This is a genomic window from Fundidesulfovibrio soli (genome assembly GCF_022808695.1).
In the GTDB taxonomy this organism is placed as follows: domain Bacteria; phylum Desulfobacterota; class Desulfovibrionia; order Desulfovibrionales; family Desulfovibrionaceae; genus Fundidesulfovibrio; species Fundidesulfovibrio soli.
Genome location: NZ_JAKZKW010000024.1, coordinates 16,565 through 63,120, shown reverse-complemented (window position 1 = coordinate 63,120; position 46,556 = coordinate 16,565). Strand labels below are relative to the sequence as shown.

The window sequence follows — 46,556 nt, the reverse complement described above, 5'->3', positions numbered from 1 at the left end:
CATACCGCCTTTGACGGACAGCGGCCCATGGACGTCTACCGGGAAGGAACGGCCTCCCAGAAGGCGGCATGACAATCAACCGGACTTTAGCTTAGAAACGCCGCCAACCTGTCCAACCTACCGGGACCACCTCATTCTTCGTCGTAATAATATGAATTAAGCTCATCAAGCCCTTCTTTGGAGGCAAGGTAGTCAAACTCACCAATTTCGTCGAAGTATTCGAAATAATGTGTAATAACGTCGCAGTACCTCCTGTGCAGGGTGTTTCTGCGAAGGTATTCCCAATACCAAAAAGCGACGTTTTTCAGACGTTTGGCATCGCCTCGGGCGGACTTGAGAGGGCTCTTTGAGTTGTCCTTTGCCATTGGGCATGAATATCAGAACCACCCAGGCCCTTCAATCCAAGGCAACATTTTGCTTGTGCTTCAAACGCAGCAATTGGAAATTATTGACACTTTCTAGGCGACACATGCTCCTATTGTGCTCTGCTCTCGCCAAAGGGAGAAGTGCGAAGATGATGATACCGGACGCGCAGGATACTGCGCAAACGGTCATGACATCTCTCGGATCGTGGACCAGACGAGGAAGGCTGAAAACGGACATTGGCAGGAGGATGCGATTTCCTGCGATTTTCCCCAAGGGGGGATACCCAAACCCCAGGACCAGCCCCTAATCCCAGGAAGGGGATGCCCCGCGCGAATCCGGGGGCCAGGGGGGAGACGGGGACGGGGAGGCAGGGCAGGAAGCCCAAGGTGACGAAGGGGGCAGTGTTGATTCCCGCCCCCCTGGTTCTCTTTCAGGCAGGGGCTACGCCTTTCCTTGGGCTGGCGTCAGGCAAGATGCCCACGGAGTATAGGCGGCGAATCGGTCAATCATCCGACCAGAGCGTTCACAGGTCCTCCGGTAAGCAAAGGGTCAGAACAGGTTCGCCATGATCGCCAGGGCCAACATGGAGAACGCACCGGACCTTTTCGTGCTTCCCTGGCTTCATCAGAAATAGCACTTCGAATTCGACTTGATCCTGCTGGAGCCCCTTTCGTGCTGAAAGAGCCGCAAGGGTCATCAAATCGTGCAGGCGTCCTTCAAGAGACTGCCCCTCCCCTTCCAGTCCAGGTGGAGGGGTGACGTAGCGATTGAACAGGTTGTCACCGATGACAAATGGTAGGTTGAACCCGTATCCTTTCGCCTCGGCGGTGACGTCGATCAGAACCCCGTCCTCAATTGCCTGGGCGCGGGAATAACTGAAGATGATGGGCCAGGATTCGTCAGGCATGGTGGCTCCTTTAATTCGTTGCTTGCCGGGGCTACAGGTACGCCTTCAAGCAAAAGCACTTGATGGACATCATAACCCTGTTGATCGTCCTCACAGAGAAGTCCTCGGCAAGAATACACCGCAAGTCTGGCAAAGCAATGGAGCTGATGCATGGACGGTTTGTCTTTATCGCCATGACGTTTCTGTTGACTGTCGTTGCTGAGAAGTCGTCAGAGAGCATAGCTCTAACGTCGGAAATCTGAATATTGTCAGGGCTCACAGAGTTCATAGGCATCCTTTCCTCCTTTTGTTGAAGATGCTGGGGGGAGAAAGGGAGGGTAGCCTAGGGCAGGCGGGTCGGTCACGGGAGTAGAACGAAAACTGGAAGCGCAGGATCCTGCGCATGAGGTGCAGGAGAAGACGAGCAGGAGGAGGGCCAGGTCTGACCAGGGGAATGAGTCGGATAAATGGCCCAAAGACACCCGCCAGCCCTTGTAAACCTGAAGGTGGCAAGGTATTAGCAACAATAGGGTTCCACGGATTGGCTATCAGCCAAATGTTCGAACACAACGCCTTGGCGAGATTTCTTGCACCACGGGCATAGTTCGTCGTCATGTTTTTGAAGAGGGGGCGTGATGAGTCTGACTGACCACGAGAAAGAGCAGCTGAAAGCCATGATTGATAGGGGCGAAAAGCTCCCCGCGAAATTCAAGTCCCAACTGTTCGAGAACGTTCCCGAGGTGGAGCTTGTCTGGGCTGGCAAGACCAGTGAAGTGACTAATGTAGTCCTCCCCTTTCAGTCCATTGAGCAGATAGACGAGCCACGGAAGGACGCCAACATGGTTGTCGGAAAAGACTCGTTCAGTCTTTTTTCCTGCGACACAAGCAGCGGCAGACAGCAAAGTGGTTGGTCGAACAAGCTCATCTGGGGCGACAACAAACTGGTCCTTTCCTCGCTTAAGAACGGTCCCATGCGCGAAGAGATTGAAAAGGCTGGCGGGTTGAAGCTGGTCTACATCGACCCACCCTTTGATGTTGGTGCTGACTTTTCGTTTAACATTGGTGTTGGGCCAGAAACATTAACAAAGGAGCCCAGCATCATTGAAGAGCTTGCATACCGAGACACCTGGGGGAGGGGTGCTGACTCCTACCTTTCGATGGTATATGAAAGATTATTGCTAATAAAATCTTTGCTTGCCAGCGATGGAAGTATTTTTGTTCATATTGGCCCCAAGGTGTCTCACGTTGTGCGAAGCGTTCTCGATGATGTGTTTGGTTGTTCCAATTTCATAAACCAAATCATTTGGAGAAGGGCATTCGCACACAATGATCCTTCTCGCTGCGGCATGATCCATGACGTGGTCCTGTATTATTCAAATTCAGACAAAAGGACATGGAATAAAGTCCTGCAAAAGCCAAGTGCTGAATATCTTGAACAGTTTTTTGACCAATATGATGATGCCAGAAAAGAGAGATACAATAGAATACCCATGGATGCCCCGAGACATGGAGACGGAGGAAATCTAGTTTATGAATGGAAAGGTGCATGGCCATCGAAAAATAGGACTTGGGCCTACACCATAGACAAAATGGAAGAGTTCGAAAGAAAAGGAAGAATTCATTACCCAAAAAAAGACGGTGGGATGCCAAGGCTAAAATGTTATGAGAGCGAATACGAGGGGACGGTTCTTCAAGACATTTGGACAGACATCAATAAGATTCATAATTAATCTAATGAGCTTGTTGACTACGCAACCCAAAAACCAGAAGCTCTGCTTGATAGAATAATACGTGCAACATCGAACAAGGATGACCTTGTCGCAGACTTTTTCTGTGGCTCAGGTACAACGCTAGCAGTCGCTGAAAAGCTTGGCAGGAAGTGGATTGGCTGTGATCTTGGCAGGTTTGCCATTCATACAACCAGAAAGCGGATGATCGGGGTTCAGCGAGAACTCAAGCAAGCAGGCAAACCTTACCGCAGTTTTGAAATCCTCAACCTCGGCAAATACGAACGTCAATATTTCGTGGGCATCGACCCCACCTTGCCCGAGGAACAACGCAAGGCTCAAACTCTTCAGAGAGAAGAGCACTACCTGACCCTCATCCTTTCCGCCTACAAGGCTGAACGGATATTTCAACTCTCCCCATTCCACGGGAAGAAGGGAAGCACGGTGGTTCTGGTCGGCCCCATTGATGCGCCGGTGACGCTGGCCCAGGTCAATGAAGCCATAGATGCATGTCGCAAGAACAAGATCAGTAAGGCGGACATCCTTGGCTTCGAGTTCGAGATGGGGTTGGTTCCCGCCATTCAGGACGAGGCCAGACAAAAGGGTGTCACCCTCAGTCTGAAGTACATCCCGAAAGACGTTTTTGACCGGCGTGCCATCGAACGCAATCAGGTCAAGTTCTATGATGTGGCGTACGTTGACATTATGCCAAAGGTCCAGGGGAAGACGGTCCAGCTCCACCTCAAGGACTTCGGGGTGTTTTACCGCCAGGATGACCTTGATAGCCTGGGGGAATCCCTCAAGGATGGTGGAAGTAAAGTCACCATTGACGGCGGGCAGGTGGTGAAGATCAGCAAGGACAAGAGCGGCGTCGTATCCCGAGAGATTCTGACCAAGAAATGGACGGATTGGATCGATTATTGGGCGGTGGACTTCGACTACGAGAGCCGCAAGGAAATCATCACGATCCTCGAAGATGGGGAAGAGCGCCAAGTTTGGACGGGCAACTACATCTTCGAGAACGAATGGCAGTCATTCCGAACCAAGAGTGAACGCCGACTCGAACTCATGAGCGGCAAGTACGACTACCCAGAGAAGGGCAAGTACAAGGTGGCGGTGAAAGTGATCGACATCTTCGGAAACGACACGACCAAGGTGGTGGAGGTAAAAATCTAATGGCTCTGCCTTCGACGTTTCCGAGTGATCCTCACGTCATCCTTACCCCCGATATTCGCTGGTATCCAGGTGACGCCATGCTGGACGAGATGGGGTATGAAAAGCTCCTCCCTCCGCTGGTCCATAAAATCCGCAAGGGTGTGATCAAGTGGCGTGAAAGAGGTTACGCCGGAGCTAGCGAAACCACCAAGGCTCTGCTCAAGTACTGGTTCGATGAAGAGCACATGATCCCCAAGTGTGATGGGACTATGTTCAAGTTCCAGTACTACTTCTGCCAGCGTGAGGCGGTTGAGTCCGTCATCTGGCTGTACGAGATCGAACAGGCCCGTGACCCTTACTCTCTGATGAAGTACGACTCGTCCGGGCATATATCCCAGGGGATGTTCGACGAGGACTGGACCCGGTACGTGGTGAAGATGGCCACCGGCGCAGGCAAGACCAAAATCATGAGCCTGCTTGTTGCGTGGTCGTATTTCCACAAACGATATGAGGAAGGTTCGGACCTGAGCACGAACTTCCTGCTCATCGCGCCAAACATCATCGTCCTGGACAGGCTTTATGATGATTTTCAGGGGCTGAAAATTTTCCATCAAGACCCAATCCTGCCCGAGAATGGATATGAAGGGCAGAACTGGAAGGATGACTTCCAAGTAACCTTGCACATCCAGGACGACATCGGCGTCGTGTCGGACACCGGGAACATCTTCCTGACCAATATCCATCGTGTGTTCGAGAACGGAAGCACCCCCTCGTTCGACGACGACAACACCATGGACTATTTCCTCGGCAAACGCCCCACCGGAAAGACCACCGATTCGAAGACGGACCTTGGGAAAATCATCAGAGAGGTGCCGAACCTCGTCGTCATTAATGACGAAGCCCACCATATTCACGACAAGAACCTGGCTTGGTTCAAAAGCATCGAAGACATTTCAAGCCAGTTGCGCCTCAAGGATAGCAAGCTCTCAGCCCAGTTCGATCTTTCAGCCACACCGAAACACACCAACGGCGCAATGTTCGTGCAGACGATCAGCGACTACCCCTTGGTTGAAGCCATCAGGCAGGGGGTCGTGAAGACTCCGGTGCTGCCTGATTCGGCGTCCAGGGCGAAGCTTCAAGAAAGAAAAAGCGATCAGTACTCAGAACAGTACAGGGACTATCTCCACCTTGGCTACCTCGAATGGAAGAACGTCAAGAAGGAGCTTTCCTCGACAGGGAAGAAGCCCATCCTGTTCGTCATGACTGACGACACTCAGACTTGCGACGAGGTGGGACAATACTACGAGAAGAACTATCCCGAGTTGGGCGGGAAGGTCCTGGTCATCCATACGAAAGCCAACGGTGAAATCTCCGAGGCTGCTGGAAAGAAGGCCCAGGACGAACTGGACAAGTTGCGCGAAGCCAGCCGGGTTATCGATGATCCAGCAAGCCCCTACGAAGTGATTGTCTCGGTCATGATGCTCCGGGAAGGCTGGGACGTTCAAAACGTAGTATCCATCGTCGGTTTGCGTCCATACAAGGCGAAGAGCAAAATCCTTCCCGAACAGACCCTTGGCAGAGGGTTGCGGAGGATGTTCAGGGGCGAACCCGTTCAAGAAAAAGTGAGCGTGGTTGGAACCGAAGCGTTCATTCAGTTTGTCGAGTCCATCAAGAGCGAAGGCGTTGAGCTTGAATACGCCGAGATGGGCGAGAAGACCAAGCCTAAGTCGCCGATGGTCATTGAGGTCGACAAAGAGAACCCACAAAAAGACCTTGATGAGATGGATATCAAATTGCCCGTTCTCACTCCCAGGATTTACCGAGAATACAAGAACCTCCATGAGCTGGACGTTTCAAAGGTTAAAACTCCCAAACTCAAGATTCACGAATATACCGAGGAGGAGCAGCGGGAGATTGTTTTCAAGGATATTGATAGCGATAAGATAAGCCATTCAACGGTTCTCGACATGAGCCTGGAACCGAGTCCTCAGGCGGTTATCGGGTACTTCTGCCAGCTCATCATGAGGGACCTCCGCTTGGTTGGCGGGTTCGACATCCTTTTTGGCAAGCTCAAGGAGTACATCACGGGGTATCTCTTCGAAAAGGAAGTCGACCTGTCGGATTTGAATATTCTTCGGAACCTCTCAGACCAAGCGACAACCAAGGCGATCGTGGAGAACTTCAAATCTGCGGTGAATGCCCTCACGGTCCATGACAAGGGGACTACCGAAGTCAGGGATCATATTCAGTTCCGCAAGACACGCCCCTTCCTAGTGAATGACCAAGCCTATGTCGTTCCCAAGAAGTCCATCTTCAACAAGGTGGTGGGTGACAGCCATTTCGAGCTTGAGTTTGCCGCCTTCCTTGACGGGTGCGATGACATCATTTCGTTCATCAAGAACTCCCAGAGCACCTATTTCAAGGTCGAGTACAGAAACGCGGACGGTGGCATCGCCAACTACTACCCAGACTTCATCGTAAAGGAATCGGAATCAGACCTTTGGATCATTGAAACCAAGGGGCAAGCCGATCTTGATGTTCCTTTAAAGTGGAAACGCTTGGTTTATTGGTGTAAGGATGCGTCCAAACAATCAGGTAAAAACATCAGGCCCTTGTACGTGCTGCAAACGGAATGGGATAAGTATCGTCCGAAGAGTTTTAGCCAGCTTTGTTCTACGTTTACTGACAGTAGTCCCGAAGTGAATTGATCATTGAGCGGAGTCTTGGGGGTTGAGATGGCCTGAGCTTAAGGCGGCTAAGCAGAAGAGGTTAGTATGGGATTGTCGGATGAAACTAAAAAGTACTTGAATGTCGCTGCGGATGAAACCCTTGATGCTTTTGATGGTGTTGCCAAGGCAGCCTCAAAAAAAGTTGAAGACAATCGGGGTGTCTCTTGCGGTGTAGTATCTCCCAATACTTGGAACTCAACATCTGCCAATGAAAACTTGTCTAGAATATGTTCATCGCTGCATTCAGACTATCTCAAGCTCAAGTCAGAACCTGCAATTGCTCGTATTGTGGCATTAGATGAGAATGGAAAACACAGGACATATTACATATGCAGGGCAACGCCGGTAACTGGACTGGACGTAATTCTAGCTAGTTACAATTCGCCAGCTGGCAGAATGGCTTCATTAGATGTTGGCGAGGAGTACGAACTTCCAAACGGCACCCTCCTTGAAATTGTCGAAAAAACAAGACTTCGCCCCCGAAAAAGAAATGGGTTTTGGGATTCCGAAGATACTGTACTTGAGACCGATGAATTCGGGCCTCTCACGATCAAATCCCTGAGAGCTTTAGCGTCTAAAGCCAAAGAGCTTGGTGTCGATGTTGCTGAAGAAGGGTTTGATGCTGATCTGCTTGGTCGCTTGTTAGCTGAAGAAAGGGATGAGTCGAATGTTCTTGAAGGACTTCGGAGGAGTGTCATCGAAAAGATGGGGCTGCGCGATCAGCCAATTCTTGACAAGTATCAGGATGAAATCTTTCGGCTTCCCTTAAACAAAAATTTACTTCTTCTGGGACCTCCCGGCACAGGGAAAACAACAACTCTCATCCGTCGCTTAGGTCAAAAAAGTGATGTTGAGTTTCTTGAAGAAGATGAGAAAAGGCTTGTTCGGGGAAGTGGCCATCCTAGTCGTGATCCCCATGAACAAAGCTGGATCATGTTTACACCAACAGACTTGTTGAAGATATATTTAAAGGAAGCGTTCGCCAGAGAAGGTGTTCCTGCATCTGATAGGCATATTCGTACATGGGCTGAATTCCGTCGAGAAATCGGTAGAAACGTATTCCATATACTTCGTACCACCAATGGTGGCGCATTTGTTCTCAAAGAGAATGACGAGGTTTTAAGAAAAGAAACTATCGAAGATCTCATTGGCTGGTGTGATGATTTTGAATCATGGCAAAAAGCGAACTTTAGAGAAGAGTTGCTATCTGCCGCTGAAAATTTGAGCAAGGAGTCTGAGCAATCGATCTCCAGTATCGGCGCAAGGCTCCTAGAAATAATAAACAAGGTCGAGAAACACGATATTTCGGATATGTTTGTTGCCTTTGTCCAAGTCCTTGATGAGATAAAATCGATAGAATCTGAGTTGAAGGACGAGACAAATAAAAAATTGGATGAAACGATCAATCTTCAGCTTAATAGAGATCATGGTTTACTAGACAGGCTTGCTGAAAAATTAGAAGAAATTCAGCAGGCTGAAGGTTTGTCTGAAGAAAGTGAAGAGGATGATGTCGAGGATGAGGAGTTTGTAACTTCAGGAAGTAAAAGGGCAAATGCCGTTAACGCTTTCAAGCAAGCCCTTCGTGCTCAGGCTAGAGCTTTTGCGACAAAGAGAAGCATAAGTCTGAAAACTCGAAATAGTCAGCTACTTGACTGGATTGGCGAAAGGTCTCTCAGTGAATCCGACCAAGCTACAGTAGGCTCTAAGCTGGTGATCTTGAATCATGTTCGAAAGTTTAAGAACCCTCTGAATAGATATTTAAGAGGGGTACAGAGTAGATACAAGATCTTTAGAAGGCTCCGTCGTAAAGAGGATGTTTGGTATAATCCGGTGGAATTCCATCCTAACGACTTACATCCGCTAGAACTCGATGTTGTCATTTTTTCGATATTAACCGGCGCATCATCAATGCTCAAAAAAGCATTGATATTGCGGGAGATTGATGAACCGCAATGGTCTTCTTTGAGTCGTGTCTATGCCCTTTGCAAAAATCAAATATATGTAGACGAGGCGACTGACTTCTCTCCTGTACAGCTTTCATGCATGTCAAAGCTGACCCATCCGACTTTGCAGTCATTTTTTGCATGTGGTGATTTCAACCAGCGGTTAACCACTTGGGGGAGCAGGAGTATTGATAACTTCAAATGGATTCGCTCAGATATTGAAGTCAAAGAGGTTAATATTGCCTATAGGCAGAGTAGGCAGTTGAATGAACTCGCGGCTTTGATCATTACAACCGTGAACGGTGACAATAATTATGTCTTGCCGAAGCTTCCTGAGCATGTTGATGCTGAAGGTGTAAGGCCAGTTTTACTGGAGAACGCTACAACGTATCGTAAGGTTAGTTCCTGGCTGGCAGGCAGAGTCGGTGAGGTTGAAAGGTTAGTTCAAAAGCTGCCTTCAATCGCTGTATTTGTCGAAAGCGAAGAGAAAGTTGCCAGCCTTGCTGAAGAGTTAAACATAGTTCTCGAAGAGTCGAACATCCAAGCTGTTGCCTGTCCGAATGGCCAGGTAATGGGTAATGATAATGATGTGAGAGTCTTTGATATTCAACACATTAAAGGGCTTGAGTTTGAAGCTGTCTTTTTTGTTGGTGTTGATCTTCTCGCAGAGCTTCATCCTGATCTGTTTGACAAATATCTTTACGTAGGAACGACAAGGGCTGCTACATATCTTGGCATTACATGTGAAAGAGAGCTGCCAGAGTCGATTAGGTCTTTAAGGTCCCAATTCGTTGATAGGTGGGAATTGTAGCCTCGGCAATCGTTATAGTAGTTTTCGGCTTTTACGCTGGACGGCGGGTGGTCATCCTCATGGCCCCCTCTTTGTCGGCGAGTGCCACCTTTTCAAGTTTCACCTGGTCCGAAAAGAGCCGAGCAGGTCAGGAAAATCGAAACACCAGGGCTGAATCGGAGCGATTTAAGTGCTTCTCCTATGAGGAACTTGCCAGCCGCGACAAAGTGAACCTGGATATCTTCTGGATCAAGGACGAGGGGCTTGAGGACTTGGACAATCTACCAGTTCCGTCCGTCATCGCTGCCGAGATTGTGGAGAGCTTGGAAGCTGCGTTGGAACAGTTCAGGTTGGTGGCGGAAGAGCTTGGACGGAACGAAGATTGTCAACAAGCTATGGACTAATTAGGGCATGCCAATCAGCGAATTTGAACATGCTCGCCTGGAGAAACTCCTCCAGACGTTCTGCGATGAGCAAGGACCGCCAGCCCATCTCCGTGATCAGCTCCGCTGGGACTTCCGAGTGGACAAGGAGAAGCAGACTGTCGAACTTTTCGAAATCCGCCCTCATTTCATGCATAAGGGAAAATTGATCGAAGGAATGGTCGCCAAAGCTACATACGTGAAGAATACAAAAACCTGGAAAGTTTACTGGATGCGGGGAAATCTAAAATGGACCCGCTACGAGCCTTGTCCTGAGGTTCAGACTGTTGAGGAGTTCTTGAGGGTGGTCAAAGAGGATGCCTGGAACTGTTTCTTTGGCTAGTTAACCACGTAAGCCACGCGCAGGATCCTGCGCTTGCGGTTCAGCTCAATCAGCGGCTCGTACTCAGGCTGTTCGAGCTTGTCAGGTGGTTGAAGCTTGTTCTGCAGCTGCAACATTACGCGACAACCAAGGATACCTCGGCAACCTGACTCAACTGCAATTAATACTGGAATTGCTATGCATTGTATTCAGCTTCCACAAGTAGTCGACTTTAAAGAAGCCCTTGACTTTTCATTGGTGTTTTGTTCCACGCCATCAGCTCAAGACTATGTTTTTGACTTAAGCTTAGTCAAGCAAATGCGTCCGTTTGGAATGCTACTGACAGCGGCCCTTATAAGATCATTTATAGCCTCAAAACAGCAAGAAACCGAGTCGCCAGTTCGGTTTCACGTTGCGAATTTCGATCAGTCCAAGCCCGCACATGGCTATGCGGCGCATGTTGGTTTTTTTCGTTCTTGGGGAGCTCCATATGGCTCGACTCCAAAAACAGAAGGTGGAAACTCTAGCTACAAACCCATACGAGAGCTTTCTGTAACTAATATTATTTCAATATCTCGTGAATTAAAGGCTCATCCAGGAGAAATTGTTGAGGCAGCATCGAAGGAATTTGCATGTTTTCTAGGCGTAGGAAGCAATCCTGACATAGTTGACACACTCACATATGCGATTCGAGAAATCATTCGAAATGTTTTTGAACATAGTAAAGCAGAAAGCGTATGGCTTGCAGGTCAGTACTGGCCAACTTATCAAAGGATTGAGATCGCAATCCTTGACCAAGGAGTTGGCATCACAAAAACATTGAAAAACAATCCAAAAATAGTAATAATTGATGATGAAAACGCTCTCAATCTTGCAATTCGCCCCGGAGTATCAGGCAAGCTCATCGGCGACAAACAAAGAAGACACGACAAAGACGATCCCTGGGCAAATTCAGGGTATGGACTATATGTGACAAGCCGACTGTGTCAAAACGGTGGAAAGTATATTATTGCAAGCGGCGGAAAAGCTTTAATACTCGAAGGGCAAAATGCTTCATTTGCAAAGTGTCAATACAATGGCACTGCCATAATGATGCAGCTTAATCTGGCCAATGTAAACAATCTACAGCAATGCTTGAAAGATATTGTAAAAGAAGGAAGACAAATTGCACGCGGCAATGATTTCAAGGGCAACCTCACTGCCTCAATGATAACAACGAACCTTTCTGAGTGGATAAAGCCCAGGCCTTAATCCATTCGCGCAGGATCCTGCGCATGCAGTTCAGCTGGACTGCTTGGCCAAAACCAATTGGTTTGGCTACATCGAGAAATCATAACTATTTGGGATGGATCGTCGGGGGAGATAGGTGTTTATTGTCCATGATTTCAGTAGTTTAGCATTTTCTGAGAATTTTCGTGTTCCGTACTCCCTCACTCCTCCCCTGTGCGAAGTCCACACGCTGTCCACATCCTGGGGCGACCACAGCACCTCTCTTGATCGTAGCGCTCATCCAAAAATCAAAGTATTTGAAGGTGTTTGATAAAGTGTTTAAGTCGGCTCGGCCACTCTCACGCCGCTAACAGGGGTTCAAATCCCCTTGGGGACGCCACAGAAAAACAAGGACTTCGGAATATTCCGAAGTCCTTTTTTCTTTTGGGTGGACTGCCCTGAGGTGTCCTTGAACGACACAATGCGGTTGGTTTTGTTCGGTCTGCCAACTATGAATTGCTTGTCGGCAGTGTCTCGATATGAAAGTTTGTTCCAAACCCCTTGAACGGGGGCACTGCAGTTTTGTCTACTCTTTTCCTTCTTCCCTGGGGGTGGATTGCTTGAAGCCCACCATCATACGCTTCTCTTCGTCGTAAAGCTTCAGACTAAGACAATCCAGGCTGGCCTTCAGAGTTATGGGCTTGGTCTGCTGTAACTGCGGAGTATCTTCGTAGCAACGTTGCAGGTTGTAATTGGGTATTGCCGGGCGCATGTGGTGGACATGGTGGTAGCCGATGTTTCCGGTGATCCATTGCAGCATTCTGGGAAGCTGGTAGTGGGAGGCTCCTTCCATGGCCATCCGCCAAGGATCCCACTCCGCGTTGCGCGCCCAGTAGACCCCCTGGAACTGGTGTTGGACGTAGAACAGCCATATGCCTACCGGGCCAGAGAAGAGCGCTATGGGCATTTGGACCAGGAGATAGGTCTTAAGGCCGATGGTCAGTCCCGCTGCCCCCATGATGCCCAGAATCGCCAGGTTGGTGTAGAGCACGCTCAGTTTGTCCATGCGCTTGCTTCCTTTTCTGGGCCAGCGGTTGCGCAAGAGGAAGTAATAGATGGGTCCGATGCCAAACATGAGCAGGGGATTGCGGTACAATCTGTAGCCGATCCGCTTGAGCGGTGAAGCGGAGGCGTACTCGGCGACGGTCATGAGGGCGATGTCGCCGACCCCACGCCTGTCAAGATCCCCGGCCGAGAGGTGATGCCCTGCGTGGCTGCGTCGCCAGTCATGGAAGGGCGTGAAGGTCAGGATGCCGCACAGGTAGCCCAGGTTTCTGTTCCAACGAGGCGTTGGCAGAAACGATCCATGTGTGCAGTCGTGGAAGAAAATGAAGATGCGTATGTAAAGCGCCGAGGCCGCCACCGCCAATAGCAGGGTCAACCAATAAGGCTGGTTCTGCCTGACCGAGACGATCATCAGGGCAAAGATCAGAACATACGGTACGAGCGTGTTCGCGAGTTGCCAAATGGATTTGCGCAGGTCAGCACGGGCATGCACTGCCGTGGATGCGTACCACTCCGGCTTCTCCCCCTTCGCAACGATGACCACAGGGTTAAACGGCATACCGAAAACCCCCTTCAGTGAAATGCCACGCCATGGTGTCTCGGACTTTCGCGTATTGAATCCGAGCAGGACGGGCCAGCAATCATTGCAAAACACTTATAATATAAACCTCGTCCATGTAAAAAATCAATTCTTGTCGAGCTCCATGGGGAGTAACAGGCAATTCCAGTTGAATTGAATAAAAATTTTAGGTCCTTGTGGTGCAAGTTTGTTTCTGGGATTGTTTTTGCTGAACGTGAGACAATCGTCTTGTTCGTGCAAAATCGCTTCCGATATAAAGCATCTTTTGGAGGGTGTCCTATGGCAAGTGATACAAAGTTCCAATGTTTTCAACACAATTACTCCCATTGTGACGTCAGTCTCGCGGAAATGGCAACGGCGTGCGGGGTGGCTTCCCTGTGTGCCTTGATCGCCATGTTATGGACGGTGTCATTCAGCAGTCCTGCCGCTGCAGCCGGTAAGGAGGCGGGGTTGCTCGCTCTTCTGGCCAGAGTGGAGCAGAGCAATGCCAAGGTCGAGGATTATGCGACTGTATTCAGCAAGCATGAGCGGGTGGACGGAAAATTGTTGCCTGGTTAAACAGAGGGGAGCGTGACGATAGAGCACCGCGTGCAGAGGCCCGGCGCGCTCGGAAGCGGGGTCGATGCACCCCATCGCCCCCCCCCGCGCATCGGCCGGGCTTGCACTTGGCGCAATGAGCGTTCCTGGGCCGCCTTCAGGGTCGCGTTACTTCATCGCACGATTCCCCTCATGTGGGCGTTGCCGGGCCTGGCCAGCAACCGCTCGCAGCGTGAAGCGTTCAGGGCTCACTGGCCCCATTCTTCTCGCGGGACGCGGGTTCGGCTTTGGGCGGGCTGCCCGGCACCCACCAGCGGGCCGCTTCTTTCAGTTGCTCCTCGGTAGGCTCTGCGCGCGTCTTGAACATCGAGAAGAGCATGGATGCGGTGATGATCCCGGACGTGATCAGGAGCGCCGTCTCGGTGGGCACGATCTTCTCGCCGAACCATGCGTTGACGATCATCTTCCCGCCTACGACCACGAGCACAAGCGACAGGCCGTACTTGAGGTAGTGAAAGCGGTGGATGATGCCCACCAGGGCGAAGTATAGCGCCCGGAGGCCGAGGATGGCGAACACGTTCGACGTGTAGACGATGAACGGGTCGGTGGTGATGGCGAAGATTGCCGGTATGGAATCCAGGGCGAAGACCACGTCGGTGAATTCGATGAGCACCAGTACGATGAGGAGGGGCGTGATGTAGGACACGCCGTCGCGCCGGACAATAAAACTGCTGCCTTCGAAACCTTTCGTCACCCTGAAGTGCCGGCGCATGAACCGGTTGATGCGGTTTTCTTCCAGGTTGGGCTCTTGTCCCACCGTGGCCAGCATCTTGATCCCCGTGAACACGAGGAATGCTCCGAAGACGTAAATGACCCAGTGAAAACTCTCGATGATCGCCGCACCCGCCAGGATAAGCAGGGCGCGCATGGCGAGCGCCCCCAGGATGCCCCAGAAGAGTACCTTGTGCTGGCAGTCTCGCGGTACGGAGAAGTGCAGGAAAACAAGGACGAACACGAAGATGTTGTCGACGGAAAGGCTCTTCTCGATGAGGTAGCCGGTTATGTACTCGGTTCCGGCTTGCGGGCCCAGAAAGTGATAGACGCCAGCACCGAAGGCCAGCGCCAGTACGACGTAGCCCAGGCTGAGCATCAGGGCCTCGCGCACGCCGATCTCGCGCCCCTTGCGGTGCAGAACCCCAAGGTCCAGGGCTAGAAGGACCAGGACCAACAGGTTGAAGCCAATCCACATCCATGCGGTTTCCAATTTTTGGTCTCCAGTTATTTTCGGGCAGCTTGTTTGTGCCGTTTCGGCGTTTGCGCCGCCGCCTTGGAATGGCGGGCCGGGATCCAGTCCGGCGGGCATGCCGCACGCCGGGGCGCGCCTGCCTATCGGACGGCGGGCACTTCCTGCCGCATACGGAGTTGCGGAGTGAGCCTGACTAGTACGACAAGGGAAGAAGCGTGTCCAACGACAGCATCAAACATAGCGGCTGTTTGCTGGACGGACCAGCATGCGGACTGGTTGCATGGCCTCCCCCCGGCCGCCCCCGGAGTTCGCGGACGCCGCGCGCTGACTCCCTGGCGGCCGGACAATGGCGATTGTTCACAGCGTTTTGTTTTGCACGACCGTCTCCCCAAGCAACTTCCCGAGCAGTTCGCGTACGAATGACAATACATAATCCATGAGCGCATGGAACAGTACTCGTGCTTCATGCATGTATACGCTGTTTCTGTTTGGAAAGCCCTTCAGATCGTCTCCTTCGCGAAGGTCGACCCCGGCTGACCACACATTGTAGATCATCAGCTTGTCCCCAGACAAGTACAGTATTGTGTGCTTGTCTATGGCGCCCGCATATTTACGGTCGATACAGATGGCTATCTTTTGGGAGCCATCGTTTCCTTGCCCTGCCGGCTGGGTTGTTCCGATACGTTTTTCGCCCGCATAAACTCCAGATGGCACAGCAGTGACCTTGTCTTCAAATACGACGGTGAATCTTTTGCACTCCTCGTTTGGAACTGTCTGGGCGAAAGACGTCGTATTGAACAACGCCATCAGGACCAATGGCGCAACGTACCATAAGATTTTCATCATGTACCCCCATGTGGCGAGAGAGACGTCACATGCGCAACAATGTTAGGCGCTGTTGTACGCAACCCATGGCGCCTCTGGCACGGACCGTAGTGTCCGTTCCACGTTCTTCAACTGGAGACTCTGTTCGCCTTGCCTCGGATGCAAACACAGTCGAAGGCAAGGCGTGCCGGACCGCTCCGCCGGTCCGGCACGCTGTTCGCGAGAGGCCGCCATGCGGCCCCCCGGTCATGGGCAAATCAATCGAAATCAAAGACTTCACCTAACCAGGACTTCTTTTTGTGGTGCTTGTAGTGCTTGTCTCCACGATAGTCCCGATGCCCATCATTCTGATGATGCTCCGGCCTTTGATAGGTCTGAACAGGCTGCTGCTGGCGCGGCTGCGCGTGCCCATGGCCATCCTGGGCAGACCGCTCTATGATCTTGTCCAGCTCGCCTCTGTCCAGCCACACCCCGCGGCATTTTGAACAGTAGTCTATCTCAATGCCCTGCCTCTCCGTCATCATGAGGTCTACGTCGCAGTGCGGACACTTCATTGGATTTCTCCTTTATGATTCATGGCGTTCATTCGTCAGTTGGCCAGTTGTTGGATTCCCTCGAGGGTCCACTGGGGGTTGGACGCTGACTCATCCCTGCGGATGTGCCAGACTTCCCTCACCTGCGTGGACCGGGTATCCGTCTGGTCCTCTCGGAGCAGGGCATCATACAGAACCGATATCACGGTCTGCGATCCCTGCGTGCCTGCCTCGATCACGCGCGCTTCGACCATCAGGATGTCGGTTTTGCCGGGAGCCGGGTCTTCCTTTGCCTGGCGGGATATCTCGGCAAACACCTCGGGGCTGGTGAAGCCACGGATGTCTTCCAGGTCGCGGCGGTCCCAGGACGCCTGGAGCCTGGAATACAGGGCCTTTGCCCCGGCCAGGAATTCCGCCTCGTCGAGGCCGGCGGGCATGACGGGCGGCGCGATATTCGCCGAACCGCCCGTTCCGCCAGGGGTCGAGCGCACGGAGGCCCAGCCGTCGGTGCTCCCGCCAGCGTCGTGGCCGCCCGCCGGAGCGTGGGCGTAGGCAAACCTGTATCCCCCCGCGGGCGCGGCCTGCTCCATCTGGGCCGCCTGACCAGCCTGGGCGGCCCTCCGCGAGCGGATGAACCTGAAGAGCATGAATCCGGCTACGCCGAGCAGGAGGATCTCCAGAATGCCGAAGCCTCCGCCGACACCGCCGAACAGGAGCGATCCGAGCATGCCGCCTATCAGCAGGCCGCCTAGCATGCCGCCGATCCCGCCGAACTTGGACATGAATCCTCCAGGCGCCGCCTGCTGGTTCGGCGTGGTTTGGCGATCCGTGGTCATGTTCTTGTTCGGGGGCGTCGGCTTGTCATAGCTCTTGGAGTAGGAATCCTTGCTGCCGAACGAGCTGCCCCCGCCCATCCGCTTGGCCTCTGCAAGATCGATCGACATGAGGAGAACGGCGAGCGCGACGAGAGGGGCGCACAACCAGCGCATCATGTCCGCAGGAGGACGGGCGGCAAGAACGACGGCTGTCGTGCGTAAGCCGGGAACGCTCGGCTCAGGACGTGTGGGAAAAAAAAGACTTTTTCGCATGGAACCTCCGGGGTGCCAGGTTTGGCTGGAGGTCCCGAAATAAAAAGACCTCCAGCATGATTACTCATGCTGAAGGTCTCGCTCATCGGTTGGGGCCGACGGCAAGGCCAAGCGCCGGGTTATCGACGCCAGTATTGTTGACCTTGCCCGGAAGAGCTACTCCCCTTCAGACAGGTCCATTAGATATGAATACCCCGGCCAATGTCAAGGGGACATCCGACAAGGGCAGCTTGAATCGATGAGGAGCCTGCCGTCCTTGAGCCGCTTGCGATTCCCCCGCACCACAGACGGTATCGTGATTCCGGGCGCTTGGGCACCCCGCGCGCTTGTCCTCTCCGGCCTTTGTGCATCCGCTCCTTCGGTTTTCCGGGATGTGAAACGCCTTGGAACGGCCAGCTATTTGGGAGCATGAATCTGCCGGGCCGTAAGCGTTCGGAGGCCGCAAACCGCCGCGCAACCCGAGGGGCGCCACCCGGATGATGTCGTCGCCCCGTTGGCCTTGCCGGCGGTCCGCACCGCCCTCGGCGGCAGACCCGGCGCGCGCGAGGGGCTTCGTGAGTGAGCGCTCCAATCCGCGGACCTGGCTGCGCAGCGGATAGCCTCAGCCTGAATGGCGGTTACCGGGGGGGGGAGAGGGAATTCCGTTCGCGGATAGGTGTTTATAGTGAAATTTTTCTCTATACCATGAAGAATAGATGAACACAATACATCGGCGCAGATTTAATCTTGTCAGTCGATTCCTATTTTCCTAGGGTGGGGCCGTCAGCATTTCCGAGGCCCGGTTGATTGTCCCGCCCTGTTGGATCGGCGGGGGCCGGGCCTTCAACGACCCCATATCCCGGATGGTGCTTTATGAGCAGACAGGCGCTGTATCTCCTCCTCACTCTGGCCGGCATATCCCTCTCCTGGTCGGGCGCCATGGCCACCCCGGCGCTCGCTGTAGACGACCTTCTCCTCCTGACGGTGCCCGGCATCGCCGCGGCGACGCACCTGACCGGCAGCCACGCCGCGCGTGTGGGCGGGCTGGACCCCAACAACATCACCGCCACCTGCCTGAAGTGTCACCAGACCCAGGCCGCCGCCATGGGGGCCTCGGCGCACTACCGCTGGCGGGGCGACGCGGGCGGAGTCTCAAACCTCACCGGCGACGTGGGCAAGCTGGGGGGCATCAACGATTACTGCATCTACCCGGACTTCAACTGGCTCGCCAAGCTGACCAACGTGGACGGCAAGGCCGTGGACGGCGGCTGCGCCGCCTGCCATGTGGGCAAGGGCAAGAAGCTCGACACCGCCGAGCTGGCCAACCCGACGCTGACCAACATCGACTGCCTGATGTGCCATTCAGTCAAATACAAGCGCACCGTCTCGTTGGAGGGCGGCACCGCGCACTTCGTGCCGGACGTGGCCGCCATGGGCGTGAGCGCCAAGCAGGCCGCGGCCGACATCGGCAAGCCCGGCCGCGACGCCTGCCTGCGCTGCCACGTCAAGTCCGGGGGCGGCAACAACAACAAGCGTGGCGACATCGAGCCCATTCTGACCAACCCGCCCTTCACGCATGACGTGCACATGTCCGCCGACGGGCAGAAGTTCACCTGCGCCACCTGCCACAAGACATCCAGCCACCGCATCGGCGGGCGAGGCACCGACCTGCGTGAAGTGGACAACCCGGCCCAGCCCGTGAGCTGCACCATGGGCGGCTGCCATACCGCCACGCCGCACACGAATACCGCCAATCTCAGCCGGCTCAACAAGCACGCGGAGAAGGTCGCCTGCCAGACCTGCCACATCCCCACGTTCGCGTCGGCGACCCCCACCGACATGTTCCGCGACTACTCGAACACGCCCCAGGTCAACGCGGCCCGGCTCTACGAGCCCTGGATCCAGTTCCAGTCCAACGTGACCCCCACCTACGGCTGGTCCAACGGCACGAGCACCTTCTACAAGTTCGGCGACCCCGTCGCCCCGCAGGCCAACGGGCGCACCCTCATGGCCGGCCCCGTGGGCGGCGTGAACGACAAGCCCTCCAAGCTGATCCCGCTCAAGCGCCACCTGGCCAAGCAGCCCGTCGATCCCGCCACCGGGCGCCTGCTGCCGCTCAAGATGGGCATCCTCTTCCAGACTGCCGACGTGAACCAGGCCATCCTGCAGGGCGTGGCGGCCGTGGGCTGGACGTTGCCCAATGGCTACCAGTTCGCCGACACCGAGCGGCTTCAGGGCATCTACCACGGCGTGCGCCCCCGCACCCAGGCTCTGGCCTGCGCCACGTGCCACGTCGCGCCCGGGCAGCCGAAGCCCGTGGACTTCACCACCCTGGGCTACGCCCTCAAGAACCCCAACCTGAGCACCTGCAGCAGCGGCTGCCACGGGGATAATTCAGGGGAGTGGACCGCGACCGAGCGCTTCACCAAGGTCCACTCCAAGCACGTGACTGACAGGAAGTACGATTGCTCCAAGTGCCACAACTTCACTCGCCTCTAGGCGCGGTGTGACGAGCCTTCAGGGGGGCGGCCGGCTTCAGCCGGCCGCCCCTTTTTCCGGGAAACACTGAGGTCCGGCGGGCGACAGTCGCTAACTCCACCAAACATTTCAATGTGTTAAGCGGACACCCCTCCGGGTGTGTTCTCAATGTTGGAGCTTGACACCATGTTTCTTCGGGTGTCTTACTGGTCCAATCGGATCAGTTTTATAAATGGATTGGGGGTAAGCGTATCGGGTAGAGTCAACCGAGGAGGATCGGCATATGAAAAGGACGTCCTTGTTCCTGGATCTGCTGGCGGTTCTGGCGTTGCTGGCCGTGACGGCCTGCGGTGGAGGCGGAGGGGAGAAGGTCAACGTGGCGGAGGTCACGTCCAAGCCGAAAGCCTATGTCGGTTCCGACCGGTGCAAATCCTGCCACCTCGAACACACCGACTCCTGGAAGATGACCCTGCACAGCCGCATGCTGGGCGACGCCCGCAAGGACAAGGACGTCATCATCACCGAACTCAACCCGGAAGTCATCCGGGCCGACCTCGCCAAACTCCAGGGGCTCAAGCTCAAGCCCGAGGAATTCTACATACCCAAGCCCGACGAGGTGCTCTACACCATCGGCAGCCAGTGGAAGCAGCGTTACATCATCGAGAAAAACGGGATGCTGGTGATCGCGCCCATCCAATACAACTCCGATACCGGGCGCTGGGTCAACTACAACGAGGGCACCTGGGAAAAGACCTCCTGGATCCTGGCCTGCGGCGGCTGCCACGCCACGGGCGTCGACCTCCAGAAGAACACCTTCGAGCCGAGCGTGGGCTGCGAGGCCTGCCACGGCCCCGGCTCCTGGCATGCTGCGCTGCCCAAGGCCCAGGTGTTCGACAAGCGCTCAACCATAGTCAACCCGGCCAAGCTGACCAGCGGCGTGGCCTCCCAGATATGCGGCTCCTGCCATAACCGCGGCAAGGCCACCAAGCACGACAAGGCCGAATGGCCCGTGGGGTATATGCCCGGCAAGGCCCTGGAGGTCTATTTCAAGTCCACCTCCTTCGCGGCGGGTGACTCGGGCAACCTCTACGGCAACGAATTTTCCAAGGCCCACCACCAGCAATACATCGACTGGAAGCAGTCCCAACATTACGCCGAGGGCGTCAACTGCATGTCCTGCCACCTCGTCCACGAACTGGGCATGGGCAAGACTCGCTTCCAGACCAGGGAGGCGGGCTCCAAGCAGTGCCTGACCTGCCACACCCGGACGGCCTCCAACCAGGCCCACGCCATCCACTCCTTCGGCAACTGCGTGGGCTGCCACATGCCCCGCATCGTCAAGAGCGCGGAATCCGGCGACCTGCACAGCCACGTGTTCAAGGTGCTGCTCCCCAAGGAGACCATCAAGGACCCCAAGATGCCCAACTCTTGCGTGACCTGCCACCATCACGCCAAGGACGACCTGCCCACGCTCCAGAAGAAGTACGACGCACTGGCCCAGTTGCCCAAGCCTCAGGGCAAGGCCATCGACAGCGTGGACATGATCAAGGCCGGCAATTGACGCACGCATGACGGACCGCCCGCCTGCCGTTTCCGGGGGCGGGCCTCAAAGAGGGGAGGGCGCCATGAGGTTTAAAGCCACAGCCCTGCTGGTTCTGGTGCTTGCGCTGGGAGCACCGCCGTGGGCATGGAGCCAGGGGGAGTATTCGTCCCGCAGCGTCGGCTACCAGGCCTATGAGGCGAGTTCCGGGCGCTATGACGACAGCGAGGTTCTGCCGAGGCAGAAACAGGGCGGATTGCAGCGTACCGGGCCTGGCACCATCCAGGACTCCGGATCGCAAGGCCGGGCGCGCAACCGGATGTTCCTGGCCGACGCACACGCGGGCATTCCGTTTTATCGCTACAAGAAGTGCGAGGATTGCCACGCCGGAGCCGTGCGGAACACCCACGCGGAGCACGCGGGCGTCAGCTGCCGCCAATGCCACGGGCAGGAGCCCGTGGCCAGCGTGAACCATTTCTTCTCCAGGCTCAACCCCATGCGCAGGCATGCTTACGTCTGCGCCAAATGCCACGAGGGCGCGGGGGCGTCCTTCGCCAGTTTCGTGGTGCACCAGCCCAGACCGCTCTCCGAGGAAGCGGCCAAGGAGTTCAAGGCCCTGTCCGTGGTGTCCTGGGGGATGCACGGTCTTCTGCTTGGCGTGTTCCTGCTGTTTGTTCCGCACACCGTGCTCTGGCTGCTGCGTGAACTCAGGGACAGCCGCCGCAAGGGGGGGCAGCCATGAACATACCACGCTTCACGCTGACGCAGAGGGTCTTTCACGCCATGATGGCCCTTTCCTTCATGGTGCAGTCCGTGACGGGCTTCGCCAGGATGTACGGGGAGGGCGTGTGGGGCGAGCGCCTGGCCGGGCTGTTCGGCGGCCAGGCCGGAGTGTTGGCCGCGCACAAAGCCGGTGGAATATTCATGGTGGCGATCCTGCTGGCCCACGTGGTCCACGTGCTGTTCACGTCGCCCCGCGGGCTCCTGCCGGGGCCGGACTCCATGATGCCCCGCATCCGGGACTTCTCGGACTTTTTCAAGCACGTCGGATGGATGCTCGGCATCAATAAGCACCCGCCCCTGGATCGCTGGGCATATTGGGAGAAGTTCGACTATTGGGCGGTGTTCTGGGGCGTGGCCATCATCGGGGGCAGCGGGCTGTTGCTGGTGGACCCGGTGGTCTCAGCCCGCCATGTTCCCGGCTGGTGGCTGAACATCGCCCTGGTGTTGCACCACGACGAGGCGTTCCTGGCCATGGGCTACATATTCCTGATCCACTTCACGGTAGCGCATCTGCGCCGCTCGCGGTTCCCCATGGACATGGCCATCGTGGACGGCTGCATGCCCCTGGAGGAGGTCCGCCACGAGCGCGGCGACTGGAATGCGCGGCTGGGGGCCTCGCCGGTTGCGGGCGCATGCACGCAGGCCCTGCCCCAGACCGGGCGGCGGGCGGCCCTCGGCGTTGGTTGGGCTGTGGTGCTCTGCGGCTGGGTTCTGGCCCTCTGGGGGCTGGGGGAGGTGTTCCGCCGCGGCCTGTAGCCGACAGGCCCTTCCCGGCGGATCCGCGACGTCATCAAGAAGGCCCCTCGCCCTCGCGGGGGGCTTTCGCTTCGCCGTATGGGTGAAAGCCGCGCCCCGCATTCAGACGAGGCGTCACTTTTCCAGAGCGGCCTCGATCTTGTCAGCCTGGAAGCCCGCAACCACCGTCTCCCCGATGACGATGGTGGGGAAGGAGAGGGAGGGGTTGATCCTGCGCAATTCGGCCATGACCTGATTGCGGTCTTCGGTGTAGAGGCGGTCCACGTAGACGCAATCAAAGGGCAGGTTGCGCGACGTCAGGTATTCTTTGGCCGCGGCGCAGTGGTGGCAGGTGGAGAGGGCATAAACCTTGATCGCTGGGGTCATGGGTTCCTCCTCGCGTGTGCGTGTCCCTGCCTCTAGTAATCCCTTTCTCCGGGCGCAGGTCAAGGCCAGAGAGCTAACGAACAGAAGGTCCGGCAGCACGGCTCCGGTGCGGGCCAAATTGCCTGCCATCCTGGCGTGATGGACGCATAGTGCATGACTTTCATCAGGTGAGGTCTTGTGAAGACGGCTTGCGGGAATTATTGGGTGATAGGAATAATATTTGAAATGGCGCCTGCCCGCCTGGCTGCCTCCCCCAAGGAACCAATGATGCCGATATACGCCCGATTTTTCGCTGCCTTTGCCGCCTTTTCGCTGGCCCTGAGCGCCCTGGCCCACGCCGGCCCGGCCATTCCGTTCCCTGTGGAGGCTGAACAGCCCGACGGCTCCCGATTGACGGTGCGCATCCGGGGCGACGAGTTCCAGAACTGGACGGAGACCAACGACGGCTACACTCTGGTTCGGAACAAGGCCAACGGGTATTTCGAATACGCCCTGCCTTCCGGCCCAAGGAGCGTCTCGCGGCAGGCTACGGGCGAGGCCGTCGTCGAAAGCCGGGAGCTCGCACCATCGGGGCTGATCCCAGGCAGGCACGCGCCGCCCGCCGAAGCCAGGAACCTGCGCCCCGTTCCCGACAAGGCCATGCGGGACGGCTTCGCCCGGGGGCTGCACAGGACGCGCGCCGCCAACATGCAGGGCGCGCAAGCGCAGGCCGGGGCAGCCTCTTCCGCCGCGTCCCAGGCCGACGCGGTGCAGAGCGCCGCCAACCCCTGGACGCCCACCCTGGTGCAGGGCCAGAAGAAGATGCTCGTCATCCTGGTGGCCTTCGCCAACCGCGCCCTCACCACCACCAACCAGGCCTGGTACGGCCGACTGTTCAACACCGCGCCCGGCGTGAAGTCCGTGGCCAACTACTACCTGGACAACTCCCACTCCAAGCTCGTCGTCACGCCCATCAACCACACCCAGAACAGCAACGCCACGCCCGGAGTGGTCAACGTGACCCTGGGCATCAACCATCCCAACTACGGCGGCACCTTCGACTATTCGGTGGAGACGGCCTGGCTGAATCAGGCCCTGGCCGCAGCATCAGCCTATGTGGACTTCGCCAGCCTGGACGCCAACAGCGACGGCTCCATCACGCCGTCCGAAGCAGTCATCTACTTCATCCCCGCAGGCTATGAGGCTTCCGGAACTGCCCTGACACCCAACATCTGGGCCCACGCCTGGGGTGGCCCGGGCGTGCTGGCCGGGGGCAAGACCCTGACCGACTGGGCCATGAACGGGGAGCTCAACGTGTATTCCCGCCAGCACCCCATGGGTGTCATCGCCCACGAGATGGGCCACCAGATGTGCGGCATGCCCGACCTCTACGACGTCAACTACGCCAACTACGGCCTGGGCATGTTCTCCAGCATGTCCTTCGGCTCCTGGGGCGCGGACACAGGGGAAGATTCAGGCACTACGCCGGTGGCCTTCGACGCTTGGTCACGGGCCTATTGCATCTGGGACACGGTGCGCACGCCCGGCCTCAACGGTCAGAGGCGCAGCTTCGGGCCGGCCCTCTCGGACACCACCCTCAAGCTCGCCAACACGGCCCTGAGCGCCACCGAGTACTTCCTGGCCGAGAATCGCTACTGCGATGGATGGGACAAAGGATTCAGGTACTTCCGCCCCAGCTACCAGGGGGGGCTGCTCATCCTGCATGTGGACAACGCCATCGGCAACCCAGGCGTGGGCAACCTCGGCTTGAACGACATCAACGCCTACGTCGCGGGCTCCCACCAGGGCGTCACGGCGGTGCAGGCCTCCAGCGCCTTCAACATCCTTGGCCCCTACGGACAGGGGGGCTCGCCCGGTGATCAGAGCAACCTATTCTACCTGGGCAACGTGACCAACGCCTTCACCCCCACGAGCACGCCCGCCTCCAACCTGTATTCCGGGCAGGCCACGCGGCTGGGCCTGAAGGACATCTCCTTCGCGGGGCCCACGATGACGGCGACGGTGGTTTCGCAGAGGAACCTGTTCCTGCCGTTGACTATCCTGCTCGGGAACTGAGCCCCGCCCTCCGGGCCGCTGCGCTTAGACGTTAGTGGCCTCCCGGATGGCGGCCAGCAGGCCTTCCTTGTCCACGGGCTTGGAGATGTAGCCGTCCATGCCCGCCGCCAGGCATCTCTCCTTGTCGCCGCTCATGGCGTAGGCGGTCATGGCCACTACAGGCACCGAGGCCTTGTCCCCCAGCGACCGGTCCGTTCTGATGGCCCGTGTGGCTTCGAGGCCGTCCATCACCGGCATCTGAACGTCCATGAGGACCAGGTCGAACTCCTCACGGCGCAGGAGCTCGACGGCCTGCGCCCCGTCCGCGGCGGTGCGGACCTGATGCCCGCACTTCTCCAGGAGTTTCCTCCCCGCCAGGGAGTTCACGGCGTCGTCTTCGGCCAGCAGGATGCGCAGGGATCGCCCGACCGCCGCATCGTGGGCCCGCCGCGCGCCCGCCTGCACCTTTTCGCCCCCCAGGCTGGCCCGGAAGGGTATGCCGAGGTGGATTACCGTTCCTTCGGGGCCTGAGTTGTCGATGCACATTTCGCCCTTGAGCAGCCCGGTCAGCCTGCGGGCCATGGTAAGGCCCAGCCCGGCGCCCTGGAAATTGCGCGAATAGGAGGCGTCGGCCTGCGAGAACGGCTCGAGCACGTATTCGAGGTCGGCGTCCGCGATGCCGATACCCGTGTCGCTCACCGTGAACAGCACGCGCGGCTCGCCCCCAGGGCCTTGGGGCAGCGGCGAAGCCTCCACCCTGACCTGGCCTTTGGCGGTGAACTTGATGGCGTTGCCCACCAGGTTGAAGAGGATCTGCAGCAGACGGTGCTCGTCGCCGATCAGGGTGCGCGGCAGCCGTTCGTCCATATGGATCTCGAAGCCGATGCCCTTCTCCTTGGCGGCCACGCCGAAGAGCTCCCGCAGCGTGTCCCCGATAAGGGAGGTCTCGAACTCCGACTCCCTGATGGCGAGCTTGTTGGCCTCGACGCGGGAGAGGTCCAGGATGTCCGTGAGCAGGCGGGCGAGCCGTTGCGAAGCCTTGGTGGCTGCCTGGTGGTACTCCCGCTGCTGTTCGTCGAGTTCACCCATGCCCATGAGCTGAAGCATTCCGATGATGCCGTTGAGCGGGGTGCGTATCTCGTGGCTCATGTTGGCCAGGAACACGCTCTTGGCTTTGCTGGCGGCCTCGGCCTTGTCCTTCATCTCGATGAGTTCGGCCTCCGCCAGCTTGCGGTCGGTGATGTCGCGGGCGAGGGCCGAGATGCCCGTGACCTTGCCCGTACGGTCCATGATGGGCGACAAGGAGACGGAGACATCCACGCGGGAACCGTCTTTGCGCAGGCGCACGGTGTCGAATGGCGGGAGTGTTCCCCCCGCGCGGATGCGCGCGAGGATTTCCTGTTCGGCGGCGGCCAACTCGGCGGGGAAAAGCTTGAGAGCGGGCTGGCCCAGGATCTCCTGCGCGGAATAGCCGAATATTCTTTCCGCACCGGCGTTCCAGGTGAGGATCGAACCGTCCAGGGATTTGCCGATGATGGCTTCGTCCGTGGATTCCACGATGGCGGCCAGCCGGGCCTGCTGCTCGCGGACCTTCAGCCTGCCCTCCAGCAGGCCGGCCACCCGGGCCTGGAGCTCCGCCACCGAGAAGGGTTTGGACATGTAGCCCTGCACGCCGCCGCGCAGCATTTTCTCCCGCAGGGCCTCATCGGCCTTGGCCGTGAGCATGATGATGGGGATGTCCGCCGTCTCGGGGCGCTCCCGCAGGGCCAGCGCCATCTCGTCCCCGCCCAATTTGGGGATCATCACGTCCGCCAGCACGAGGTCCGGCCGCAACTCCAGGGCCTTGGCCAATCCCTCCTCCCCGTCGAAGGCGTTGGCCACCCGGTATTGCCGTTCCAGGGCGGAGGCGATGAAACGGTTCATTTCCGGGTTGTCCTCCACCACCAGCACGAGCGGGGCGTAAGGGGCGGCGGCGCAGGGGGCCAGGGCCGGGGGGACGGGCTCAAGGGAGAATTCGTCATAGTGGAGGCGGAAAATCTCCTCGTCCAGGTTTCGGGGCTCGGTGTCCAGCAAGGTGCCGGGGGGGGCGGCCAAGGGTATCTCCAGCGTGAAAGCCGCTCCGCCTCCCGGGGCGTTGGCGGCGCTCACCCGTCCGCCGTGCAGCTCGGCGAACTCCTTGACGATGACGAGGCCCAGGCCTGTGCCGCCATGCCTGCGCGTGGTCCCCTCGTCAACCTGGCGGAAGCGCTCGAACACGGCCAGCAGCATGTGTTCGGGAATGCCGGGGCCGTTGTCGCGCACGACGAGCACCGCGCGCCCGGCCTGTTCGGACAGGTTTACCAGGATCACGCCGCCGTCCTGCGTGAATTTGAAGGCGTTGGAGAGCAGGTTCAGCAGGATGCGCTGCACCTTGTCCACATCCATTTCGCAGGGAAGCCGGGCAGGGGTTTCGATGACGAACCCCACGCCCCGCAAGGAGGCCAGGGACTCGAAATGCGAGCACATGACCCGGATCAGGTAGGCCAGGTCGATGCGGGAGTAACGCATGGCCATGCGCTTGGCCTCCAGCTTGGCGACGTCCAGCAGGTCGGTGACGTGGCGCTGGAGCAGGCTGGCGTTGCGCCTGATGACCTCGAGGTTGTGACGGGTCCGGTCATCGAGGGAACCGGAGGCGAGGCTCTGCTCGGTGGGCCCCAGGATCAGGGCCAGGGGCGTGCGCAGCTCGTGGCTGACGTTGGCGAAGAAGTTCGTCTTGAGCTTGTCGAGCTCGCGTGTCTTCTCGTAGAGCGCGGTGATCTGGTCCTTGGCCTCCTGCGCATCGCGCAGGGCGGCTTCAGCCTGCCTTTTGGCGCGCCGCAGCCGCTCCTGGCTGTCGCTGAAGAGCGCGCCCATGACCATGAACAGAAGCACGGAATAGAAATTGCCCGAAGAAGCGATTATCCAGGAATAGCGCGGTGGGATGAAAACGTACCAGACGATGGCGGCGGAAATCAGCGTGGAGGCCAGACCGCCGTGCAGGCCGCCGATGCGGGCGCTGAAGAACACGGCCGGGAAGAACAGGAACCAGACAAAGGGGTCGATGTAGGGCCATAAGGCCAACTGCGCCGCTAGCGCCAGGAAGGGCAGCGACACGGCCAGCAACAGATGCCTGAGGTTGTCGGTGCGGTTGGTGTCCAAGGCAGAGCCTCCCGCAGTGGCGTTCTCGCCCATCGGCGCATGCCCGCGGCCACACACGCCTCCTGCGGCCGGGAAACGCCTCGTTACATGCCGATCTGTTTCTAATGGTGGCATCAGAGCGAAAGATTTGCAAGGTCTTCAATGGATTAAAGATTGGGAATGCAGGATTCGGATCCAATCCGCCCCGTCATTCACTCCCCAATGGTATGGTTAGGTATGGTTCTCCGGATGACATGGAGCAGATTGAAATCGTGGATGAACAGTTATGTTGAATGGATGGATTGCCGCGCAACAGTGTGCGCCGACGCGGAGTGATGATTTATCGTATTGTTGGTTAGTCTGTAATGTGTAATAGGTACATGGGGATACTTTTCCTGGCCCTCAGGCGTCGGTGAAGCCAGACGGCGTGTGACGGAGTGGGGCTTCCCGGCTGAAGAATTCCGTGCTCAGGACCAGAGCGCGGGAACACTTGGTGTGCCATGAACCGGATCACGTTGGCGTTAGCCATCCCGGGGTGCTGTATCGCATCGGGCGCCGCTGACTGCTTGGCCCCTTCGCCTGAGTTGTTGGGCAGCGTCCAGGGCCAGCCCTGCCCGGTGCGTATCCCAGTGTAACCGTCCGTCGCGGCGGGGCGTCTTCCCCTTCGGATGCACAGCTCCGGGGCCGATCATGCGGAGGCTCCCGGCTCCCGGCTCGCGGCGGACGGCGCGCTACCAGGGCGGGCCGCCCGCCGTGTGCGCTGCTTGCGGCGGAATAATCCCGCAAGGCCCGGGTTGCCTCTTTGCGAAACATGAGCATTGTTTCTGAATACCGCGACGGCGCGAACGCCGCCCCGTCATGAGGGCGGGCATGGGGAAAGCGCCCGTGCGACCCGGGGAGGAAGCATGAAACGCCTGATGCTCGGCCTTTGCCTGTTGTTGATGAGCGGCTGCGCCGTCTACAAGGACAAGGACGGCGTGACCCACTACGAGCTGCTGCCGCCCGCCCCGGCGGTCTATTACGGCCCTCCGGCCTATTATTACGAGCCGTACCCCTATTACTACTATCCGGGCTATTACTACGGGCCGGGGCATTACCGCTGGTACTGGCGCTAGCGGCAGGGCCGATGCGGGGACGGCAACCCCGCCTGGCCTGACGGCGGCTGCGTGCGCCGGTGCGGCCTGACCCGTGCGGATGCGGCGAGGAGCCGCCGCTCAGGCGGGATCGAACTTGGCCAGGAACTCCCGCTCCTCGCGCACGCTCACGAAGGCCGGGTCGTCCCGCGGGCAATAGACCACCACGGGCAGCCCGTCGCGCTCGTTGGTGCAGTCCACGGCCTTGGACAGCAGCACATAGAGTTTCCCGTTCTTCTTGTTGCGGTAGAGTCCGGCCCCTTCCCCGGCCCAGGCCGGCAGCCCTTGGCCGCCCTTGGTATCCGCATCGTCCATGCCCACTCCTGCGCGCGGCGCTGGCCGCATTTTCGCCCATCGGGCCCTGCGCCCCTGGACAGACTGAATTTCCTGACTATTTAATAAGCATGGCAAAGGCAACGTGGACCACCCCAACGGAGGTGAAGACCATTGGGCCAGCATAACGAACACACCGGCGGATGAGCGCGACGACCCAACGCCTCGGCACCTGGGCGCACAGCCCGCAAGGCCAGGCAAACCAGACGGAGTGACCGTCACCGGATCGCGGATCATCCAGAACGGGCCGGTCAAGCCATGAAGACCCCGCCGGAGAAGGCAGCGGCGGGGCGCCACGAGGAAGGGACAAGGTCCCTGAAGCGGCAGCGGATGCCTCCGAATCGAACGCCTCGTCCCCACAAGGGACGGGGCTTTTTTCATGCCCGTTCCCGTATGCTCAGTGCACGGTCTGCAACAGCCGGCCCGAGAGTTGGGCCATGTTGTTGATGAAGTTCATCGTGGCGCTCGAAGTGGTGGCCGGGTCCAGCGTGGCTGCCCTGGTGGTGTAGTAGCGCTGCATCTGCTGGAGAACGCGCTGGCCCGCCGGGCTCTGCGTCAGCTCCACCAGGGTGGTGTACAGCTTGTCGCCGTTGCGGGCCAGGGCCATGCCCGCCTGGATCATTTCCACCTCGGCCGCCGTGGCCCCCTTCAGCACCACGGCCTCCGTGGTCACAACCGCCGCGGTTCCGGCTTCGGTGGCGTAGATGGCCGCCGAAAGCTCGCTTGCGGCCAGCATTTCCGGAATCAGCAAGGCGCCCACCAGGACCACCCCGGCGGCCACGGCGATGTAGGGCGCGCCCTCGCGCATCTTGCAGGCGTTGGGGAAGGCGTCTGGCCCGCCGATCAGGTCCCGCAGGCCCAGGGGGTCCACGCCGGTCACCGGGTTGTCCGAGACATAGCGATACAGGTTGTCGCCGCCGCCGAAGCCCAGGGGGTCGCGCTGCAGGAAGCGTCCCAGGACGCCGTGGTAGGCGCGGTTGGCCATGTGGTAGAGGCCGCCCCCGTCGTCCATCACGCCGTGCATCCCCGCATAGGTGAAGGGTGTGGCCGCCGCGCCGCTGTGCCCTGCCACCGCGCCGTAGGGCGAGTAGGCATAGGCTCCGACCGTGGCCCCTGCGGCGTTCGTCAGCGCCAGGGTGTTGCCGGTCTTGTCCGCGTGGTGGAAGACGAACCCGCCCGCCTGCGTGCCCGAAGCCACCAGCCGGTCCCCGGCCCAGATGTAGTTGGCGGTCACCTGTCCGGCCCCGTCGGTCTCGCACAGCAGCCTGCCCCAGGGGTCGTGATGGAAGTTGCGGATCGTCGCCCCGCTCTGGGCGCGCACCCGGTTGCCCAGGCCGTTGTAGGCGTAGCTGGTTGTCACCCCGGCGCGCGTGACCGAGGTGAGCCGGTTCTCGGCGTCGTAGGCCGCGCTGAAGCCCGCGCTCCCCGCCAGGGAGGTCAGGTTGCCGTCCAGGTCGTGGCCGGCGGCGTCGGCCTTCCAGTTGAGCAGCCCGTCGGCGTTGTCGTAGGCCGCCGTGGCCTTGGCCGGCGACAGCCTGGGCGTCAGCGGCCAGGTGCCGGTCTCCGCGCCGACCTGCCCGGCGGCGTCGCGGGCGTAGGCCAGTTCGGCGACCACGGCGGCGCCCTTCTTATGCGACACGGATGTCAGGCGTCCCGCCGCGTCGTAGCCGTAGACGCTCTGCACGCCGTTGCTGCGCGTCTCGCCGGTCAGGTGCCCGGCCGCGTCGTAGCCCAGGGACAAGGAGTTCCCGGCGAAGGACACGCTCTGGGGGCGGTTGCGCGGCGTGGCGGCGTAGCTGACGGACAGCCCGCCCGGGTAGATCATGGAGGCCACGTTTCCGGCGTCGTCGTAAGCCAGGGCGAGGTTCAGGCCGCCGGGGTAGGCGACGCCCTTGATCCGTCCCCCAGGGCCGACGGTGTGGCTCGTGGTGCCGGTTGCGTCCGTGGTGGAGGCGATCAGCCCGGTGGGGGTATAGCTGTAGCTGGCCACGACTGCGTTGTCGCACTTCTTGGCCGTCACCTGCCCGTCCGCGTCGCGCAGAAAGGACACCTGCTGGTTGCGGGCGTTGGTCAGCGAGGCCACGCGCCCGGCCGCGTCCCTGACGATGCTCGAGGTCGCTGCGCCCAGCGGGTCCGTGACCGTGGCCAGGTTGCCCAGGTCGTCGTAGCCGAGCTGCGTGGCCTTGCCCCGGGCGCTGGTCACGGTGACGGGATTCCCGGCCGCGTCCAGGCTGAGGCTCACGGCCTTGCCCAGGGGGCCGGTGATGGAGACGCGCTGGTGCGCCGCATCGTAGCCGTAGTGCGTCACACGGCCCAGGGGGTCGGTGGTCGAGACCTGGTCCCCGTCGGAGTTGTAGGCATAGCTGGTGTTTTTGCCCAGGGGGTCGGTGAGCGTGGTCAGGCGGAGCAGGGCGTCGCGCTGCATGAGCGTGGTGAAGCCCGTGGGCGACGTCCTGGAGGACTGGGCGCAGCAGTCGTAGCCGAACTGGGCCGTGCCGCCGCCCGGCAGGGCCACCTGGGTGACCCTGCGGTTGGCGTCGAACTGGTAGCCGGTGGTGTTGCCGCGCTGGTCCGTGGTGGTGGCGGGGTTCAGCCCGGCCGCGTCGTAGCTCAGGGTGCTCTGCTTGCCGTGGGGGTCCGTGACGGAGGTCATGTTGCCGTGGACGTCGTAGGCGTAGGCGTAGGATGCGGCGTCGGGCAGGGTCTTGCCGGTCAGCAGCCCCTTGGCGTTGTAGGTCCGGGCGGTCGCGCGCCCCAGGGGGGAGAGGACGCCTGTGAGGTTGCCTTTGGCGTCGTAGCTGAACGTCCAGGTGTTGTTCAGGGGGTCGGTCTTGGAGGTCAGGTTCCAGTCCCCGTCGTAGGCCATTATGGTGGTGTGCCCCAGGGGATCGGTGAGCTGCGTCAGGTTGCCGTTGGCGTCGTAGGCCATGGCCGTGGTTTTGCCGCGCGGGTCGGTGATGGACACCGGCAGGCCCTGGGAGTTGAAGACCGTGTTGGTCGCGTGCCCCAGGGCGTCCGTGACCGAAGTGGTCAGCCCGTTCGCGCTGGCGTAGCTCCGCACGGCCCCGCCCGGCTCCGTGACCTGGGTTCCGCCCTGGACGAAGGCGTAGTTCCAGGCCTTGCCCGCCGCGTCCGTGACCGTGGAGAGGTACTTCTGCGAGCCCCTGCTGCCGTAGGCGAAGGCCGTGGTCTTTCCGGCCACGCTCATGGAGGTCATGAGGTTGCCCGCATCGTAGGTGTAGGTGCTGACGTTGCCCGCCAGGTCCGTGCTCTGGGTCAGGTTCCCCGCGGCGCTGTACTGGAAGGTCATGGCGCGGTTGTCCCAGGTGTCCATGCGCGTGCAGCGTCCCTGGGCGTTCAGGGTCAGGGTGACGGCCCGGCCCGAGGCGTCGGTGACCGTATGCAGCCGCCCGGAGCCGTCGTAGCCGAGAGTCAGGGCGTTGCCGTTGCGGTCCGTGATGGAGGCCAGGCGGTAGACGTGGTTGCCGGTGGCCGCGTTGTCCCTGGCGTATTCGTAGCGGGAGGTCAGCTTGGCGCGCTTGTCGTAGAGGGTGTAGGTCCCGGTGCCGGTGGCCTCGCTGATCGCGGCCGAGAGGATGGGCTGGAGCACGGAGGAGGCTCCGGCGTAGCTGACCGCCACCTGCCCGCTGCCCTGGCCCTGGGAGCCGGACACGGTGTAGAAGAGTGTCTGGCCGGAGCCCAGGCTCAGGCTGGCCCCGCCCGAGGCGTAGGGCGCGGCCTCGATGACGGATTCGTAGGCGAAGCTCCAGCCGTTGCCGAACAGCCCGGAGGCTTCGGGGAGCATGTTCCAAACGCGCCGCAGGGCCACGTCGTGGCCGAAGCTGCGCCAGGCCAGGTCCGTGTCCTCCACGGCCAGGTTGAGCATGGCCGTGTTCACGGCGTAGGTGGGCAGGCCCTGGGTCGAGCAGCTTCCCGCGCCGCCACGGTCGAAGGCGGTGTGGGGGTTGTCGCCTGGGCCGCCGAGCCTCTCCTTGGAGATGGACATATTGGCCAGCACGGCCGGGTCCATCATGATCATGACGAAAAAGGAGGATTGCGTGCCCGTGTTGAGGTACACGTTCACGTTGGCCATGGTGTAGTCCTGGTAGCTGAAGCTGTTGATCACCTGATAGGCCGAGCTGCCGGAGATGGCGTTTCCGGCCTGAAAGCAGCTGCGCTCCGCCATGAGCGTGGTGGTTTGCGAGCCGATGGACTTGGTCCACCTGCTGACGAGGAGAATGTTGGCCAGGGTGTGCAGGTGCTGGGCGTCGCAATAGCTGTCCGTGGCCGTGGGCGTGACCGACAGGCTGAAGAATCCGTTCAACCCGAGGGGAGTGTGGAAGGCCGGGTCCAGGCCGTCCGACTGGTAGCAGTACACCACCGGGTTCGGCGACGGGCAGGTGATGGGGCTGAGAGTGCCCAGGCCGGTGGCCTGGATGTCCAGGGTGGTGCCCTGGTGGGTGATCGTGAAGGCCAGGGCTGGCGGACAGTGCGCTGCCAGCCAGGCCAGCAAAAGCAGCGCGGACCAGATGAAGCGCAGCCGCGCCAACCGGGGAGCCGGGCGCGACACGGCAGCCTCGGCCGCTGTTTGCCGAAAGAGTCCGGGCTCTTTGGCCTGAACCAGGAAATGTGACGTGCAGGAAGCCGGAACGGCCTGGGCGGCGGACCCGGTGGGCGAGGCAGGGCGTGAGCGGTTCATGGCGAGCGCTCCTTATCCCCACGTCTGTGCCGGAGACGACTACAACCTCGGGCGCCGCACGCAAGGGATGGATATCCCCGTGGCATCCGGCCCGGCGACGGTGGTCGATGGGCGAGAATAAGCCCGAAACGGTGGAATATCAACCGGGAGGCGGCTTCCCCTCCGGCCTGCCCGTATCAGGGGGCGCGGGCGGCAATCGGGCTGACAAACAGGACTTCCGGGTCTATCATGGGCCGTGCGCCGATTCGCGGCACTCAAAAAAGCGAGCAGGAACAGGCCCATGACCACCCTCGAAGCGCTTCTTTCCCGGCTTCCGCATCTGACCATACGCCAGAAGGTGCTGGTGGGGGTGGTGATCCCCGTGCTGCTCTTCACCGTGGTGGGCGTTGTCTCCTACAACTATCTCATCCGCCTGGAGGCCACCCTGACGCTCATGGAGGGCGCGGACGACCTCTCCAACACCATCCTCGAGATCCGGCGCTACGAGAAGAACTACATGCTCTACGGGCACGACGAGGATTTCGAGGAGGCCCAGAACTACACCGCCCAGGCCCGCAAGACCCTTGCCGAGATGGCCGCCACCGCCCGCGACGGCAGGGCCAAGAGCGCCATGACCCGCCTCGGCGCGGCCCTGGACGGCTACCAGTCCCTGAGCATGTCGCTGCATCCGGTCAGGCCCGGCACGGACATCTCCCAGGCGCGGGAGGAGCTGCGCCAGACCGGCAAGGACATGGTGGACCTCTCCCTGGACATCAAGAGCTCCGAGCGCAACCGCACCTTCCGCCTGGTGGCGGACCTCAAACGCCAGCTGTTCGTCTCCGGCCTGCTCATCACGCTCTCGGGCATCGTGCTGGCCTTCCTGCTGGTGCGCAAGATCCTGCGGGCCCTGGGCACCATCGCCAAGGCCACGGCCGAGGTGGGGCAGGGCAACTTCAAGACCCTGGACGTGCCCCGCTCGGGAGACGAGACCCAACTGGTGCTGGAGGCCTTCAACCGCATGACCCGCGAACTGGAGCGCCGGCAGGACCAGCTCATCCAGGAGAAGAAGCTCTCCTCCCTGGGCGTGCTCACCTCGGGCATCGCCCACCAGCTCAACAACCCCCTGAACAACATCTCCACCTCCTGCCAGATCCTCATCGAGGAGCAGACCGAGTGCGATCCGGTCTTCGCGGCCAGGATGCTCGGGAACATCCAGCAGGAGGTGATCCGCGCCCGCGACATCGTGAAGGGCCTGCTGGAGTTCGCTCGCGCCAAGGATTTCAGCCTCAAGCCCGCCAGCCTGGACGACGTGGTGGCCAAGGCCTTCCGGCTGGTCTCCTCCCAGGTGCCGGCGGGCATCACGCTCAGCAAGTCCATCCCCGAGGGCTTGGTTGTCGATCTGGACGCGGCGCGCATGCAGGAGGTGTTCATCAACCTGCTGCTCAACGCCGCCCAGGCCATCCCGGCGCCGCCCGGGGCCATCACGGTCTCGGCGGAGGCCGACGCGGCGGCGGGCGAGGCCGTGATCGCCGTGGAGGACACGGGCGTGGGCATCCCCGAGGACGACCTGGGCAAAATCTTCGACCCCTTCTACACCACCAAGGAGGTGGGCAAGGGCACGGGGCTGGGGCTCTCCATCGTGTTCGGCATCATCGAGAAGCACAAGGGCTCCATCGTGGCCGAGCGCAACCCCGGCAAGGGCGCGCGCTTCGTGATCCGCCTGCCCTTGCACGGCGAGGCCAAGGCCCTTGGGCAGGCGGCCAGATGAAGGGCGGCACCATCCTCATCGTGGACGACGAGTCCATCGCCGTGGAGAACCTCACGCACATCCTGGAGCGCGAGGGCTACGCCACCGCCTCCGCCGAGAGCGGCGAGGAGGCCGTGGGCCTGCTGGACGCCCGCGAATTCGACCTGGTGCTCACCGACCTGCGCATGAAGGACCTGGACGGCCTGGCCGTGCTGGCCGAGTGCAAGCGCCTCTGGCCGGACACCGAGGTGGTGGTCATGACCGGGCACGCCACCGTGTCCACGGCCGTGGAGGCCATGCGCCTGGGGGCCTGCCACTACCTGACCAAGCCCTACAGCCTGGCCGAGGTGCGCGCCACCGTGGCCGAGGCCATGGTCAAGCGCCGCCTGCGCCAGGAGGTGGCCCGCCTCTCCCGCCAGGTGGCGGACCTGGGCAGCGGCCCGCTGATCATCGGCGAGAGCCCCGCCATCCAGGCCCTGCGCGACAACATCCACCACATCGCGCCCACGGACTCCACCGTGCTCATCCTGGGCGAGACCGGCACCGGCAAGGAGCTGGTGGCCCGGGCCATCCACGAGGCCAGCCCGCGCGGCGGCGGGCGCTTCCTGGCCATCAACTGCGGGGCCTTCAACGAGGACCTGCTGGCCAACGAGCTGTTCGGGCACGAGAAGGGGGCCTTCTCCGGGGCCTCCACGCTCAAGAAGGGGCTGCTGGACATGGCGGGCGAGGGCACGATCTTCCTGGACGAGATAGGGGAGATGTCGCTGACCATGCAGGTGCGCCTGCTGCGCGTGCTGCAGGAGCGGCGCTTCTTCCGCGTGGGCGGCACCCAGGAGATCGAGGTGAATGCGCGCATCCTGGCCGCCACCAACAAGGATTTGAAGAGCGAGGTGGACCACGGGCTGTTTCGCGCGGACCTCTACTACCGGCTGAACGTGATCACCCTGCGCGTGCCCCCGCTCTCGGAGAGAAGGCAGGACATCCCGCTGCTGGCCGGATTTTTCATCGCCAAGTACGCGCCCGCCATGGGCAAGACCGTCTCAGGGGTGTCGTCGGAGGCGCTCAGGCACCTGATGGCCTACGATTACCCCGGCAACATCAGGGAGCTGGAGAACATCGTGCAGCGCGCGGTGATCATGGCCAAGGGCGAGAAGTTGGAACCGGCGGACCTGCCGCAGGATTTGAGGGGCGAGGCCCCGGCCCTGGTGAAGCACGAAGGGCCGGAGCTGATCACGCTGGAAGAGCTGGAAAGAAGGCACATCGAGGCCGTGCTGGCCCACGAAGGCGGAAACAAGACGAGAGCGGCCGAGATTTTGGGGATCGATCGGGTGTCGCTGTGGCGGAAGGTGAAGAGATATGGGTTGGGGGAGTGAGGAAATCATCCATTACTCGTAGCCTCACAGGGCGTAGATTTTGTGTAAATCAGGGTGTTACATCGTGTGATTAGTTATAAGTTCGGAGAAAGAGCAAGTTAAGAGTTCTCAGCAAGTTACATTGTCTTGATTTCAAACAACTTGGGTTGTTACTGCGTCGTTCTCTACGTGGTTTGGGTTCATGGCTTAGAAGGCTAGAATTTGCTTATGTCTCGGCCGTGTTTAGGAATGTGTTGGCCAGCGTCATCTGTGACGGTATGTGAGCACGATGCTGGATGCAGGTTGAGGGCGGGGGCAACAATTTTGTTTCTTTGTAGTTCGCCTTGGGGTATAATATCAATACAGAAAAATATACGAGGGTGTTGTGAGTCCGAGTGTATCCCAAATGTCCGCGTTAACGCGGTTGTTTTCTTCAGCCGTATTCAAAGAATTGGCGAAGAAAGGGCGATCTCCGCTTTTTACGCAGCTGTTTGGGGTGGTTGATGAATTGATTCCATGTGGCGATATGTGCAGTGTGGGGGATGTGTTTGATGCTGCATTTTCAATGATAAAGGGGGTAGGTAGGCGCAGTGAGTATGTGTATAAGGACGCAATTGTTCGTAAGGTGTTGATGGGCAAGCACTCGATTCGCACGGCATCATTGCTTAATGAATTTCGTGCTGGCTCAAGCAAGGCGGACATTGTGGTAATTAACGGAACAGCAACGGCATACGAGATTAAATCAGAACGCGACTCGCTTGCTAGATTAAATCGTCAGATTGTGGATTATAGAAAGGTTTTTGCTAATGTGAATGTCATTACAAGTGAAATCCATGTTGATGACGTGCGAGAGGTGGTACCAGCAGATGTTGGAATTTTATGTCTGTCGCGGCGCTATCAAATATCTACAGTGCAAGAAGCGCGAGAACAACTAGATAGGATATGCCCAACCACCGTCTTTGAATCGCTACGAATTGCTGAGGCCGCATCAATTCTTGAGGCGCTAGGAGTTGACGTTCCTGACGTTCCGAATACTCAGCGTTACGGTTTGATGCGCTCCTGTTTCGCAAGGTTGCACCCCGTAGACGTTCACCAGCAAATGGTTAAAACGCTTAAAAGAACTCGCAATCTTTATCCGTTGAGCGAACTGCTTGGCCAATTGCCTCAATCCCTCCAGGCGGCGGCATTGTCGGTCCCAATTCGGCGCGTAGATTATTGTCGCCTTATTGAAACCGTAAGAACTCCTCTTGGTATCGCCAAGGGTTGGAGTTAGCATATTATGTACTACCCCTACTTTCGTGGCAAACAGTTCGAGTTGATCACTATTCGTGAGGCAGCTCCTTTGCTTGCTAAGTCGGATTTTGTGCCAATTATCGAGCCTGTTAAAGAGGCTCTTGGTGGACTGGAGAAGACGCTGAATGCAATATCTGGCGCCGGTGGTAAGGCTATTGTTATAGTTAATCCACATCATGGTGAACACAGCGGGGATGGAACTGGGATTTCGCAATTGTTAAAGCATAATTTCTCAGCGGCTGGGCCAATATCAGCTGGTATCTTGTTACGTAATGGTGTCGGTTTTGAAGAGGCTGTAGAAATTTTTGATGAACATGGCAAATATAATCCTGTGCTCATCCATGCCGGGTATATGAGCCCCAAACAGCTTTCGCAATATTTTAGCGAAAAGAAAATCGACCCTCCTAGTGTATTCGTTGAAGAACATGCTAAGATTTTATATAGAAAACATTTTGGTAGTAAGCAACGCATTCTTGTGCGCGATGGTTTTAAGCGGCAACGGAATGCTGATTATGAACTAGTTGAAGAATTTTCTGATTTGCATGTCACATATAGTGAGTTGGGTATGACTGGGTTTGGTGATTTCCTCGTTGTTGGAGACAATTACTCAGAAGGTGGTGGGCCAGCTTATGCTGTAGCAATCCATCTTACTTTCATTGATCCTGACAATGATGATGTAATGTATGTCTATCATTTTGTATCAGATACTAACAGTACCCCTACAGATCCGGCTGGTAAATTCGCTCAAGCATTGAAAAAGCTCATAAAGAAACTTGATTCAGGAAAATCAAAGCTTTTGGAAACGTCTGCGATTGTTGAATTCCGAAAACTTGCAAAGGAAGGGCATTTTCCCGGGCTTGGCTATATCAAGAAGCTTTCGATGAAGCATCACATTGAGACTATTGCTGATTATTTCGGTGGTTAACGATGACAACAAAATTTTGTTGTCCAGAGTGTTTTGGTGACAGGGGGTTGCGGAAGGATATAATTCCATCACTTGATCATGGTCATGGGACGTGCAATTATTGCGGTTCTACAGATGTTGATCTTGTTGTGCCTTCTGCGCTGAGTCTTTATTTCGAACTTGTTATAAATGCGTATGAGATTGGATCTGGAGATATCACAATTGTTGAGTGGCTTAAGAATGACTGGAAATTGTTTGGGCATCCAAGGATGGATGTAGCTCATGCAAAAGAACTCCTCGGCGAAATACTTAATAATGGCGATATAGTTCGCAGATCATTCGTTAAGCCTGTGAATGTGAGTGGCGGTGGGCTTGTACAGTGGGAGGCGCTGCGTGATGAACTAATGTATAAGAATCGATGGTTCCTTGAGGAACGAATAGATTCTGATCGAATGAAGCAATTGCTTGCTATGCTAATTGCAGATCCTTTGTCAGGGGATTGGTTTCGAGCGCGCATCCGTACAGAGGATGGAATCTTTTCAGTTGGAGAAATGGGAGCACCACCCAAACAACTTGCTACCCACGGACGTGCAAATCCTGCCGGTATTCCGTATCTTTATCTTGCTTCCAAGCCAGAAACCGCAACTGCAGAAATTAGACCACATACTGGAGAGAGAGCTTGCGTCGCTAGGTTTTCAATTCCAGAGATACGTGCAGTTGATCTTCGTAATCCACGTGAGTTTGTTTCACCATTTATTTTGGCTGAAACAGAGGATGTAAAGCAGTTGCTTGCGGATTTGCCTTTTTTAGAGCGTTTAGGTGAAGAATTGACACGTCCTGTTTTGCCGCATGGCGCTGCTATTAATTATATTCCAAGTCAATACCTCTGTGAGTTTATCAAGAAGTGTGGTTTCAATGGGGTTGTTTATCGTAGCTCTGTCAGTGATGGTATTAATCTTGCTTTGTTCGACCCTGGCGTTGCAACGCCACATGATGTTCAACTATATAATGTCGCGCGTGTGACGGTTGAGGTTGAACCGCAGTGATGTTGTATTATTTGTAGTATCAACCCGGTCAGTTTGTTGGCTACTGGTCATAATACCTGCGACGAATACTATGGCTAGCTCCAGAGTCTCCATCTACACCCCCGCCAACTCCAGCGCCTCCAGCGCGCCCTTAACGAACACCACCTCCACCCCTGACAGCTCCTCCGCGCTCATGGCCTCCACTTCCGGCCTGTTGCCCTCGGGCAGAATAACCCTCGCGGCCCCGGCCCGCGCAGCGGCCAGAATCTTCTCCCTGATGCCCCCCACGGGCAGCACCTGCCCGGTGAGCGTTATCTCCCCGGTCATGGCCACGTCGCGCCTGAGCGCCCGGCCCGTATAGAGCGAGGCCAGGGCCGTGGCCAGGGTCACGCCTGCCGAACTCCCCTCCTTGGGGATGGACCCGGCCGGGATGTGCACGTGCAAATCCTCGCAGAGGAAGCACTCCCCGTCGATGCCCAGTTCCGCCGCCTTTGACCGCACCAGGCTGAGCGCCGTCCGGGCCGACTCGCAGAGCACCTCGCCAAGCGACCCCGTCATGGTCAGGTTGCCCTGGCCTTTCATGCGGATGGCCTCCACGAAGATGATCTCCCCACCGTGGTCGGCGTAGACCAGCCCCGTGGCCACGCCCACGCGCGGCTCGCCTCCGGCGGCCTCCCGGGCGTACTTCCTGGGCCCGAGCAGGGCGGGGATCATCTGTGTATCCACTGTGATGGGGGCGGCGGGGCCGTCCGGCCCGGCCTCCAGGCGCAGCTTGGCCAGCTTGCGGCAGGCCCGGCCCAGCTCCCGGTCCAGGTTGCGCACCCCGGCCTCGCGCGTGTAGCCGTCCACCACCGCGCCCACGGCCTCGGGCATGAATTCGGGGAAGGGGTGGGTCAGGCCGTGCTCGCGCAGCTGCTTGGGCAGCAGGTGCTTAAGCCCGATCTGCACCTTCTCGGCGGCGGTGTAGCCCTGGAAGGGCACCTGCTCCAGGCGGTCCAGCAGGGGGCCGGACAGCTCGCGCACGTCGTTGACCGTGGCGATGAACAGCACCTGTGAGAGGTCGAAGGGCACCTCCAGGTAATTGTCCACGAACTGGCTGTTCTGCTCCGGGTCGAGCATCTCCAGGAACACGGCGGCCGGGTCGCCCCGGAAGTCCTTGCCGATCTTGTCCAGCTCGTCGAGCATGAACACGGGGTTGCGCACGCCCAGGCGGTTGATGGACTGCAGCACCCGGCCCGGCAGCGCGCCCACGTAGGTGCGCCGGTGGCCGCGCAGTTCGGCCTCGTCGCGCAGCCCGGCCAGCGAGATGCGGTGGAACTTGCGCCCCAGGGCCTGGGCGATGGCCTGGCCCACTGAGGTCTTGCCCGTGCCCGGCGGGCCGGAGAAGCAGAGCACAGGGCTGCGGAACACCGTGGGCGCGGCCTTCTCCCTGGCGATGCGGGCCACGGTGGCGCGCAGCTCGTCCAGGTTCACGGGCTTGGCCAGGTAGTACACCGCGCCCTGGCGCATGGCCTGCACGGCGGTGTCCACGGTGGCGAAGCCGGTGACCATCATCACCTGCGTGTTGGGCGAGATCTTGCGGGCCTCCTCCAGGAGCTGCATCCCGTCCATGCGGTCCATCTTGAGGTCCGTCACGATCAGGTCGAACTCCCAGCGCCCGATCTCCTCCAGTGCCTCCAGCCCGTTGCCCGCGCCGCGCACGCGGTAGCCTTCCTTCTTGAGCACGTACTCCAGGTTGGTGCGGGCGATGTCCTCGTCGTCCACCACCAGGATGTGGAAATCCCGCGAGGCCCTGAGCGCCCGCGAGGCCAGGTATTCCAGAACGCGTTCCTTCACCTGCCCCAGGCCGTAGTGGCGCTCGGCCAGCACCTCCCCGGCGGCGGGAAGGTCCAGCCGGTCCTGCGTGAGGGCGTTCCAGGGCAGGCCGAGCAGGAAATCCAGATAGCCCAGGCCCACGGAGTATTCCGCCACGGAGGGGTCGGTCTTGGCCAGGCGGTCCAGCTCGCGCAGGGCGGCCTCGCTGGCGTGGGCCGGCAGGTCCGGGCTCTTGGCGCGAGCCCGCAGGGCCTCCAGGTCGGAGGTGGGCGGCTCGGGCGTTTTCCCCTCTGTGCGCTTCTGGAAGAAGATCATGTGCACCTCGCAGGTTTGCACCTGTCTACGTTCAATCCCGCCCCGCGCGCAACTGCGCCGTTGCTCTGTGTAACATTATGCAACGGCTGTTGTGATCCGCAACGCGCCCCGCGCCTGCCTTCCGTCCTCGACCGTTGCATGCTGCAACACATTTTCTTTCCTCTGGCCTAAAATATTCAATGATTTTGGTGGGTAGGCTCTTGGCACGCAACTTGGAAACTGGGTGCAACGAAACGAGGAGGACACGATCATGGCCAGCATCAGGGAACGCATCGAGACCGTGTTTGCAGCCCTGGCCTTCGCGGAGCAGGACCAGGACCGCGAAGCCCTGGAGATCATGGCCGCGCAGCGTGGCCGCAAGGCCGCCGCGACCAGGCGTACCGACAACCGCCCGAGGGTGAGGGTCTAGCCTGTCATGGCGAGGCGCGTCAGCGACAAGCCCGAAGGGGCTGTCCGCATCCGGCGGCCCGGCCGCATCCGGGAGTTCCTGGAGCAGACCGGCCAGGCCGCCGGGTTGGCCGAATACGGCCTTTCCGGCCCGGACCTGGGCCTCACCCCCACCGGCGGGGAGAGCAAGAAGATCGTGGCCGTGTCCACCGAAGCGGATTTTTCTCCGGCGCTCATCCGCCAGGCCCTGGGTGTGGCCGGCAGGCTGGGCACGGAGGTGGTGGGCTTGAGCGTCGGCAGGCCCGACGCGGACAAGGACGACGAGCAGGCGGCCAGGCGCCGCGGGCTCTTCGAGATGCGGGCCGGGAAGTCCGCAGCCGATTTCGCACGCGAGGCGCGCCAGGCCGGGGTTGCTTTCCGGCATGTGCTGCGGTTCGGCAGGGCCTCTGATGTGGTGGAGCAGGAATGCGGCAGGCTTCGGCGGGTCGAATTCGTGCTCGCGGTGAAGGAGCAGCGTGGCAGGGACGGTTTCCATGTGAGCATGCCCCTGTTCGAGGTGATCGGGTAGGGGCGGGGATGGACCGCCCTTGTTTGTGAAATTTTTAGCAACAAGGAGACTCGGAATGCACGCCAACAAGAAGAAGCCCTACGGCAAGCTCGTGGCATACGGCATCGGCAGCGGCGCGTTATACGCCGCCGTGTACATGTTCCAGGACGTGATCATGGCCAACTTCGCGCGCGGCGGCGTCTACACCGCGCTGCCCATCGCCACGGTGTTCCTGTTCTCCTGGATCCACGGAACCTTCGCCGGCACCCTCTGGCAGGTGCTGGGCATCGACGCCGTGAAGAAGGCCCCGGCCCAGGCCACCGCCCAGGCCCCCGCCCGCAAGGACACCCGCCCCCGCGCGACCGTCAACGCCTAACCCGCCCAGAACCGCAAGGAGAACGACAATGGATATGCTCAGCGAAGCCACCAAATTCATCACGCTCGATCCCGCCGGGATCGGCTTCCTGTTCATCGTGGGCTTCATCGGGGGCCTGGTCAGCGGCTTCATCGGTTCCGGCGGCGCCTTCGTGCTCACCCCGGGCATGATGAGCCTGGGCGTGCCCGGAACCGTGGCCGTGGCCTCCAACATGTGCCACAAGTTCCCCAAGGCCCTGGTGGGCTCCATCAAGCGCTACCGCTACGGGCAGGTGGACATCAAGCTGGGCCTGTTCATGGCCGCCTTCGCGGGCATCGGCGTGCAGGTCGGCATCAAGATCCAGAATTTCATCCTGAACGCCTGGGGCCAGGCCGGCTCCAACCTCTACGTCAGCGTCTCCTTCGTGCTGGTGCTGGTGGTAGTGGGCGGCATCGTGATGATCGACGCCCTGAAGTCCTCCAGGAATTCCTGCGGCGTGGAGCAGACCTGCTCCCTGGCGCTCAGGCTCCAGAAGATCGAGCTGTGGCCCATGGTCAGCTTCAAGCGCGCCAACCTGCGCATCTCCCTGTGGTTCCTGCTCCCCGTGGGCCTGGCAACCGGCCTTCTGGCCGCCACCATCGCCGTGGGCGGCTTCGTGGGCGTGCCCGGCATGATCTACATCCTTGGCGCCACCAGCCTGGTGGCCTCCGCCACCGAGCTGGTCATCGCCTTCGTCATGGGCCTGGCCGGTTCCGTCAACTGGGCCATGCAGGGCATGATCGACATCCGCCTGACCCTGATCATCCTGGCCGGATCGCTCTTGGGCGTGCAGCTGGGCGCCATCGGCACCACCTACGTCAAGGAGCACATGATCAAGATCGTCATGGGCACCATCATGCTCATCGTGGCCGTGTCCCGCGCCCTGGCCATGCCCGAGTATCTGGGCAAGCTGGGCCTCATGGACGTGAGCGAGGCCACCCTGGCCCTGCTCAGCAAGATCAGCTTCGGGTTCATGGTGCTCTCGCTGCTCACCGGCGCGGTCATCATCCTGGGCAGCATGTTCAAGGCCAAGAGGGCCCTCGAACCAGTTTCAGCGGAAATGGAGGCCTAACATGGCCATCAGACGCCTGCTCGTGAGCGTGGACGAATCCGCCCCCAGCACGCACGCCCTCAAGGCCGCGCTGGATCTGGCGGGAACCCACGGGGCCTCCCTGACGGCGGTGGCCGTGGCCCCGCCATACGAGGGGGATCTGAGGCTGGTGGGCGTGGGGGACATCTCCCGCGTGCTGCGACAGCCCTGCGAGCAGGCCCTGGACGCCGCAAAGAGGGAGGCCGACCTGCGCGGCCTCCCCATCGCCACCGTCTGCGAGAGCGGCGAGCCCGGTGAGGTCATCGCGGACCTGGCCGACTCCATGCGCGCAGACCTGGTTGTCATGGGGCGGCGCAACACCTCCACCATGGGCCGCCTGCTGCTGGGCAGCGTCACGGCCCGGACCATCGGCTTCTCCCACACGGACGTGCTCATCGTGCCCGAAGGTGCGGCCGTGAACCTGCGCCGCCTGATCCTGGCCACGGACGGCTCACGCTACTCCCTGGCCGCAGCGGAGAAGGCCCTGGCCCTGGGGAAGGAGCTTGACGCCATCGTGGAGGTCGTCTCCGTGATGGACGTGCCCAACGAGTACCTGGCCCTGGCCCCTCAGGCCGCTCAGGAGCTGGCCATATCCACCAAGGGCTTCGTGGCCGAGGTGCTGGAGATGGCCAAGGCCCGGGGCGTGGCAGCCAAGGGCAATGTGCTGGAGGGCAACGCCCCGGAGGAGATTCTCAATTACGCCGAGGAGGGCGGCAGCGGGACCATCGTCATCGCCTCCCACGGGCGCACCGGGTTGCGGAGGCTGCTCATGGGCGGCGTGGTGGAGTGGATCGTGGCGCACTCCGGCCTTCCTGTGTGGATCACCAAGAGCTGACGGGATTGCACGACCGGCGCGAAGCGGAACGGGATTCCAAAGGGAGGGACTCCCTTTGGCAGGAGAGTGCAGAGAGGGCGGAGCCCTCTTTGCCCGCCGGAGGCCAACAGAGAAGAGACGCCTCCGGCGGGGGGGGGGGGGGGGGGGGCGGGGGGGATCGCCCCAAAGAGCACACGCAACGCCCCGAGCGCCG

Annotated in this window: 35 protein-coding genes and 1 pseudogene; 25 read left to right on the top strand and 11 right to left on the bottom strand. The window is 59.4% G+C overall.

All coding sequences use genetic code 11. From position 1 onward, the window contains the following. Positions 1 to 889: 889 nt before the first annotated feature. Positions 890 to 1,273 carry a DUF6573 family protein gene (locus tag MLE18_RS15975; protein WP_243439798.1) on the bottom strand — a complete coding sequence of 128 codons (384 nt, stop codon included), beginning with the start codon at positions 1,271 to 1,273 and terminating at the stop codon, positions 890 to 892. A 614-nt stretch (positions 1,274 to 1,887) separates the two neighbouring features. Here MLE18_RS15975 and MLE18_RS15970 point away from each other — a divergent pair. From MLE18_RS15970 to MLE18_RS15940, 8 genes and pseudogenes are all read left to right on the top strand, one after another. Beyond that, a complete protein-coding gene (locus MLE18_RS15970; protein ID WP_336605591.1) occupies positions 1,888 to 2,982 on the top strand; it encodes a DNA methyltransferase in 1,095 nt (364 codons plus the stop codon). A 30-nt stretch (positions 2,983 to 3,012) separates the two neighbouring features. After that, positions 3,013 to 3,159: pseudogene (locus tag MLE18_RS18225) on the top strand (site-specific DNA-methyltransferase); the annotation flags it as partial. 24 nt (positions 3,160 to 3,183) lie between these two features. Next, positions 3,184 to 4,155: a hypothetical protein gene (locus MLE18_RS15965; RefSeq protein ID WP_243439800.1), complete on the top strand. Its 972-nt coding sequence runs from the start codon at positions 3,184 to 3,186 to the stop codon at positions 4,153 to 4,155. A gap of 77 nt (positions 4,156 to 4,232) precedes the next feature. Beyond that, on the top strand, positions 4,233 to 6,842 hold the full coding sequence (locus tag MLE18_RS15960) for a DEAD/DEAH box helicase family protein (RefSeq protein WP_243439797.1): 2,610 nt from the start codon (positions 4,233 to 4,235) through the stop codon (positions 6,840 to 6,842). Between the two features lie 66 nt (positions 6,843 to 6,908). After that, positions 6,909 to 9,617: an ATP-binding domain-containing protein gene (locus tag MLE18_RS15955; protein ID WP_243439796.1), complete on the top strand. Its 2,709-nt coding sequence runs from the start codon at positions 6,909 to 6,911 to the stop codon at positions 9,615 to 9,617. A 47-nt stretch (positions 9,618 to 9,664) separates the two neighbouring features. Next, positions 9,665 to 10,000 (top strand): hypothetical protein, encoded by a 336-nt coding sequence (locus MLE18_RS15950; RefSeq protein ID WP_243439795.1) that lies wholly within the window; start codon positions 9,665 to 9,667, stop codon positions 9,998 to 10,000. Positions 10,001 to 10,007: 7 nt separating this feature from the next. Then, complete coding sequence (locus tag MLE18_RS15945) at positions 10,008 to 10,361, top strand: DUF3024 domain-containing protein (protein ID WP_243439794.1); 354 nt, start codon at positions 10,008 to 10,010, stop codon at positions 10,359 to 10,361. A 177-nt stretch (positions 10,362 to 10,538) separates the two neighbouring features. Next, the gene (locus tag MLE18_RS15940) at positions 10,539 to 11,591 is read left to right on the top strand and encodes a hypothetical protein (protein ID WP_243439793.1); all 1,053 of its coding nucleotides are present in this window, start codon (positions 10,539 to 10,541) and stop codon (positions 11,589 to 11,591) included. Between the two features lie 544 nt (positions 11,592 to 12,135). Here the strand turns inward: MLE18_RS15940 and MLE18_RS15935 are convergent. Next, positions 12,136 to 13,173, bottom strand: coding sequence for a fatty acid desaturase (locus MLE18_RS15935; protein WP_243439792.1), 1,038 nt, complete (start codon positions 13,171 to 13,173; stop codon positions 12,136 to 12,138). 300 nt (positions 13,174 to 13,473) lie between these two features. Between MLE18_RS15935 and MLE18_RS15930 the strand changes: the two genes are divergently transcribed. Continuing rightward, complete coding sequence (locus MLE18_RS15930; RefSeq protein ID WP_243439791.1) at positions 13,474 to 13,752, top strand: hypothetical protein; 279 nt, start codon at positions 13,474 to 13,476, stop codon at positions 13,750 to 13,752. Between the two features lie 220 nt (positions 13,753 to 13,972). Here the strand turns inward: MLE18_RS15930 and MLE18_RS15925 are convergent, their stop codons facing one another. The 4 genes from MLE18_RS15925 to MLE18_RS15910 all read right to left on the bottom strand — a co-directional run bounded on the left by MLE18_RS15925 (position 13,973) and on the right by MLE18_RS15910 (position 17,423). After that, the gene (locus MLE18_RS15925) at positions 13,973 to 14,995 is read right to left on the bottom strand and encodes a TerC family protein (protein ID WP_243439790.1); all 1,023 of its coding nucleotides are present in this window, start codon (positions 14,993 to 14,995) and stop codon (positions 13,973 to 13,975) included. A gap of 339 nt (positions 14,996 to 15,334) precedes the next feature. Continuing rightward, a complete protein-coding gene (locus tag MLE18_RS15920) occupies positions 15,335 to 15,823 on the bottom strand; it encodes a hypothetical protein (protein WP_243439789.1) in 489 nt (162 codons plus the stop codon). 236 nt (positions 15,824 to 16,059) lie between these two features. Beyond that, a complete protein-coding gene (locus MLE18_RS15915; RefSeq protein ID WP_243439788.1) occupies positions 16,060 to 16,356 on the bottom strand; it encodes a TFIIB-type zinc ribbon-containing protein in 297 nt (98 codons plus the stop codon). Between the two features lie 35 nt (positions 16,357 to 16,391). Next, entirely contained in the window at positions 16,392 to 17,423 is a 1,032-nt protein-coding gene (locus MLE18_RS15910) for a Tim44 domain-containing protein (RefSeq protein ID WP_243439787.1), read from the bottom strand. Between the two features lie 852 nt (positions 17,424 to 18,275). Here MLE18_RS15910 and MLE18_RS15905 point away from each other — a divergent pair. From MLE18_RS15905 to MLE18_RS15890, 4 genes are all read left to right on the top strand, one after another. Beyond that, positions 18,276 to 19,901: a hypothetical protein gene (locus MLE18_RS15905; protein ID WP_243439786.1), complete on the top strand. Its 1,626-nt coding sequence runs from the start codon at positions 18,276 to 18,278 to the stop codon at positions 19,899 to 19,901. A gap of 262 nt (positions 19,902 to 20,163) precedes the next feature. Beyond that, on the top strand, positions 20,164 to 21,441 hold the full coding sequence (locus MLE18_RS15900) for an ammonia-forming cytochrome c nitrite reductase subunit c552 (RefSeq protein WP_243439785.1): 1,278 nt from the start codon (positions 20,164 to 20,166) through the stop codon (positions 21,439 to 21,441). 64 nt (positions 21,442 to 21,505) lie between these two features. Beyond that, positions 21,506 to 22,162 (top strand): cytochrome c3 family protein, encoded by a 657-nt coding sequence (locus MLE18_RS15895; RefSeq protein ID WP_243439784.1) that lies wholly within the window; start codon positions 21,506 to 21,508, stop codon positions 22,160 to 22,162. Then, positions 22,159 to 22,959: a formate dehydrogenase subunit gamma gene (locus tag MLE18_RS15890; protein ID WP_243439783.1), complete on the top strand. Its 801-nt coding sequence runs from the start codon at positions 22,159 to 22,161 to the stop codon at positions 22,957 to 22,959. Before MLE18_RS15895 ends, MLE18_RS15890 begins: the two co-directional genes overlap by 4 nt. A gap of 114 nt (positions 22,960 to 23,073) precedes the next feature. On the opposite strand, the gene MLE18_RS15885 is transcribed toward MLE18_RS15890, so the two are convergent. Then, a complete protein-coding gene (locus MLE18_RS15885) occupies positions 23,074 to 23,325 on the bottom strand; it encodes a glutaredoxin family protein (RefSeq protein WP_243439782.1) in 252 nt (83 codons plus the stop codon). A 267-nt stretch (positions 23,326 to 23,592) separates the two neighbouring features. Between MLE18_RS15885 and MLE18_RS15880 the strand changes: the two genes are divergently transcribed. Next, positions 23,593 to 25,380 carry a M6 family metalloprotease domain-containing protein gene (locus tag MLE18_RS15880; protein WP_243439781.1) on the top strand — a complete coding sequence of 596 codons (1,788 nt, stop codon included), beginning with the start codon at positions 23,593 to 23,595 and terminating at the stop codon, positions 25,378 to 25,380. A gap of 24 nt (positions 25,381 to 25,404) precedes the next feature. On the opposite strand, the gene MLE18_RS15875 is transcribed toward MLE18_RS15880, so the two are convergent. Further along, complete coding sequence (locus tag MLE18_RS15875; protein ID WP_243439780.1) at positions 25,405 to 28,536, bottom strand: ATP-binding protein; 3,132 nt, start codon at positions 28,534 to 28,536, stop codon at positions 25,405 to 25,407. Positions 28,537 to 29,420: 884 nt separating this feature from the next. Here MLE18_RS15875 and MLE18_RS15870 point away from each other — a divergent pair. Then, positions 29,421 to 29,630: a hypothetical protein gene (locus MLE18_RS15870; protein WP_243439779.1), complete on the top strand. Its 210-nt coding sequence runs from the start codon at positions 29,421 to 29,423 to the stop codon at positions 29,628 to 29,630. Between the two features lie 99 nt (positions 29,631 to 29,729). On the opposite strand, the gene MLE18_RS15865 is transcribed toward MLE18_RS15870, so the two are convergent. Together MLE18_RS15865 and MLE18_RS15860 are read right to left on the bottom strand one after the other, a co-directional pair. Beyond that, complete coding sequence (locus MLE18_RS15865) at positions 29,730 to 29,963, bottom strand: hypothetical protein (RefSeq protein WP_243439778.1); 234 nt, start codon at positions 29,961 to 29,963, stop codon at positions 29,730 to 29,732. Positions 29,964 to 30,378: 415 nt separating this feature from the next. Further along, a complete protein-coding gene (locus MLE18_RS15860) occupies positions 30,379 to 34,680 on the bottom strand; it encodes an RHS repeat-associated core domain-containing protein (protein WP_243439777.1) in 4,302 nt (1,433 codons plus the stop codon). Between the two features lie 280 nt (positions 34,681 to 34,960). Between MLE18_RS15860 and MLE18_RS15855 the strand changes: the two genes are divergently transcribed. From MLE18_RS15855 to MLE18_RS15835, 5 genes are all read left to right on the top strand, one after another. Continuing rightward, positions 34,961 to 36,427, top strand: coding sequence for an ATP-binding protein (locus MLE18_RS15855; RefSeq protein WP_243439776.1), 1,467 nt, complete (start codon positions 34,961 to 34,963; stop codon positions 36,425 to 36,427). Then, positions 36,424 to 37,779 carry a sigma-54-dependent transcriptional regulator gene (locus MLE18_RS15850; protein WP_243439775.1) on the top strand — a complete coding sequence of 452 codons (1,356 nt, stop codon included), beginning with the start codon at positions 36,424 to 36,426 and terminating at the stop codon, positions 37,777 to 37,779. Before MLE18_RS15855 ends, MLE18_RS15850 begins: the two co-directional genes overlap by 4 nt. Positions 37,780 to 38,164: 385 nt before the next feature. Then, a complete protein-coding gene (locus MLE18_RS15845; protein WP_243439774.1) occupies positions 38,165 to 39,031 on the top strand; it encodes a sce7726 family protein in 867 nt (288 codons plus the stop codon). A 6-nt stretch (positions 39,032 to 39,037) separates the two neighbouring features. Beyond that, positions 39,038 to 39,976, top strand: coding sequence for a sce7725 family protein (locus MLE18_RS15840; RefSeq protein WP_243439773.1), 939 nt, complete (start codon positions 39,038 to 39,040; stop codon positions 39,974 to 39,976). Between the two features lie 2 nt (positions 39,977 to 39,978). Continuing rightward, positions 39,979 to 41,001: an RES family NAD+ phosphorylase gene (locus MLE18_RS15835; RefSeq protein WP_243439772.1), complete on the top strand. Its 1,023-nt coding sequence runs from the start codon at positions 39,979 to 39,981 to the stop codon at positions 40,999 to 41,001. A 93-nt stretch (positions 41,002 to 41,094) separates the two neighbouring features. Here the strand turns inward: MLE18_RS15835 and MLE18_RS15830 are convergent, their stop codons facing one another. Then, on the bottom strand, positions 41,095 to 43,110 hold the full coding sequence (locus MLE18_RS15830) for a S16 family serine protease (RefSeq protein WP_243439771.1): 2,016 nt from the start codon (positions 43,108 to 43,110) through the stop codon (positions 41,095 to 41,097). A 250-nt stretch (positions 43,111 to 43,360) separates the two neighbouring features. Here MLE18_RS15830 and MLE18_RS15825 point away from each other — a divergent pair, with 250 nt between their 5' ends. The 5 genes from MLE18_RS15825 to MLE18_RS15805 are packed head-to-tail and all read left to right on the top strand — an operon-like array spanning position 43,361 to position 46,363. Next, positions 43,361 to 43,519 (top strand): hypothetical protein, encoded by a 159-nt coding sequence (locus MLE18_RS15825; protein WP_243439770.1) that lies wholly within the window; start codon positions 43,361 to 43,363, stop codon positions 43,517 to 43,519. Between the two features lie 6 nt (positions 43,520 to 43,525). After that, positions 43,526 to 44,065 (top strand): hypothetical protein, encoded by a 540-nt coding sequence (locus MLE18_RS15820; protein ID WP_243439769.1) that lies wholly within the window; start codon positions 43,526 to 43,528, stop codon positions 44,063 to 44,065. A 55-nt stretch (positions 44,066 to 44,120) separates the two neighbouring features. Further along, complete coding sequence (locus MLE18_RS15815) at positions 44,121 to 44,420, top strand: hypothetical protein (protein WP_243439768.1); 300 nt, start codon at positions 44,121 to 44,123, stop codon at positions 44,418 to 44,420. Positions 44,421 to 44,448: 28 nt separating this feature from the next. Further along, positions 44,449 to 45,510 (top strand): sulfite exporter TauE/SafE family protein, encoded by a 1,062-nt coding sequence (locus tag MLE18_RS15810; protein WP_243439767.1) that lies wholly within the window; start codon positions 44,449 to 44,451, stop codon positions 45,508 to 45,510. A 1-nt stretch (position 45,511) separates the two neighbouring features. Next, entirely contained in the window at positions 45,512 to 46,363 is an 852-nt protein-coding gene (locus tag MLE18_RS15805; protein ID WP_243439766.1) for a universal stress protein, read from the top strand. The last annotated feature ends 193 nt before the right edge of the window (positions 46,364 to 46,556 follow it).

Coding starts and splice junctions, on each gene's coding strand:
- MLE18_RS15975 (WP_243439798.1), bottom strand. CDS start 1,273: ATGCCTGACGAATCCTGGCCCATCATCTTCAGTTATTCCCGCGCCCAG.
- MLE18_RS15970 (WP_336605591.1), top strand. CDS start 1,888: ATGAGTCTGACTGACCACGAGAAAGAGCAGCTGAAAGCCATGATTGAT.
- MLE18_RS15965 (WP_243439800.1), top strand. CDS start 3,184: ATGATCGGGGTTCAGCGAGAACTCAAGCAAGCAGGCAAACCTTACCGC.
- MLE18_RS15960 (WP_243439797.1), top strand. CDS start 4,233: ATGCTGGACGAGATGGGGTATGAAAAGCTCCTCCCTCCGCTGGTCCAT.
- MLE18_RS15955 (WP_243439796.1), top strand. CDS start 6,909: ATGGGATTGTCGGATGAAACTAAAAAGTACTTGAATGTCGCTGCGGAT.
- MLE18_RS15945 (WP_243439794.1), top strand. CDS start 10,008: ATGCCAATCAGCGAATTTGAACATGCTCGCCTGGAGAAACTCCTCCAG.
- MLE18_RS15940 (WP_243439793.1), top strand. CDS start 10,539: ATGCATTGTATTCAGCTTCCACAAGTAGTCGACTTTAAAGAAGCCCTT.
- MLE18_RS15935 (WP_243439792.1), bottom strand. CDS start 13,173: ATGCCGTTTAACCCTGTGGTCATCGTTGCGAAGGGGGAGAAGCCGGAG.
- MLE18_RS15930 (WP_243439791.1), top strand. CDS start 13,474: ATGGCAAGTGATACAAAGTTCCAATGTTTTCAACACAATTACTCCCAT.
- MLE18_RS15920 (WP_243439789.1), bottom strand. CDS start 15,823: ATGATGAAAATCTTATGGTACGTTGCGCCATTGGTCCTGATGGCGTTG.
- MLE18_RS15915 (WP_243439788.1), bottom strand. CDS start 16,356: ATGAAGTGTCCGCACTGCGACGTAGACCTCATGATGACGGAGAGGCAG.
- MLE18_RS15910 (WP_243439787.1), bottom strand. CDS start 17,423: ATGCGAAAAAGTCTTTTTTTTCCCACACGTCCTGAGCCGAGCGTTCCC.
- MLE18_RS15905 (WP_243439786.1), top strand. CDS start 18,276: ATGAGCAGACAGGCGCTGTATCTCCTCCTCACTCTGGCCGGCATATCC.
- MLE18_RS15900 (WP_243439785.1), top strand. CDS start 20,164: ATGAAAAGGACGTCCTTGTTCCTGGATCTGCTGGCGGTTCTGGCGTTG.
- MLE18_RS15895 (WP_243439784.1), top strand. CDS start 21,506: ATGAGGTTTAAAGCCACAGCCCTGCTGGTTCTGGTGCTTGCGCTGGGA.
- MLE18_RS15890 (WP_243439783.1), top strand. CDS start 22,159: ATGAACATACCACGCTTCACGCTGACGCAGAGGGTCTTTCACGCCATG.
- MLE18_RS15885 (WP_243439782.1), bottom strand. CDS start 23,325: ATGACCCCAGCGATCAAGGTTTATGCCCTCTCCACCTGCCACCACTGC.
- MLE18_RS15880 (WP_243439781.1), top strand. CDS start 23,593: ATGCCGATATACGCCCGATTTTTCGCTGCCTTTGCCGCCTTTTCGCTG.
- MLE18_RS15870 (WP_243439779.1), top strand. CDS start 29,421: ATGAAACGCCTGATGCTCGGCCTTTGCCTGTTGTTGATGAGCGGCTGC.
- MLE18_RS15865 (WP_243439778.1), bottom strand. CDS start 29,963: ATGGACGATGCGGATACCAAGGGCGGCCAAGGGCTGCCGGCCTGGGCC.
- MLE18_RS15860 (WP_243439777.1), bottom strand. CDS start 34,680: ATGAACCGCTCACGCCCTGCCTCGCCCACCGGGTCCGCCGCCCAGGCC.
- MLE18_RS15855 (WP_243439776.1), top strand. CDS start 34,961: ATGACCACCCTCGAAGCGCTTCTTTCCCGGCTTCCGCATCTGACCATA.
- MLE18_RS15850 (WP_243439775.1), top strand. CDS start 36,424: ATGAAGGGCGGCACCATCCTCATCGTGGACGACGAGTCCATCGCCGTG.
- MLE18_RS15845 (WP_243439774.1), top strand. CDS start 38,165: ATGTCCGCGTTAACGCGGTTGTTTTCTTCAGCCGTATTCAAAGAATTG.
- MLE18_RS15840 (WP_243439773.1), top strand. CDS start 39,038: ATGTACTACCCCTACTTTCGTGGCAAACAGTTCGAGTTGATCACTATT.
- MLE18_RS15835 (WP_243439772.1), top strand. CDS start 39,979: ATGACAACAAAATTTTGTTGTCCAGAGTGTTTTGGTGACAGGGGGTTG.
- MLE18_RS15830 (WP_243439771.1), bottom strand. CDS start 43,110: ATGATCTTCTTCCAGAAGCGCACAGAGGGGAAAACGCCCGAGCCGCCC.
- MLE18_RS15825 (WP_243439770.1), top strand. CDS start 43,361: ATGGCCAGCATCAGGGAACGCATCGAGACCGTGTTTGCAGCCCTGGCC.
- MLE18_RS15820 (WP_243439769.1), top strand. CDS start 43,526: ATGGCGAGGCGCGTCAGCGACAAGCCCGAAGGGGCTGTCCGCATCCGG.
- MLE18_RS15815 (WP_243439768.1), top strand. CDS start 44,121: ATGCACGCCAACAAGAAGAAGCCCTACGGCAAGCTCGTGGCATACGGC.
- MLE18_RS15810 (WP_243439767.1), top strand. CDS start 44,449: ATGGATATGCTCAGCGAAGCCACCAAATTCATCACGCTCGATCCCGCC.
- MLE18_RS15805 (WP_243439766.1), top strand. CDS start 45,512: ATGGCCATCAGACGCCTGCTCGTGAGCGTGGACGAATCCGCCCCCAGC.